The sequence below is a fragment of the Bartonella sp. AP40SXNS genome, from assembly GCF_042195825.1.
GTDB lineage: Bacteria > Pseudomonadota > Alphaproteobacteria > Rhizobiales > Rhizobiaceae > Bartonella.
Map to the genome: position 1 here is coordinate 1 of NZ_JBHIPB010000005.1, position 57,671 is coordinate 57,671.

Annotated in this window: 58 protein-coding genes and 2 pseudogenes (1 of these 60 running past the window's edge); 49 read left to right on the top strand and 11 right to left on the bottom strand. The window is 36.9% G+C overall.

The features are described from left to right. From ACFILZ_RS04765 to alaS, 32 genes and pseudogenes are all read left to right on the top strand, one after another. Positions 1-65, top strand: a pseudogene (locus ACFILZ_RS04765) (elongation factor Tu); the annotation flags it as partial. Between the two features lie 61 nt (positions 66-126). Next, positions 127-435 (top strand): 30S ribosomal protein S10, encoded by a 309-nt coding sequence (rpsJ, locus tag ACFILZ_RS04770; protein WP_005773267.1) that lies wholly within the window; start codon positions 127-129, stop codon positions 433-435. A gap of 27 nt (positions 436-462) precedes the next feature. Continuing rightward, positions 463-1,200, top strand: a complete 738-nt coding sequence (gene rplC / locus ACFILZ_RS04775) for a 50S ribosomal protein L3 (protein WP_375606720.1) — start codon at positions 463-465, stop codon at positions 1,198-1,200. Between the two features lie 2 nt (positions 1,201-1,202). Continuing rightward, positions 1,203-1,823: a 50S ribosomal protein L4 gene (rplD, locus tag ACFILZ_RS04780; RefSeq protein ID WP_375608615.1), complete on the top strand. Its 621-nt coding sequence runs from the start codon at positions 1,203-1,205 to the stop codon at positions 1,821-1,823. Continuing rightward, positions 1,820-2,113 carry a 50S ribosomal protein L23 gene (locus tag ACFILZ_RS04785; protein ID WP_375606718.1) on the top strand — a complete coding sequence of 98 codons (294 nt, stop codon included), beginning with the start codon at positions 1,820-1,822 and terminating at the stop codon, positions 2,111-2,113. Before rplD ends, ACFILZ_RS04785 begins: the two co-directional genes overlap by 4 nt. Before the next feature lie 20 nt (positions 2,114-2,133). Then, complete coding sequence (gene rplB, locus ACFILZ_RS04790) at positions 2,134-2,967, top strand: 50S ribosomal protein L2 (RefSeq protein WP_375606717.1); 834 nt, start codon at positions 2,134-2,136, stop codon at positions 2,965-2,967. A gap of 15 nt (positions 2,968-2,982) precedes the next feature. Next, positions 2,983-3,261 carry a 30S ribosomal protein S19 gene (gene rpsS, locus ACFILZ_RS04795; protein WP_004855734.1) on the top strand — a complete coding sequence of 93 codons (279 nt, stop codon included), beginning with the start codon at positions 2,983-2,985 and terminating at the stop codon, positions 3,259-3,261. Between the two features lie 2 nt (positions 3,262-3,263). After that, a complete protein-coding gene (gene rplV / locus ACFILZ_RS04800) occupies positions 3,264-3,653 on the top strand; it encodes a 50S ribosomal protein L22 (RefSeq protein WP_375610414.1) in 390 nt (129 codons plus the stop codon). Further along, entirely contained in the window at positions 3,653-4,363 is a 711-nt protein-coding gene (rpsC, locus tag ACFILZ_RS04805; protein WP_375606716.1) for a 30S ribosomal protein S3, read from the top strand. The genes rplV and rpsC overlap by 1 nt, the downstream gene beginning before the upstream one ends. A 36-nt stretch (positions 4,364-4,399) precedes the next feature. Further along, a complete protein-coding gene (gene rplP / locus ACFILZ_RS04810; protein ID WP_375606715.1) occupies positions 4,400-4,813 on the top strand; it encodes a 50S ribosomal protein L16 in 414 nt (137 codons plus the stop codon). 12 nt (positions 4,814-4,825) lie between these two features. After that, the gene (gene rpmC, locus ACFILZ_RS04815; protein WP_375606714.1) at positions 4,826-5,026 is read left to right on the top strand and encodes a 50S ribosomal protein L29; all 201 of its coding nucleotides are present in this window, start codon (positions 4,826-4,828) and stop codon (positions 5,024-5,026) included. Between the two features lie 11 nt (positions 5,027-5,037). Further along, positions 5,038-5,277 (top strand): 30S ribosomal protein S17, encoded by a 240-nt coding sequence (gene rpsQ / locus ACFILZ_RS04820; RefSeq protein WP_012231991.1) that lies wholly within the window; start codon positions 5,038-5,040, stop codon positions 5,275-5,277. Between the two features lie 144 nt (positions 5,278-5,421). Next, positions 5,422-5,790: a 50S ribosomal protein L14 gene (gene rplN, locus ACFILZ_RS04825; RefSeq protein ID WP_004855715.1), complete on the top strand. Its 369-nt coding sequence runs from the start codon at positions 5,422-5,424 to the stop codon at positions 5,788-5,790. A gap of 12 nt (positions 5,791-5,802) precedes the next feature. Further along, on the top strand, positions 5,803-6,117 hold the full coding sequence (gene rplX / locus ACFILZ_RS04830) for a 50S ribosomal protein L24 (protein WP_273760562.1): 315 nt from the start codon (positions 5,803-5,805) through the stop codon (positions 6,115-6,117). Then, positions 6,110-6,667, top strand: a complete 558-nt coding sequence (rplE, locus tag ACFILZ_RS04835; RefSeq protein ID WP_375606713.1) for a 50S ribosomal protein L5 — start codon at positions 6,110-6,112, stop codon at positions 6,665-6,667. Before rplX ends, rplE begins: the two co-directional genes overlap by 8 nt. A 24-nt stretch (positions 6,668-6,691) precedes the next feature. After that, positions 6,692-6,997 carry a 30S ribosomal protein S14 gene (gene rpsN / locus ACFILZ_RS04840; RefSeq protein ID WP_375606712.1) on the top strand — a complete coding sequence of 102 codons (306 nt, stop codon included), beginning with the start codon at positions 6,692-6,694 and terminating at the stop codon, positions 6,995-6,997. A gap of 14 nt (positions 6,998-7,011) precedes the next feature. Next, on the top strand, positions 7,012-7,410 hold the full coding sequence (rpsH, locus tag ACFILZ_RS04845; RefSeq protein WP_375606711.1) for a 30S ribosomal protein S8: 399 nt from the start codon (positions 7,012-7,014) through the stop codon (positions 7,408-7,410). Positions 7,411-7,449: 39 nt separating this feature from the next. Then, positions 7,450-7,983, top strand: coding sequence for a 50S ribosomal protein L6 (gene rplF / locus ACFILZ_RS04850; RefSeq protein WP_375610415.1), 534 nt, complete (start codon positions 7,450-7,452; stop codon positions 7,981-7,983). Positions 7,984-7,995: 12 nt separating this feature from the next. Further along, a complete protein-coding gene (rplR, locus tag ACFILZ_RS04855) occupies positions 7,996-8,358 on the top strand; it encodes a 50S ribosomal protein L18 (protein WP_375610416.1) in 363 nt (120 codons plus the stop codon). A gap of 111 nt (positions 8,359-8,469) precedes the next feature. Continuing rightward, complete coding sequence (gene rpsE / locus ACFILZ_RS04860; protein WP_005773287.1) at positions 8,470-9,018, top strand: 30S ribosomal protein S5; 549 nt, start codon at positions 8,470-8,472, stop codon at positions 9,016-9,018. 31 nt (positions 9,019-9,049) lie between these two features. Then, positions 9,050-9,256 carry a 50S ribosomal protein L30 gene (gene rpmD, locus ACFILZ_RS04865; RefSeq protein WP_375606709.1) on the top strand — a complete coding sequence of 69 codons (207 nt, stop codon included), beginning with the start codon at positions 9,050-9,052 and terminating at the stop codon, positions 9,254-9,256. Positions 9,257-9,276: 20 nt separating this feature from the next. After that, a complete protein-coding gene (gene rplO / locus ACFILZ_RS04870) occupies positions 9,277-9,744 on the top strand; it encodes a 50S ribosomal protein L15 (RefSeq protein WP_375610417.1) in 468 nt (155 codons plus the stop codon). Positions 9,745-9,906: 162 nt separating this feature from the next. Then, positions 9,907-11,253 carry a preprotein translocase subunit SecY gene (gene secY / locus ACFILZ_RS04875; protein WP_375606731.1) on the top strand — a complete coding sequence of 449 codons (1,347 nt, stop codon included), beginning with the start codon at positions 9,907-9,909 and terminating at the stop codon, positions 11,251-11,253. After that, positions 11,250-11,828, top strand: a complete 579-nt coding sequence (locus tag ACFILZ_RS04880) for an adenylate kinase (protein WP_375606707.1) — start codon at positions 11,250-11,252, stop codon at positions 11,826-11,828. The genes secY and ACFILZ_RS04880 overlap by 4 nt, the downstream gene beginning before the upstream one ends. Positions 11,829-12,008: 180 nt before the next feature. Continuing rightward, on the top strand, positions 12,009-12,377 hold the full coding sequence (gene rpsM, locus ACFILZ_RS04885) for a 30S ribosomal protein S13 (protein WP_026500557.1): 369 nt from the start codon (positions 12,009-12,011) through the stop codon (positions 12,375-12,377). Positions 12,378-12,490: 113 nt separating this feature from the next. Further along, on the top strand, positions 12,491-12,880 hold the full coding sequence (gene rpsK / locus ACFILZ_RS04890; protein ID WP_007347762.1) for a 30S ribosomal protein S11: 390 nt from the start codon (positions 12,491-12,493) through the stop codon (positions 12,878-12,880). 94 nt (positions 12,881-12,974) lie between these two features. Next, positions 12,975-13,988, top strand: a complete 1,014-nt coding sequence (locus ACFILZ_RS04895) for a DNA-directed RNA polymerase subunit alpha (protein WP_375606706.1) — start codon at positions 12,975-12,977, stop codon at positions 13,986-13,988. A 24-nt stretch (positions 13,989-14,012) separates the two neighbouring features. Further along, a complete protein-coding gene (rplQ, locus tag ACFILZ_RS04900) occupies positions 14,013-14,441 on the top strand; it encodes a 50S ribosomal protein L17 (RefSeq protein ID WP_375606705.1) in 429 nt (142 codons plus the stop codon). Positions 14,442-14,708: 267 nt separating this feature from the next. Next, complete coding sequence (locus ACFILZ_RS04905; protein WP_375610418.1) at positions 14,709-16,103, top strand: DegQ family serine endoprotease; 1,395 nt, start codon at positions 14,709-14,711, stop codon at positions 16,101-16,103. Between the two features lie 9 nt (positions 16,104-16,112). Further along, positions 16,113-17,438 carry a replication-associated recombination protein A gene (locus ACFILZ_RS04910; protein ID WP_375610419.1) on the top strand — a complete coding sequence of 442 codons (1,326 nt, stop codon included), beginning with the start codon at positions 16,113-16,115 and terminating at the stop codon, positions 17,436-17,438. Positions 17,439-18,427: 989 nt separating this feature from the next. Further along, positions 18,428-19,471: a recombinase RecA gene (gene recA, locus ACFILZ_RS04915; protein WP_375606702.1), complete on the top strand. Its 1,044-nt coding sequence runs from the start codon at positions 18,428-18,430 to the stop codon at positions 19,469-19,471. A 209-nt stretch (positions 19,472-19,680) separates the two neighbouring features. Beyond that, positions 19,681-22,347, top strand: a complete 2,667-nt coding sequence (alaS, locus tag ACFILZ_RS04920; protein WP_375610420.1) for an alanine--tRNA ligase — start codon at positions 19,681-19,683, stop codon at positions 22,345-22,347. A 998-nt stretch (positions 22,348-23,345) separates the two neighbouring features. Here the strand turns inward: alaS and ACFILZ_RS04925 are convergent. Next, on the bottom strand, positions 23,346-25,133 hold the full coding sequence (locus tag ACFILZ_RS04925; protein WP_375610421.1) for a glucan ABC transporter ATP-binding protein/ permease: 1,788 nt from the start codon (positions 25,131-25,133) through the stop codon (positions 23,346-23,348). 219 nt (positions 25,134-25,352) lie between these two features. Here ACFILZ_RS04925 and ACFILZ_RS04930 point away from each other — a divergent pair, with 219 nt between their 5' ends. The 6 genes from ACFILZ_RS04930 to ACFILZ_RS04955 all read left to right on the top strand — a co-directional run bounded on the left by ACFILZ_RS04930 (position 25,353) and on the right by ACFILZ_RS04955 (position 33,415). Then, positions 25,353-26,336 (top strand): RluA family pseudouridine synthase, encoded by a 984-nt coding sequence (locus ACFILZ_RS04930; protein WP_375610422.1) that lies wholly within the window; start codon positions 25,353-25,355, stop codon positions 26,334-26,336. Positions 26,337-27,135: 799 nt separating this feature from the next. Beyond that, entirely contained in the window at positions 27,136-28,155 is a 1,020-nt protein-coding gene (locus tag ACFILZ_RS04935) for an ATP-binding cassette domain-containing protein (RefSeq protein WP_375606698.1), read from the top strand. Further along, entirely contained in the window at positions 28,130-28,954 is an 825-nt protein-coding gene (locus tag ACFILZ_RS04940; RefSeq protein ID WP_375606697.1) for an ABC-2 family transporter protein, read from the top strand. The genes ACFILZ_RS04935 and ACFILZ_RS04940 overlap by 26 nt, the downstream gene beginning before the upstream one ends. Beyond that, positions 28,938-29,726, top strand: coding sequence for an ABC-2 family transporter protein (locus tag ACFILZ_RS04945; RefSeq protein WP_375610423.1), 789 nt, complete (start codon positions 28,938-28,940; stop codon positions 29,724-29,726). Before ACFILZ_RS04940 ends, ACFILZ_RS04945 begins: the two co-directional genes overlap by 17 nt. Before the next feature lie 2,420 nt (positions 29,727-32,146). Continuing rightward, entirely contained in the window at positions 32,147-32,506 is a 360-nt protein-coding gene (locus ACFILZ_RS04950) for a hypothetical protein (RefSeq protein WP_375606730.1), read from the top strand. Between the two features lie 543 nt (positions 32,507-33,049). Continuing rightward, positions 33,050-33,415: a response regulator gene (locus ACFILZ_RS04955; protein ID WP_273724078.1), complete on the top strand. Its 366-nt coding sequence runs from the start codon at positions 33,050-33,052 to the stop codon at positions 33,413-33,415. A gap of 78 nt (positions 33,416-33,493) precedes the next feature. Here ACFILZ_RS04955 and ACFILZ_RS04960 read toward each other — a convergent pair whose 3' ends face one another. The 3 genes from ACFILZ_RS04960 to rplM all read right to left on the bottom strand — a co-directional run bounded on the left by ACFILZ_RS04960 (position 33,494) and on the right by rplM (position 34,678). Then, the gene (locus ACFILZ_RS04960) at positions 33,494-33,571 is read right to left on the bottom strand and encodes a hypothetical protein (RefSeq protein ID WP_375606729.1); all 78 of its coding nucleotides are present in this window, start codon (positions 33,569-33,571) and stop codon (positions 33,494-33,496) included. Between the two features lie 154 nt (positions 33,572-33,725). Further along, on the bottom strand, positions 33,726-34,211 hold the full coding sequence (gene rpsI / locus ACFILZ_RS04965) for a 30S ribosomal protein S9 (RefSeq protein WP_015856545.1): 486 nt from the start codon (positions 34,209-34,211) through the stop codon (positions 33,726-33,728). Positions 34,212-34,213: 2 nt separating this feature from the next. Then, a complete protein-coding gene (gene rplM / locus ACFILZ_RS04970; RefSeq protein WP_375606694.1) occupies positions 34,214-34,678 on the bottom strand; it encodes a 50S ribosomal protein L13 in 465 nt (154 codons plus the stop codon). A gap of 295 nt (positions 34,679-34,973) precedes the next feature. Here rplM and recJ point away from each other — a divergent pair, with 295 nt between their 5' ends. After that, complete coding sequence (recJ, locus tag ACFILZ_RS04975; protein WP_375609452.1) at positions 34,974-36,758, top strand: single-stranded-DNA-specific exonuclease RecJ; 1,785 nt, start codon at positions 34,974-34,976, stop codon at positions 36,756-36,758. Positions 36,759-36,775: 17 nt separating this feature from the next. On the opposite strand, the gene parE is transcribed toward recJ, so the two are convergent. The 4 genes from parE to ACFILZ_RS04995 form a co-directional block, all read right to left on the bottom strand. Continuing rightward, positions 36,776-38,842, bottom strand: coding sequence for a DNA topoisomerase IV subunit B (gene parE, locus ACFILZ_RS04980; protein WP_375608695.1), 2,067 nt, complete (start codon positions 38,840-38,842; stop codon positions 36,776-36,778). A gap of 77 nt (positions 38,843-38,919) precedes the next feature. After that, on the bottom strand, positions 38,920-39,657 hold the full coding sequence (gene lipB / locus ACFILZ_RS04985) for a lipoyl(octanoyl) transferase LipB (protein ID WP_375610424.1): 738 nt from the start codon (positions 39,655-39,657) through the stop codon (positions 38,920-38,922). A gap of 123 nt (positions 39,658-39,780) precedes the next feature. Then, complete coding sequence (locus ACFILZ_RS04990; protein WP_375610425.1) at positions 39,781-40,632, bottom strand: TPM domain-containing protein; 852 nt, start codon at positions 40,630-40,632, stop codon at positions 39,781-39,783. Further along, positions 40,632-41,258, bottom strand: a complete 627-nt coding sequence (locus ACFILZ_RS04995) for a LemA family protein (protein ID WP_375606689.1) — start codon at positions 41,256-41,258, stop codon at positions 40,632-40,634. The genes ACFILZ_RS04990 and ACFILZ_RS04995 overlap by 1 nt, the downstream gene beginning before the upstream one ends. Before the next feature lie 420 nt (positions 41,259-41,678). Between ACFILZ_RS04995 and ACFILZ_RS05000 the strand changes: the two genes are divergently transcribed. From ACFILZ_RS05000 to ACFILZ_RS05045, 10 genes are all read left to right on the top strand, one after another. Continuing rightward, positions 41,679-42,455 carry a class I SAM-dependent methyltransferase gene (locus ACFILZ_RS05000; protein ID WP_375610426.1) on the top strand — a complete coding sequence of 259 codons (777 nt, stop codon included), beginning with the start codon at positions 41,679-41,681 and terminating at the stop codon, positions 42,453-42,455. Between the two features lie 1,313 nt (positions 42,456-43,768). Next, positions 43,769-45,307, top strand: coding sequence for a histidine ammonia-lyase (hutH, locus tag ACFILZ_RS05005; RefSeq protein ID WP_375610427.1), 1,539 nt, complete (start codon positions 43,769-43,771; stop codon positions 45,305-45,307). Between the two features lie 398 nt (positions 45,308-45,705). Next, a complete protein-coding gene (locus ACFILZ_RS05010; RefSeq protein ID WP_375610428.1) occupies positions 45,706-46,065 on the top strand; it encodes a hypothetical protein in 360 nt (119 codons plus the stop codon). A gap of 449 nt (positions 46,066-46,514) precedes the next feature. Then, entirely contained in the window at positions 46,515-47,891 is a 1,377-nt protein-coding gene (locus ACFILZ_RS05015; RefSeq protein ID WP_375610429.1) for an amino acid permease, read from the top strand. A gap of 750 nt (positions 47,892-48,641) precedes the next feature. Continuing rightward, positions 48,642-48,827, top strand: coding sequence for a hypothetical protein (locus tag ACFILZ_RS05020; protein ID WP_375610430.1), 186 nt, complete (start codon positions 48,642-48,644; stop codon positions 48,825-48,827). Positions 48,828-48,890: 63 nt separating this feature from the next. Beyond that, positions 48,891-49,154, top strand: coding sequence for a hypothetical protein (locus ACFILZ_RS05025; RefSeq protein WP_375606684.1), 264 nt, complete (start codon positions 48,891-48,893; stop codon positions 49,152-49,154). A 20-nt stretch (positions 49,155-49,174) separates the two neighbouring features. Further along, complete coding sequence (locus ACFILZ_RS05030; protein WP_375610431.1) at positions 49,175-49,579, top strand: hypothetical protein; 405 nt, start codon at positions 49,175-49,177, stop codon at positions 49,577-49,579. 366 nt (positions 49,580-49,945) lie between these two features. Beyond that, positions 49,946-50,347, top strand: coding sequence for a hypothetical protein (locus ACFILZ_RS05035; RefSeq protein WP_375606682.1), 402 nt, complete (start codon positions 49,946-49,948; stop codon positions 50,345-50,347). A gap of 270 nt (positions 50,348-50,617) precedes the next feature. Next, positions 50,618-50,902 carry a hypothetical protein gene (locus tag ACFILZ_RS05040; protein ID WP_375608699.1) on the top strand — a complete coding sequence of 95 codons (285 nt, stop codon included), beginning with the start codon at positions 50,618-50,620 and terminating at the stop codon, positions 50,900-50,902. Positions 50,903-51,930: 1,028 nt separating this feature from the next. After that, positions 51,931-54,684, top strand: a complete 2,754-nt coding sequence (locus ACFILZ_RS05045) for an autotransporter outer membrane beta-barrel domain-containing protein (protein WP_375610432.1) — start codon at positions 51,931-51,933, stop codon at positions 54,682-54,684. An 897-nt stretch (positions 54,685-55,581) separates the two neighbouring features. Here the strand turns inward: ACFILZ_RS05045 and ACFILZ_RS05050 are convergent. From ACFILZ_RS05050 to ACFILZ_RS05060, 3 genes and pseudogenes are all read right to left on the bottom strand, one after another. Further along, a pseudogene (locus ACFILZ_RS05050) lies at positions 55,582-55,787 on the bottom strand (Arm DNA-binding domain-containing protein); the annotation flags it as partial. A 122-nt stretch (positions 55,788-55,909) separates the two neighbouring features. Beyond that, entirely contained in the window at positions 55,910-57,172 is a 1,263-nt protein-coding gene (locus ACFILZ_RS05055) for an acetyl-CoA carboxylase biotin carboxylase subunit family protein (RefSeq protein WP_375610433.1), read from the bottom strand. Continuing rightward, on the bottom strand, positions 57,169-57,671 hold the 3' portion of the coding sequence (locus ACFILZ_RS05060) for a DMT family transporter (protein WP_375610434.1). The gene runs 445 nt beyond the window's last position; 503 of the gene's 948 nt are visible here — the last part of the coding sequence; the start codon falls outside the window, past its right edge; its stop codon occupies positions 57,169-57,171. Before ACFILZ_RS05060 ends, ACFILZ_RS05055 begins: the two co-directional genes overlap by 4 nt.

Genomic DNA, 57,671 nt, shown 5'->3' on the forward strand with positions numbered 1-57,671 from the left:
GTTTTGCTATTCGTGAAGGTGGTCGTACTGTTGGTGCCGGTATCGTCTCTAAGATCATTGAATAAATAATGCTTGTTGAGTGCTTTGATTATTGAAGGCACTTTGTATAACAGGGAAATAAAGAGCATGAACAGTCAGAATATTCGCATTCGCTTGAAAGCGTTTGATCATAGAATTCTTGATACGTCGACGCGTGAGATCGTATCGACTGCTAAACGTACCGGTGCAAATGTCCGTGGTCCCATTCCGCTTCCTACGCGGATTGAGAAGTTTACGGTCAATCGTGGACCGCATATCGATAAGAAAAGTCGTGAGCAGTTTGAGATGCGAACACATAAGCGTCTTCTTGATATTGTTGATCCAACGCCGCAAACAGTGGATGCGCTTATGAAGCTCGATCTTTCTGCTGGTGTGGATGTAGAAATTAAGCTCTGAGGTTTGAGGACAGAAGGAACAGACCCGATGCGTTCAGGTGTAATAGCACAGAAGCTGGGCATGACCCGTATTTATAATGATGCTGGTGAGCATGTGCCGGTGACGGTACTTCGTTTGGAGAATTGTCAAGTCGTTGCTCAGCGTACAGTTGAAAAGAATGGTTATACTGCTGTTCAATTAGGTGTAGGCTTTGCTAAGGTTAAGAATACTTCACAAGCTCTTCGTGGACATTTTGCTAAGGCTTCTGTTGAGCCTAAAGCCAAAATAGCAGAGTTTCGTGTGAGTCCCGACAATCTTCTTGATGTTGGTACTGAGATTACAGTGGAACATTTTGTTCCAGGACAAAGAGTTGATGTGACTGGTACCAGTATTGGTAAGGGGTTTGCTGGTGTTATGAAGCGACATAACTTTGGTGGACATCGTGCTTCTCATGGTAATTCGATCACACATCGTGCTCATGGTTCTACAGGGCAGTGCCAAGATCCTGGTAAAGTTTTTAAAGGCAAAAAAATGGCTGGCCATATGGGGCAAGTGCGTGTAACAACACAGAATATTGAAGTTGTTTCCACTGATAGTGAGCGTGGTTTAATTTTAGTGCGTGGTGCTGTTTCTGGTTCTAAAGGTTCTTGGATTTTGATACGGGATGCTGTGAAGAAGCGTCTTCCTGATAATGCTCCAAAGCCTGCTGGTATTCGCCGTCTTGTGAAGGAGAAAGCGGAAATGGTTACTCCGGTGACGGAAACCTCTGAAGTTGAGGGAGCCTAATAATGGATCTTGTAATTAAAACTCTTGATGGTAATGAAGCTGGCAAATTAAAGGTTTCTGAAGCTATTTTTGATCTTGTTCCGCGTGAGGATATTTTGCAACGCGTTGTTCGTTGGCAGCTTGCACGTCGTCAGCAGGGAAGTCATCAATCCCAAGGTCGTTCTGATGTGTCGCGAACAGGGGCAAAAATGTTTAAACAGAAAGGAACTGGGCGTGCTCGACATTCATCTGCACGTGCACCGCAGTTTAGAGGTGGGGGTAAGGCACATGGACCAGTGGTTCGTAGCCATGCGCATGATCTTCCTAAAAAAATTCGTGCTCTTGGATTGCGTTTTGCGTTATCTGCGAAATTAAAAGCAAAAGATTTAATTATTGTGGATGAGTTGACTGTTAAGGATGCTAAAACGAAAATGCTTGTTTCTCATTTTTCTAAGCTTGGATTTAATAACGCTCTCTTGATTGGTGGTAAGGAGATTGATATTAACTTTTTTCGTGCAGCCTCTAATATCCCTAATATTGACATTTTGCCTATTCAGGGAATTAATGTTTATGATATTTTGCGTCGCAGCAAACTTGTTTTATCAAAAGCAGCTGTTGAGGCTCTTGAGGAGCGTTTTAAATGACAGATCTTCGCCATTATGATATAATTATTAGTCCAGTTATTACTGAAAAGGCGACTATGATTTCTGAATACAATCAAGTTGCTTTTAATGTCGCGCCGAAAGCGACGAAGCCTGAGATTAAGGCTGCTGTTGAAGCGCTTTTTAGCGTAAAAGTTAAAGCAGTTAACACGATAGTCCGTAAGGGTAAAGTGAAGCGTTTCAAAGGTATAGTTGGTCGGCAGAGTGATGTCAAAAAAGCGATCGTAACTCTGGCCAGTGGTCAGACTATCGACGTTTCGACAGGTCTTTAAGAGGCTCGGAGATAGGAATAATGGCACTTAAGCAGTTTAATCCAACGACACCTGGGCAGCGTCAGCTTGTTATTGTGGAACGTTCTTGCCTTTATAAGGGAAAACCTGTAAAGATGTTAACTGAAGGTTTGTCTTCAAAGGGTGGGCGTAATAATCGCGGTCGTGTTACTGCTCGTTTTCAGGGTGGTGGACATAAACGTAGTTATCGGTTTGTCGACTTTAAGCGTCTTAAACGTGATGTTTCAGCAAAGGTTGAGCGTTTAGAGTATGATCCTAATCGTACCGCTTTTATTGCTTTAATCCGTTATGAGGATGGGCAATTGAGTTATATTCTTGCACCACAGCGTCTTGGTGTTGGTGATTCTGTTATGGCTGGTTTAAATGTAGATGTTAAGCCGGGTAATGCTATGCCTCTTGCTAGTATGCCTGTAGGTACAATTATTCATAATGTTGAGATGAAGCCAGGAAAAGGCGGACAGATTGCACGTTCAGCAGGTGCTTATGCGCAGTTGGTTGGACGAGATCATGGTATGGCTATTCTTCGTTTAAATTCTGGTGAACAGCGTTTGGTTCCCAGTAGCTGTTTTGCAACTGTTGGCGCTGTTTCAAATCCTGATCATGGGAATATTAATGATGGTAAAGCAGGTCGGTCACGTTGGCGTGGTAAGCGTCCACATGTTCGCGGTGTTGCTATGAACCCCGTTGATCATCCACACGGTGGCGGTGAAGGTCGTACATCAGGGGGGCGCCATCCAGTATCTCCTTGGGGTAAACCTACGAAAGGTAAGCGTACGCGCTCTAATAAAGCCACTGATAAATTTATTATGCGTACGCGTCATCAACGCAAGAAATGAGAAAGGTAGTCTGAAGTGGTTCGTTCAGTTTGGAAAGGTCCGTTTGTTGACGGCTATCTTCTTGGTAAAGCAGAGAAGGTACGTGCAAGTGGGCGCAATGAAGTTATAAAAATATGGAGTCGTCGCTCTACTATTTTGCCGCAATTTGTTGGTTTAACTTTTGGTGTTTACAACGGTAATAAGCACATTCCTGTTTCTGTTTCTGAAGAGATGGTTGGGCATAAGTTTGGTGAGTTCGCTCCTACCCGGACTTATTATGGTCATGGTGCCGATAAAAAAGCAAAGAGGAAGTAGGAATGGGAAAAGCTAAAGTTTCGCGCCAACTTAAAGATAATGAAGCAAGAGCTGTCACACGGACAATTCGTGTTAGTCCGCGGAAACTTAATTTAGTTGCTGCAATGATTCGTGGTAAAAGAGTTAATGTCGCACTCGCTGATTTGATGTTTTCACGCAAGCGTATTGCTGCTACTGTGAAAAAAACGCTTGAATCAGCAATTGCAAATGCAGAGAATAACCACGATCTTGATATTGATTCGCTTGTTGTGGCGGAAGCTTATGTTGGTAAGTCGATAGTGATGAAGCGCTTTCATGTTCGTGGTCGAGGGCGTGCGAGTAGAATTGAACGTCCATTTTCGCATCTTACTGTTATTGTTCGTGAAGTTACCGAAAAAGTGGAGGCCGCGTAATGGGTCAGAAGATCAATCCAATAGGACTTCGTCTTGGTGTTAATCGGACTTGGGACTCTCGTTGGTATGCTGATAGTGGTGAATATGGACGTCTTCTTCATGAAGATTTGAAAATTCGTTCGTATGTGCTTGAGGAGCTTAAACAGGCGGCTATTTCTAAGGTCGTTATTGAGCGTCCTCATAAAAAGTGTCGTATTACGATTCATTCTGCACGTCCTGGTTTGATTATTGGTAAAAAAGGTGCTGATATCGAAAAGCTTCGTCATAAACTCTCAGAAATGACGGATGCTGAAACTTCATTGAATATTGTGGAGATTCGTAAACCGGAGATTGATGCGACAATTATTGCGCAATCAATTGCTCAACAGTTAGAGCGTCGTGTTGCTTTTCGTCGTGCAATGAAGCGTGCTGTTCAGTCTGCTATGCGTCTTGGTGCGGAAGGTATTCGTATCAATTGTTCTGGCCGTCTTGGTGGTGCTGAAATTGCTCGTATGGAATGGTATCGTGAAGGTCGTGTTCCACTTCATACCTTGCGTTCTGATGTTGATTACGGTACAGCAGAAGCTAAGACCGCTTATGGTATTTGTGGTATTAAAGTTTGGGTCTTTAAGGGTGAGATTCTTGAGCATGATCCGATGGCTTCAGAACGTCGTGCTACGGAAGTTGATCAATCTGGTTCTTCATCGAATCGTCGTCGCGAAAATGCTTAGTTTTTGAGATTGAACTAAATTTTGGAGTAGAGAACAATGTTGCAGCCAAAGCGCACAAAGTTCCGTAAACAGTTCAAAGGCCGTATTCACGGTTTTTCGAAGGGTGGTACGGATTTGAATTTCGGTGCCTACGGTTTGAAGGCTGTTGAGCCAGAGCGGGTTACTGCTCGTCAAATTGAAGCGGCGCGTCGTGCGATTACACGTTATATGAAGCGTTCTGGTCGTGTGTGGATTCGCATTTTTCCAGATCTTCCGGTTACATCTAAACCGACTGAAGTTCGTATGGGTAAAGGTAAGGGAAGTGTTGATTATTGGGCTGCACGTGTTGCTCCTGGGCGCGTCATGTTTGAGCTTGATGGCGTTCCGGAGGATGTTGCACGTGAAGCACTAAGATTGGGTGCTGCAAAGTTGCCTATAAAAACGCGTTTCATCCAGCGTATTGCTGAATAATGAGGTTAAGCGATGAGAGCCACAGAATTACGGGCGCAAACGCTCGACCAAATGAAAGATGAATTGGCTAAGTTAAAGAAAGAGCAATTTAATTTGCGTTTTCAAAAAGCAACAGGTCAATTAGAAAAGACTGCGCGCGTTAGACAAGTTCGTCGTGATATTGCGCGTATTAAAACTTTTCTTCGTCAAAAGATAAGTGAAAGTAAGGTTTAAGGAAATAAGAGATGCCTAAACGCGTTTTGCAGGGTGTTGTTATTAGCGACAAAAGTGATAAGACTGTTGTTGTCAAAGTTGAACGCCGTTATTCTCATCCGCTTCTTAAGAAGACTGTTCGGCAGTCTAAAAATTATAAAGCGCATGACGAAAACAACCAATTCAAGATTGGGGATCAAGTTTCTATTCAAGAATCTAGACCAATTTCGAAAGATAAGTGTTGGATTGTTGTAAAAGACAATGTAGCGTAATGAGTTAAGCTTATTGTTTTAGAATTTAACAGTGTGGTTATCATTGATAAATTTGAAGGCGATAACTTTATCGTTATTTGGCAGGCAAATCCGAGTGTGTAAAAGATACAATCGGATATATGTGTTAAGAGAAGGTGGCCAGTCATGATTCAGATGCAAACAAACCTCGACGTTGCTGATAATTCTGGAGCGCGTCGTGTCATGTGCATCAAAGTGTTAGGCGGTTCAAAGCGAAAATATGCTTCGGTCGGTGACATTATTGTTGTTTCGGTTAAGGATGCAATTCCTCGTGGCCGTGTTAAAAAAGGTGATGTTATGAAAGCTGTTGTGGTTCGTACTGCTAAGGATATTCGTCGCGCAGATGGTAGTGTCATTCGTTTTGATAGTAATGCTGCGGTTTTAGTGGATAATAAAAAAGAGCCGATCGGTACGCGTATTTTTGGACCTGTTCCTCGTGAATTGCGTGGTAGGAATCATATGAAGATCATCTCTCTCGCTCCTGAAGTGCTGTAAGGAGTAGATGTTATGCAGAAGATTCGAAAAGGTGATAAAGTTGTTGTTTTATCCGGTAAGGATAAAGGATGTAGTGGTGAAGTAATTAAGGTTAATCCGAAAGATAATAAGGCTTTTGTTCGTGGGGTTAATATGATTAAACGTCATCAACGTCAAACGCAGAAGCAAGAAGCTGGAATTATTTCTAAGGAAGCTCCAATTCATCTGTCTAATTTGGCGATTGCTGATCCTAAAGATGGTAAGCCTACACGTGTAGGTTTTCGTATGAATGCAGATGGTAATAAAGTGCGTTTTGCCAAGCGTTCGGGAGAGTTGATTAATGGCTGAGGAAAGACAAATACCGCGTATGAAAGCGCATTATTTTGAAGTGATCCGTAAAACACTTCAAGAAAAGTTTAATTACAAAAATGCGATGCAAATTCCGCGGATTGATAAAATTGTGATAAATATGGGGATAGGTGAAGCGACTGCTGATTCGAAAAAGCCTTCCCTTGCTGCTGAGGATTTAGGACTTATAACAGGACAGAAGGCCGTTATTACGCGTGCACGTAATTCTATTGCAACCTTTAAGGTTCGTGAAGGAATGCCTCTTGGGGCTAAAGTTACATTGCGTAAAGATCGTATGTTTGAGTTTTTAGATCGTCTTGTTACGATTGCTCTTCCGCGGGTTCGTGACTTTCGTGGTTTAAATCCAAAAAGCTTTGATGGTCGTGGCAATTTTGCTATGGGTATTAAAGAACACATTGTGTTTCCAGAGATTAACTATGATAAAGTTGATCAAATTTGGGGCATGGATATTATCGTTTGTACGACAGCAAAAACGGATGATGAAGCTCGTGAACTATTGCGTGCTTTTAATTTTCCTTTTCGTTCGTAACGGCAAACGTAGCGAGGTGAAATTATGGCCAAAGTAAGTGCCGTTGAAAAAAATAAACGTCGTGAGGTGATGGTGAAGCGTTATGCTGCACGTCGTGCACGTTTGAAAGCAATAGTGATGGATCAGAAGGTTTCTCTTGAAGAACGCTTTAAAGCTTCCGTTCAATTAGCAGAATTGCCACGTAATTCTGCAAAAGTTCGTGTTCGTAATCGCTGTGAGGTTTCAGGTCGTCCACGGGCTTATTACCGTAAGTTAAAAATGTCGCGAATTGCATTGCGTGAACTTGGCTCTGTGGGCCATATCCCTGGTATTGTAAAGTCTAGTTGGTAAGAGGAGATTATTCAATGTCTATGTCAGATCCTCTTGGTGATATGTTAACACGTATTCGTAATGCACTTGGTCGTAAAAAAGGCAAAGTGGTTACTCCGGCTTCGAAGCTTCGTGCACACGTTCTTGATGTTTTGCAGTCAGAAGGTTATATTCGGGGATATAATCGCGTTGATTTAGGTGATGGAAAAGCTGAAATTGAAATCGAGTTGAAGTATTTTGAAGGGTTGGCTGCTATTCGTGAGATTTCACGTGTGTCAAAGCCAGGTCGTCGTGTGTATGTTTCCGCTAAGTCGCTTCCGCAGGTGGCAAATGGTTTAGGTATTTCGATTTTATCGACTCCTAAAGGCGTTATGGCGGATCATGAAGCGCGTGAACAGAATGTTGGTGGAGAACTCCTTTGTCGTGTTTTCTAAGTTATGTCAAGAAAACGGAAGAAAAAGTAGGTTAGAACAATGTCTCGTATTGGAAAGAAACCCATTTCAATTCCTTCTGGAGTTACTGCTACTGTTGAAGGTCAGCTGGTTAAGGCAAAAGGTCCAAAAGGTGAGCTGAGTTACGTCGTCAATGATGAAGTCTTGATCAAACTTGAGGAGAATATCATATCAGTTATGCCGCGGGATCAGTCAAAAGATGCGCGTTCTAAATGGGGTATGTCGCGCTCAATGATTGAGAACATTTTTTGTGGTGTGAAAGATGGTTTTGAAAAGAGATTGGAGATTAATGGGGTTGGTTATCGTGCTGCTTTGCAGGGTAAGGATGTCCAACTATCTCTGGGCTTCTCACATGATGTGGTTTATAAAGTTCCGTCGGGTGTGACTGTGACTGTTCCTAAGCCAACGGAAATTGTTGTTTCTGGAATTGATAAACAGCAAGTTGGACAAGTTGCAGCGGAGATTCGTGAGTATCGTAGGCCTGAGCCTTATAAAGGTAAAGGTGTTAAGCATGCAGATGAACGTATCTTCCGTAAAGAAGGTAAAAAGAAATAAGGATTTTGTATTATGGTTTCATCTAAGGACATTATCCAACGTCGTGCGAGGCGTGTTCGTCGTAGAATTAAAATGGTTTCTCATGATCGTCCTCGGCTTAGTGTTTATCGTTCAAATCAGAACATTTATGCTCAAGTTATCGATGACTTGCGGGGATGTACACTTGTTTCAGCCTCTACTCTTGAAGGTGATTTGAAAAAATCGTTAAAGAGTGGTGCTAATAAAGAAGCCGCTTTCGCTATTGGTAAGTTAATTGCTGAACGTGCGAAGCAAGTTGGTGTAAGTGACGTGGTTTTTGATCGTGGAGCCTATGTGTACCATGGTCGTGTCAAGGCTTTGGCTGAAGCTGCTCGTGAAGGTGGTTTGAATTTCTAAATTTTCCTCTTTATGAATGTGTAAGGAGAGTTTAGAGTGTTTCGTTTAGGTTCTTCTGGTTTGATGAGGAGCTTTATTATCGTGCTTCCGGAAAAGAAAAAGGAATGAGGAATGGCACAAAAAGAACGTGGTGAGAGAGAAGAACGCGATAATGAATTTGTCGATAGGCTTGTTCATATAAATCGTGTTGCTAAAGTTGTAAAGGGTGGTCGGCGTTTTGGTTTTGCCGCTCTTGTTGTTGTTGGAGATCAAAAAGGGCGTGTGGGTTTTGGTCATGGTAAAGCTCGTGAAGTTCCGGAAGCTGTTCGTAAAGCAACGGAATCTGCAAAGCGTGGGATGATTTATGTTCCGCTTCGGTCTGGACGCACATTGCATCATGATCTTGAAGGTCGTCACGGAGCGGGGCGTGTTTTATTGCGTTCAGCTTCTGCGGGTACTGGGATTATTGCTGGAGGGCCGATGCGGGCTATTTTTGAAGCTCTTGGTATGCAGGATGTTGTTGCAAAATCATTAGGATCTTCGAACCCTTATAACATGGTTCGTGCAACATTTGATGCATTGAAACATCAAATGCATCCTCGAGATATTGCTGCTCAGCGTGGTATAAAATACTCAACTTTGCAGGCGCGTCGTCGCCATTTAGTTGATGTAGAAGGGTAGTTTCTGAGATTATCAGAAAAGGAATTAGGAAATGGTTCAAAAAAAATCTCAGAGTGGTAAAACTGTGATGGTAGAGCAAATTGGAAGCCCTATTCGAAAATCACAGATTCAGCGTGCAACCTTAAAAGGGCTTGGATTAAATAAGATGCGTCGGCGGCGTGTTTTAGAAGATACACTTTGTGTACGGGGTATGATTGCTCAGGTTCGGCATCTTGTTCGCGTTATAGATGAAGATTAAGGGTTGCAGGAGTATTAGATATGAAACTCAATGAACTGCGTGATTGCGAAGGCGCAACAAAAAATCGTAAGCGTGTTGGGCGAGGTATTGGCTCGGGTATTGGTAAGACTGGTGGTCGCGGTGTCAAAGGACAAAGGTCACGTTCTGGTGTTTCCCTTAATGGTTTTGAAGGTGGGCAAATGCCTATCTATCGTCGTTTACCGAAACGTGGATTTAAGAATTTCTTCGCCAAAACCTATAATGAAGTTTCTTTGGGACGTATTCAGTCAGCCGTTGATGCAGGAAAATTGGATATTGAAAAGCCTGTTGATATGATTGCTTTGAAAGAGGCTGGTATTATTCGTCGTAAAAAGGACGGGATTCGTCTTCTTTCTGATGGTGATTTGAAAGCTAAGATTATCTTTCATGTTTCTGGAGCTTCAGAAGCTACTCGTGTTAAAGTTGAAAAAGTGGGTGGTCAGATTATTTTTCCTGATGTTGTTCAATAACTTTTTTGATATGAGTAGAGATCTGAAGAAGGGTTATATATATTCTGCAAAATGTTTTGTGTGGAATTTTTTAAGTTCCGCATTTATTCTTGTATAAAGATATGAGTTTTAGGGTTATACTTCTGTGATTTAAAGAACTGGAGTGTGAAGTGGAGACGTTTTATGGCATCAGCAGCAGAGCAATTTGCTTCCAATATCAACTTCGGTACCTTTTCGCGTGCAACTGAATTAAAGAAACGCATCTGGTTTACTCTGGCGGCACTTCTTGTCTATCGTTTTGGCACTTATATCTCTCTTCCAGGTATTAATATTGATGCTTTACGGCAGACCTTTGAACATCATGCATCAGGTGTATTAGGACTCTTTAATATGTTTGCAGGAGGTGCTGTTGGGCGTATGGCGATTTTTGCGCTGGGTATCATGCCTTATATCTCAGCATCTATTATTGTACAGTTGTTAACATCTATTATTCCTTCTTTGGAGACTCTTAAAAAAGAAGGGGAATTAGGTCGTAAGGTTATTAATCAGTATACGCGTTATGTAACAGTTGTATTGGCAATTCTACAAGCTTTCGGTATCGCGGTTGCGCTTGAAAGCGGTATAGGGACAGGGCTTCAAATTGTTTTAGAACCAGGTCTGATGTTTCGTATCTCTTCTGTTATTACACTTGTTGGTGGGACAATGTTTCTCATGTGGCTTGGCGAGCAAATTACGTCACGCGGTGTTGGTAATGGGGTTTCTCTCATCATTTTTACAGGAATTGTAGCTAACTTTCCTTCTACTTTTGCTCAGCTTTTAACAGCTCATAGCCAAGCTGATTTATCAACTTTTCTTTTAATAGGGATCGTCCTTATTGCTATTTTGGTTATCGGACTTATTGTTTTTATAGAGCGTGCGCAACGGCGAATTCTTATTCAGTACCCGAAGCGTCAGGTTGGTAATCAAATGTTTCAAGGCGATATGTCGCATCTTCCTTTAAAGTTGAATACTGCTGGTGTTATTCCACCTATTTTTGCTTCATCTTTATTGTTATTACCAGCTACTATTAATAATTTTTCTGATAAAATGCCACAATGGGTTCAGGCTATTTCTTATTCTCTTGGTCATGGACAGCCACTTTATATGATCGTTTATGCATTTTTAATGGCGTTTTTCTGCTTTTTTTATACGGCGATAGTGTTTAATCCAAGTGATACTGCAGATCAGTTGAAAAAACATTCTGGTTTTATTCCAGGGATTCGTCCAGGTGAACGCACAGCCCAATATATTGATTACGTTTTGACACGTATTACTGTTGTGGGGGCACTTTATATCATCTTGGTTTGTTTGTTGCCTGAATTTATGATATCTGCATTACAGGTACCTTTTTATCTTGGGGGGACGTCCTTGTTGATTGTTGTTACTGTCACACTTGATACAGTTGCTCAAATTCAGGGATACCTTGTTGCTCACCAATATGAAGGGTTGATAAAAAAATCAAAACTTCGTGGAGGTAGAAGGAATCGATGAGGGTTATTCTTTTAGGTCCTCCTGGAGCGGGGAAAGGAACACAAGCAAAAATGTTGACTGAGGAATACAACATTCCTCATTTATCAACAGGGGATATGTTGCGTGAGGTGATTGCCAAAGAAACGGATACTGGTAAAAAAGCTAAAGCTATTATAAGTTCTGGTGCTTTGGTTCCTGATAGTATTGTTAATCAAATCGTATCAGATCGGATTGATGGAGCTGATTGTGTAAACGGTTTTGTTTTGGATGGATATCCGCGAACTGTGGGGCAAGCAGAAGCGTTGCAACAGATACTCGATTCAAAAAATATGCAGCTTAATGCTGTTGTTGAGTTGTGTGTTGATGAAGACGTGTTGATTGAACGTATGAAGAAGCGCGTTGAGGAAACAATAGCGGTTGGTGGACAGGTTCGTTTAGATGACAATCCTGTTGCTTTTGCAAAAAGATTAGTAGAATATCGTGAAAAAACAGCTCCCTTATCAAAATTTTATTCAGAGAGGGGAATGTTGAAGGTTATTGATGGAATGATTGGTGTTGCTGAAGTGACACGTATGATTAGAGGGTTTCTTTCATGAGATTTTTTTTAGAAATAAATGAAAAGAGTTGACTTTTGAGATGAAATCTATCAAAAGTGAATCTAATTTATTTTAGTGAAATAATAGGATTCGGAAGAATTTTTTTCTGAGTCTATTTTTTTCTGTAAGGTATATCAGGTATTTTATAAAAATTTGTCAACATAACTAAGGAGAGTAGGCGTGGCTCGTATCGCTGGCGTCAATATCCCGACAAATAAGCGTGTAATTATTGCGCTTCAATATATCCACGGGATTGGACCAAAATTTGCTCAAGAAATTATTGAAAGAGTTGGCATTCCTTTGGGGCGTCGTGTGCATGAGCTTTCAGATGCTGAGGTGCTGCAGATTCGTGAGGCGATAGATCAGGGCTATCAAGTTGAAGGTGATCTTCGTCGTGAAGTGGCTATGAATGTTAAGCGTTTGATGGACCTTGGTTGTTATCGTGGATTGCGGCATCGTCGATCTTTGCCTGTCCGAGGACAGCGTACGCATACGAATGCTCGTACGCGTAAGGGGCCTGCTAAGGCAATTGCCGGTAAGAAGAAATAAGGGCCTTTGTGGAAGGTTTTTATATATTCTTTTTCTTGTTTGATTTGTTTGGCAAGGAAAAAAGGTGGAGCTGCTGATGTTACGGCAGTGATGAGATCGTTGAAAGGGAAATTATGGCCAAGGAAGCCACACGTGTTCGTCGTCGCGAACGTAAAAATATTTCATCGGGTGTTGTGCATATTAATTCAACATTTAATAATACAATGATTACTATTACTGATGCTCAGGGTAATGCAATTGCTTGGTCATCTGCGGGAGCTCAGGGGTTTAAAGGTGCGCGTAAATCGACACCTTTTGCTGCTCAAGTTGCTGCGGAGGATTGTGCAAGAAAAGCGCAAGAGCATGGTATGCGTTCTTTGGAAGTTGAAGTTTGTGGACCTGGATCAGGGCGTGAATCTGCTCTACGTGCATTGCAATCTGTTGGTTTTGTCATTACTTCTATTCGCGATGTAACACCAATTCCTCATAATGGATGTCGTCCGCGGAAAAGGCGGCGTGTTTAATTGGGTGTTGTTTTTTGTTGTCGGAGATTTCTCTGATGTTCACATTGGTCGTTACGATTGAATGGTAACGGAACTAAAGAACGGGAATAAAAATATGATCCAGAAAAACTGGCAGGAACTTATTAAACCCAATAAGGTTGAGTCATGTGCACATGATAATCCAAATATTATAAGTGTGATTGCTGAACCTCTTGAGCGTGGTTTTGGTTTAACGTTAGGAAATGCGCTTCGTCGCGTGTTGTTATCTTCGCTTCGTGGTGCTGCTATTACTGCTGTGCAGATTGACGGTGTCTTGCATGAATTTTCATCGATTCCAGGTGTGCGTGAGGATGTTACGGATATTATTCTGAATATAAAAGAAATTGCGCTTCGTATGGAAGAAGAAGGGCCTAAACGTGTCGTTGTTTATAAAGAGGGGCCTGGTGTCGTGAAAGCGGGAGATATCAGTACAGTTGGGGATATGGAAATTCTAAATCCAGATCATGTTATTTGTACTCTTGATGAAGATGCTGAAATTCGCATGGAATTTGTTGTCAACACAGGAAAGGGGTATGTTCCATCTGATCGTAATTGTGCTGATGATGCGCGTATAGGGCTTATTCCAATTGATAGTCTTTATTCACCGATCCGTAGGGTATCTTATAAAGTAGAAAATACACGTGAAGGTCAAGTTCTCGATTATGATAAATTAACGCTCACGATTGAAACAAACGGTGCTGTTAATGGTGAGGATGCTGTTGCTTTTGCAGCACGCATTCTTCAGGATCAATTATCGTTATTTATTAACTTTGAAGAACCACAGAAGGAGCCTGTTGAAGAGGTTGATTCTGAGCTTTCTTTTAATCCTGCACTTCTCAAAAAAGTGGATGAATTAGAACTTTCAGTTCGTTCGGCAAATTGTCTTAAGAATGATAATATTGTCTATATTGGTGATCTGATTCAAAAAACAGAATCTGAAATGCTTCGGACACCGAACTTTGGTCGCAAATCGTTGAATGAGATTAAAGAAGTTTTGGCGTGTATGGGTTTACATCTTGGGATGGAAATTCCTGCGTGGCCGCCTGAAAACATTGATGATCTTGCAAAACGTTATGAAGATCAATATTAGAATTAGAATTTAAGGAGAGGGCTTATGCGCCATAGTAAGTCAGGACGCAAGTTGAACCGTACTGCCAGTCACCGTAAAGCGATGTTTGCAAATATGGCAACTTCGTTGATCGAGCATGAGCAGATTGTGACAACGCTTCCAAAGGCTAAAGAAATTCGTCCTATTGTTGAAAAACTCGTTACTCTTGGTAAGCGTGGTGGTTTGCATGCGCGTCGGCAAGCAATTGCAGCACTTCGTGATGCAGGAAAAGTTGCAAAATTATTTGATACGCTTGCGCCACGTTATGCATCACGCAACGGTGGGTATTTACGTATTATGAAAGCGGGGTTTCGTACCGGTGATAATGCGCCCATGGCTGTTATAGAATTTGTTGATCGTGATGTCGAAGCGAAAGGGGCTGGGGATCGCATTCGTATGGAGGCTTCTGAGAATGAAAAGGAAACTTCTTCGTAAAGTTTTTTTATTCTGTTGAATTTTTAAAGGCCGCCTTGTCTTGGGCGGTTTTTTTGTGAGCATTTTTAAGTTTGTTTTAGTTGAGAAATAGGTGCAGAGAGAAAATTATAGAATATTGAATTATTTTATTTTTATAATATTTATTGTTCAAATAGGTTGTTTTTATTCTCTATTATGAAATATTAATAGAGGTCCTTAATTTGCGGGGATGCGTTTTTTTATTCTATTAATCTTCAACAGAATGTGCTGATTTTAAAGGAGTGGATTATGAGGTATTCTTTTTGGGTGCGGATTTTTTTTGCAATTATGATGCAGATATCATTTGATCATGTATATGCTCATATCCCTCAAACACAAACAGAAATCACCCTTTCATTTGCTCCTTTAGTTAAAAAGACAGTTCCATCTGTTGTAAATATTTATGCAGCTCGACAAATTAGAGCACGATCACCTTTTGAAGGCGATCCATTTTTTGAGCAATTTTTTGGTCGTTTTCAAAATAAATTTCCTGTTCGTAAGCAATCGTCATTAGGATCAGGGGTGATTGTTGATGCACGTGGTTTGATCGTTACAAATTACCACGTCATTAAAGATGCAAGCGAAATTAAAGTGGCTTTTTCTGATGGGCGGGAGTTTGAGAGTAAGGTCGTGCTCAAAGATGAAGCGACTGATATTGCAATTCTTGAAGTTAAGGAAAAAGATGCTCAATTTCCAGTTCTTTCTTTGGGAAATTCTGATGCTGTTGAAGTTGGTGATCTTGTTCTTGCTATTGGTAATCCTTTTGGTGTTGGTCAAACAGTTACAAGTGGTATTGTTTCAGCGCAAGCGCGTACACGTGTTGGGATTTCTGATTTTGACTTTTTTATTCAAACAGACGCAGCCATTAATCCAGGGAATTCTGGTGGCGCTTTAATTGATATGAAAGGTCAGTTAATCGGAATTAATACGGCTATTTATTCGCGTTCGGGTGGTTCTGTAGGGATTGGTTTTGCTATTCCAGTTAATCTTGTAAAAGTGATGCTTGATACTGTTAAACGCGGTGGAAAATATTTTGTGCCGCCTTATATTGGTGCTTCTTTTCAAAATGTTACACCTGATATTGCTGGTGGTTTAGGTTTAGAACGTCCCTATGGTGCTCTGATTGTTGAAGTTATCAAAGATAGTCCTGCTGAAAAAGCTGGATTGAAAGTAGGTGATGTTATTTTGAGTGTGCAGGGGGTACGCGTTGACAGTCCAGATAGTCTTGGGTATCGTTTGATGACAGCTGACGTTGAGCATAGTCTTGCCTTGGAATATTTACGAAGTGGAAAAATTTTAAAAACACAAATAACAGTTTCATCGATATCAGAAACTGCATTTTTAAAATCTGAAAAAATTACGGGTGACAGTCCTCTTGCTGGTGCTGAGGTGTTAGATTTAACACCTCAAAATAGTCGACGTTTTCATCTTCCTATATCTGCAAAAGGGGTTGTGATTACCAATCTTGAGGAAATGAGCAATGCAGCTGGAATTTTTCAGTCAGGAGATATTCTACGTGTTGTAAATGGCCATAAAATTCAAACAGTTCATCAATTGAAAAAGGTTCTTATGCAAGGTCGCTCAAATATGTGGCAATTGGAATATGAACGTGATGGTATGTATATTCGCCAATTTATTCGTTGAGGTTTTTTTTTGAAGAAAGATTTTTTTACTTCGTCGTTTGATTTTCAAGTTAATAAAAGTCAGCCACTTGCAGAAAGAATGCGCCCTTGTTCTCTCAATGATGTTGTGGGACAAAAGCATTTGATTGGAGAGGATGGTTTGCTTTCACGTATGGCGGCAACTGGCTCAATTGGATCGATGATTTTTTGGGGACCTCCAGGGACGGGAAAAACGACTGTTGCACGTTTGTTAGCCCTTGAAACAAATTTCGCGTTTGAGCAGGTTTCTGCTATTTTTACCGGAGTTTCTGAACTTAAAAAGATTTTTGAAGTTGCGCAGAGGCGTTTTATATCTGGGGATAAGACACTTCTTTTTGTTGATGAAATTCATCGGTTTAATCGTGCTCAGCAGGATAGTTTTCTTTCTGTGATGGAAGAGGGTACTGTGGTACTTATAGGCGCAACAACCGAAAATCCTTCTTTTGAACTGAATGCTGCCCTTCTTTCGCGTGCACGTGTTTTAACATTTCTTTCTCATGATCATGAAAGTTTGAACCTGCTTTTGAGGCGTGCTGAAGAAGTTGAGGGAACATGTCTACCCTTGGATAATGATGCCAGAGACGTTTTGATAGAGATGTCTGATGGTGATGCGCGTGTTGCATTAACATTGGCAGAGGAAGTTTGGTCTATTGCACCATTGGGAGAGGTTCTTGATGTTGTTGCTTTGCAAAAAGTTATTCAGCGTCGTGCGCCCATTTATGATAAAGGACGAGATGGGCATTATAATCTCATTTCAGCGTTGCATAAATCCGTTCGTGGATCTGATCCTGATGCTGCGCTTTATTATTTGGCACGTATGTTGGATGCTGGTGAAGATCCTCTCTATATTGGGCGAAGGTTGGTTCGTATGGCTGTTGAAGATGTTGGTTTGGCGGATCCTCAAGCTCTTATCATTTGTAATGCAGCAAAAGATGCCTATGATTATTTAGGATCACCAGAAGGAGAATTGGCTTTGGCGCAAGCATGTCTTTATGTTGCAACTGCGCCAAAGTCAAATGCAGCATATCTTGCGTATAAAGCAGCACTGCGTTGTGCGCGCAAAAATGGCTCTTTACCACCCCCTAAGCATATTCTTAATGCTCCTACGAAATTTATGAAAGAAGAAGGGTATGGAAGTGGTTATTGTTATGACCATGATGAACCAGACGCTTTTTCAGGACAAGAATATTTTCCCGAAAAACTTGGGCGTCAGAGTTATTATAAACCAGTTGAGCGTGGTTTTGAGCGTGAAATTGTGAAACGTCTTGAGTGGTGGCAACAGTTGCGCAAAAAACGTAAAGATCAAAATAAAATTTGAGTTGAAATATGTTTTTTATTAATCTCAGATTTATTTTTTATCTCTTATGTTATTATATGAGAAATTTAGTTTATATTTTAAACATTTATTGCATTGCTTGTAGAGATTTTTTTTGATATCTTCAAAATTGCATATTTTTTCAAATTTAAATATGTCATTCAACTTTTAAGCTGCTTTATTTTTTTTGGTTTTTATTAAATAATATATTGACTTATAATGATAATTGACTGTTTCGTAAGTTGAATGAAAGTTTCAAATACCGTAAATTTCTCTCATCCCAAGTCTGTTATTTGTTGAAGCAATCAGGTTATTCTGTTGCATGTTACAAGCAGGATTAGCGTGTGATAAAAACCGTACAAGAAAGGACTAAAAATTCCTTTTATGAATCGTCTCAAATGCCGAGAGCTGTGGCAACCTTAGGGGATGATAAATAGTGTGATGGTGCCAGCTTTCTCCTTCTATAGTGTAAAGATGGTGGCGTCAAAAAGTCTTACAGTATACCACATTCATAGGTGTTGTCACGAAGTGAGCTTGGAAGTTTTGAGAGGTATTTCTTAAATTAAGTGTATGAATATGCAACACAATGGCGTTTTGTTCTTCGATGCAATAGGGTATGAGGTTGATTGATGATGCGTTTTTTGTGTGATCAATAGCGGGAGAATTTTTAGTCTCTCAAGTATTTAATCAAAGGGATAAACAGAAGGGCTATAGAACATTGTGTTGAAATTTAAATTGTTCCTTTTCTAGAGAGATATAAATGTGTTAACTTGCTCTCTTAGGAAGTATTGTTTTATTAGAATTTATTTTTTGTGTCATAAGATAAGCAATGCCAATTCTTTATTGTGATGCTCATGATATGTTATGGACATAAGGTGGGGATAGGAATGCAAATAGTCTGTGAAAATCTAAACTCAAGACTTTAGTTAAATTAAAAGTACAGTGTAAAATTTAAGTGTTAGATTATTTATGAATCGGTCAAGGATATAATCGTGGATAAAACAAAAGCTCTCGATGCTGCTCTCTCACAAATTGAACGTTCTTTTGGTAAAGGCTCGATTATGCGTCTTGGGCAAAAAGAGCAGGTTGTTGAAATTGAAACAGTTCCAACAGGGTCATTATCCTTGGATATTGCTTTAGGGATTGGTGGATTACCCAAGGGGCGCATTGTTGAGATTTATGGACCAGAAAGTTCTGGGAAAACAACATTGGCTCTCCATGCTATTGCTGAGGCACAGAAAAGTGGTGGGATTTGTGCTTTTATTGATGCAGAGCATGCACTTGATCCTATTTATGCGCGTAAGCTTGGTGTTGATTTAGAAAATTTGTTCATTTCTCAACCAGATACTGGTGAACAGGCATTGGAAATTACAGAGACGTTGGTTCGTTCTGGTGCAGTTGATGTGCTTGTTGTGGATTCTGTTGCAGCTTTAACACCGCGTGCGGAAATCGATGGTGAAATGGGGGATGCTTTGCCTGGATTGCAAGCGCGATTGATGAGTAAAGCATTGCGAAAATTAACAGCAGCGATTTTTCGCTCTAATTGTATGGTTGTTTTTATTAATCAAATTCGCATGAAAATTGGGGTGATGTTTGGTTCGCCTGAAACAACAACAGGGGGAAACGCTTTAAAGTTTTATGCTTCTGTTCGTTTGGATATTCGTCGCATTGGGTCTATTAAAGATAGGGATGCAATCGTTGGTAATCAGACGCGTGTTAAAGTGGTGAAAAATAAATTGGCACCTCCGTTCAAACAGGTTGAGTTTGATATTATTTATGGTGAAGGCATTTCTAAAGTAGGTGAATTGATTGATTTGGGTGTTAAGGTTGGTATTGTGGAAAAATCTGGTGCATGGTTTTCTTATAATTCTCAGCGTTTAGGACAGGGGCGTGAAAATGCAAAGCAGTTTTTACGTGAACATGCGGAAGTTGCTACAGAAATTGAAGCAGCTTTGCGCCAAAATGCTGGTTTGATTGCCATTGAATTGTTAGAAAATGCAGGTTCAGAAAATACAGAGAGCGATGAAGCCATTTGATGGAGCGTTTTTTCATCTATAATTTTTTTCATTTAAGATTTTTTCTGTTTTTATTTGTTTGAGTTTTTAAATATACAGTCATTTTTTCTCAATTTTTTTGAACAAATATTCTATTCTTTGATTAAATTGACTCCATGCGTGGCAAAGAGGATATTTAATGAGGGGGATTTTTCTTTTATGGTTTTGTACTGTATTGAGCAGGTGTCGATATGAATAGTGTTAATAACATTCGGTCAACATTTTTGGATTATTTTCATCGTAATGGGCATAAAGTTCTTTCTTCTAGCCCACTTGTTCCACGTAATGATCCTACACTTATGTTTACAAATGCAGGAATGGTGCAGTTTAAAAATGTTTTTACTGGACTTGAAAAGTCCCCTTATAAGCAGGCAACAACGGCACAAAAATGTGTTCGTGCGGGTGGAAAGCATAATGATCTTGATAATGTTGGTTATACGGCACGCCATCATACATTTTTTGAAATGCTGGGTAATTTTTCTTTCGGTGATTATTTCAAAGAAGAAGCCATTTTTTTGTCATGGAACCTTTTAACAAAAGAATTTTGTCTGCCAAAAGATAAACTGTTGGTGACAGTTTATCAGAGTGATGATGTTGCTGCTGAACTATGGCGTAAAATTTCAGGTCTTCCAGATGAAAAAATTGTCCGTATTGCGACAGCTGATAATTTTTGGGCGATGGGAGATACAGGACCCTGCGGTCCTTGTTCAGAGATTTTTTATGATCATGGTGATGAAATCTGGGGGGGGCCACCTGGAAGTGCTCATGAAGATGGGGATCGCTTTATTGAGATTTGGAATCTTGTTTTTATGCAGTATGAGCAGATTTCCAAGGAAGAACGTGTTGATTTACCTCATCCTTCTATTGATACAGGCATGGGGTTAGAGCGTATTGCTGCTGTTTTACAGGGTGTTCATGATAATTATGACATTGATCTTTTTCGTGCATTAATTGCTGCTTCAGAAGAAATTACAGGGATTGAGGCAAAGGGTGATTTTATTGCCAGCCATCGTGTCATTGCTGATCATCTTCGCTCGTGCGCATTTTTGATTGCTGATGGTGTTCTTCCTTCCAACGAAGGAAGAGGATATGTTTTACGTCGCATTATGCGTCGTGCTATGCGTCATGCCCATCTTCTTGGTGCTAAAGAGCCTTTAATGTGGCGGCTTTTGCCTGCTTTAATTCGCGAAATGGGACAAGCCTATCCTGAATTGGTGCGTGCTGAGTCTTTGATTTCAGAAATTTTGAAGTTAGAAGAAATACGCTTTCGTAAAACACTTGAACGAGGACTTGGTTTGTTAAATGAAGCGAGTAGTCTTCTTAAAGAGGGAGATCATTTAAATGGTGAAGTTGCTTTCAAGCTTTATGATACCTATGGTTTTCCGCTTGATTTGACGCAAGATATGCTTCGGCGTCGCGGAATATCTGTTGATGTTGATGCTTTTGATAAAGCGATGGAACACCAAAAAGAGGAAGCGCGTGCTCATTGGTCTGGTTCTGGTGAAGCTATAACGGAGACAATTTGGTTTTCTGTTCGTGATAAGGTAGGGGCTACAGAATTTTTAGGTTATGAAACAGAAAAAGCTGAAGGCATTCTTACAGCTCTTGTGTGTGATGGTAAAATTGTTGATCATATTTCTTCGGGGCAAAAAGCCATTCTTGTGGTAAATCAGACTCCTTTTTATGGTGAATCTGGCGGTCAAATTGGTGATAGCGGTATCATTTCTGGTGAAGATTTTGTTTTTGAGGTGCATGATACTCAGAAAAAGGGTGATGGTGTTTTTATCCATATTGGAGAAGTAAAATCTGGTCAGGCATCGAGGTCTGATTGTGTAGAATTAACCGTTGATGGTATTCGTCGTAAAAAAATTCGTGCAAATCATTCTGCTACCCATTTATTACACGAGGCTTTACGACAAATATTGGGGGACCATGTTACTCAAAAGGGCTCTCTTGTATCGCCAGATCGGTTACGTTTTGATTTTTCTCATCCAAAATCTGTTTCTTTGGAAGAATTGAAAAAAATAGAAGATTTAGCCAATGAGATTGTTTTGCAAAATAGTAAGGTCGTAACGCATCTCATGGATGTGGATGAAGCCATTTCTAAAGGAGCCATGGCATTATTTGGTGAAAAATATGGTGATGAAGTTCGCGTTGTTTCTATGGGGAAGCAGTGTCACCAAGAGGGATTAAAAAAGCATTGGTCAATAGAGCTTTGTGGGGGCACACATGTGGAGCGAACAGGCGATATTGGTTTGATCCATATTGTTTCTGAAAGTTCTGTTTCGGCAGGAGTGCGTCGTATTGAAGCCTTAACTGGCCAAGAAGCACGTTTTTATCTTTGTCGCCAAGATGAGCGTATTCATGAGATCGCTGATCTTTTAAAAACTTCTTCTTCTGGTTTAGAAGAACGGGTGCGAATTTTGCTTGATGATCGTCGTAAACTTGAAAAAGAGTTGAATGATGTACGCAAAAAAATGGTATTGAGTGGTGGTATAACAGAAAGTAGTCAAGATGATATTACAATCATTAATGGGCTTTCTTTTCTCGGACGCATTGTCAAAAATATTTTACCACGGGATCTTAAGGCATTCGTCGATTCTGGAAAAAAACAAATTGAGTCTGGAGTCGTTGCTTTTATTAGTGTTTCGGAGGATGGAAAAGGCAGTGCTGTTGTTGGCGTTACGGATGATTTAACGGATAAATTGAATGCTGTTGATCTCGTTCGTATTCTTTCAGCTGTGCTTGGTGGTCGAGGTGGTGGTGGTCGTCCTGATATGGCGCAGGCTGGTGGTCCTGAGGGAAACAAGGCTAGTGAGGCATTTGCGGCACTAAAAGATTTTCTTGAAAAAATTTAAAAAGCAAAATCTTTTCTCATTGGTGTTTTTTACATTTTTATGTTGGATTGGTGTATAAGTATCACGAGTATCTGTCCGATGTCTTGTTGAAATCCAGATATAGCGTAATGGGGGCTTATACAAAATCAGTAAAGATAAAAACAGTTTTTATCTTTATCATCACTGTTTTATTTGATTTTATGTTTTTCAAGAGTTTCGGGAGTTACCTTTCAAAATAAGAAAGATTATGCAGCATTTTACACTTTGCTTTGTAGTATATTTTTACGAAGAAGAGCAGTCATTGTGTGGCTCTTACAGATTTTTTTAAAGAAACATCTCTATCCTATTTTATAAAAAGGAATATCGCATAAATTTAAAGAGGTATATTAATGTCTGATTTATTATGATGCTATTTACTCAATATATTGATTTATAATGATAATTTATTTTTTATATCTTGAGTAAGAGCTCCAAATATTCGTAGGATTTTCTCATTTTAAATCTATGTATATTGAATCAATCAAAACCATTCACAAGAATTGTTGTGAAAAATAGGCTTAGGAGTATTGAGAAATATTTCTTAAAAAAGCACGTGATGAATGTACAACACAATGACATTTTGTTCTTGGCGAGGGGGTGATTCTACAAAAAACATGATAAACAAAAGTGTGAAGCAATACGTCATATCCATTATTAAAAAAACACTGTTTTAGATAGTTTTGAAAGTTGTAAAGCTGAGTTAAAAGAAGATGGTAAAATTGAAAGCTTTTTTACCTTTGCATTTTCCTTAAATTCGATTGTATACTCATTAATATGCAAAGATATAGGCAATAATTTTGTTCCAATCGAGTAAAATTTCAACAGTAGAAAAAGTGCGGAATGGTTTTAATATTTTTTCAAAGATCTCGCGTCAAAAATGGATTGTGATATTCTTAGTAACCTTTTTATTTGTATCAATAAAGTATTTTTGGTGTATTGAAGAGGTATTTCTTACATGAGATTTGTGAAGAGTATCAATTTTATGAAGCTATGGCTTCATGTAAGAGGATGACGTTTTCATTTTCTCCTTCTATTTCTGGTGGTTTGATTGTTAAACCACTGGCTTTTAAGAATTGAGAAAAACGTCCGCCTCTCTCGATTAATTCTTGAAAGCTTCCTTTTTCAATTAAATGACCATGTTCTAGAAAGAGTACTACATCAGCATTGCGTACTGTTGAGAGGCGATGTGCTATAATGAAAGTGGTGCGATTATGGCTTATGCAATCAAGGGCATTTTTGACACGTGCTTCTGTTTCAACATCAAGAGCGCTTGTTGCTTCATCTAGAATGAGAATAGGGGCATTTTTTAAAACAGCGCGTGCAATTGCTAGTCGCTGTTTTTCTCCACCTGATAATTGAGATCCTCGTTCGCCCACCATTGTGTTATAATAATCAGCTTTTTTTAGAATAAAATCGTGAGCTTCTGCTATTTTTGCTGCTTCATAAAGTTCTTCATTCGTTGCGCTCGCTTTTCCTATTGAAATATTGTCATGAATAGTACGGTTGAAAAGACCTGAGTCTTGAAATACTGTTGCTAGAGATTTGCGTAAAGATTCGCGATTGATCGAGCATATATTTATTCCATCAATGGAGATATGCCCAAAGGTAGGGTCGTATACGCGTTGTAACAAATTGATCAACGTTGTTTTTCCAGCCCCTGTTGGTCCTACAATCGCAACAGTTTGTCCTGCTTTAACCTCAAAAGAAATATCAAAAACACCTTGAGAAGAATTTGGAAATTTATAGGTCACGTGATGAAATTGTATGGTGCCTTTAACATTTTGGAGGGAGGGAAGATTCTGCGGTTCGTTGATATGAAAGGTTGAGTCTTCCATTTCAAAAAACTCTTGCAGTTTTGCTTGTGAGGATATTGCACAATGAATAAAATTGCTCATTTGGTCTAGGCGGCTAATCATGAGTTGTGCAAATCCAACAAAAGCAACGACGTCACCTACTCGTAGTTGACCTTTTGCAACAAAAAAAGCTCCAAGGAGAAGAACACAAACGATTGAAATCGTTGAAGCCATTCGATTTAAGCCACTGGCGAGCGCCCACCAATTGAGAACAGGATTTTGTGCTTTAAGCAGAGCATTTGTATGTTGGTGCAGTATGAAAGTTTCTTCTTTTATTCGGTTATAACTTTGTACAATGGAAACATTAGAGATTGAATCACTGACATGTTTAAAAAGGTTATGATGATAGCATTCTACAGCGGCTTGTCCGTCTTTTGTTTTTCGCATCACTAAACGTGCAATTAATACATAGATGATGGCAAGCACAACCAAGACTATTGAAAGGCGCCAATTCATATTAAAGGCTATGGGGATGAGAACCAATAAGGCGACAAGCGTTGAGAGATGTTGTCGCATAAAATCAAGCCATATGGTTGACATGGAATCTATAGCGCGCAAAAGTGTATGGAGTGCGTTAGATGTTCCGCGTTGTTGATGCCAAATTAACGGCATGGCAATGATACGTTCGAAAGATTCTGTTAAAACCGTTAAGCGACGTCTATGGGCTAAGCGGTCTGCACCGCGAGCAACAAGGACATAAGCGATAATATGTGAAAGTCCAAAACAAACCCAAATGGCAAGAGTAGAGATGATACCTGTTTTTTCTGTAATAGAATCGATAACCCGTCCAAATAAAATAGGTTCTGCAATGGTGATAATCGCTAACATAACATTAGCGGTACAGATTAAAAGGGATGCATTTTTTTCTCTGTTTAGGTAAGTGAGAACACGTGCATAGGTTTTGAATAAGGACACTGTTAATTATCTCCATTCGCTGTTAAGCGTAAAGGTATTGATTTTTTTATAACGCTTAATTTTTAGCTAATAAAATTTGGACATTAAGAAAAGGCAATTTTGGATACTAACTGTAATATGGTGTGATAAAGCCAATTAAAATATGAATTTTTGTGTTTATATCTGTGCTTATAAAGGCGCAAAAATAGATCAATAAAATTATCAGGCAAGGGAACTTTCATGGCAGGCGTAGAAATAAAAAAAGTTGAGGCAGATGAAGATGGAATGCGCTTAGATCGCTGGTTTAAAGTGCATTATCCAGGACTTGGTTTTGGAGTTTTGCAAAAACTGTTGCGTTCTGGTCAGATACGGGTTGATGGTGGACGTGTTAAAGCCGATACGCGTCTTTGTATGGGACAGACTGTCCGTATTCCACCTCTCCCTATTAATGACAAAGAAAATCTTCCAATAACGGGTAAAACACTTCGTGGGCAGGATGATGGGACCGTTTTAAAAAAAATGCTGCTTTATGAAGATCCAAAAGTATTTGTTTTTAACAAACCTGCTGGATTGGCTGTCCAAGGAGGCTCTGGTTTAACACGTCATATGGACAGTATGCTTGAGGTATGGCGCAATAAAAAAGGTGAAAAGCCGCGTTTGGTTCATCGTCTTGATCGTGAGACGTCGGGTGTGCTTATTGTTGCGCGATCAAGGGGAGCTGCTCAGGCCTTAACAGCCGCTTTTAGAGCGCGAGAAACAAAAAAGACTTATTGGGCGTTGGTTCGGGGCGTTCCTAAAAAAAAGCAGGACAAAATTTCAACGTGGATGGTTAAGGAAATGACTGCACAAGGTGATAAAATGCGTGTTTGTGAACATGGGGAGCCAGATTCACATCATGCGGTTTCCTACTATCGCGTTTTAGATACGCGAGGGCGGGCTCTTTCGTGGCTTGAAATGGAACCCTATACAGGGAGAACACATCAGCTTCGTGTGCATGCTGCCCATATGGATCATCCTATCATTGGCGATTCAAAATATTTTTTTTCTGATAGTAATTGGACATTACCAGGAGGAATTCAAAATCGTCTCCACCTTCATGCACGTCGTATTCGTATTCCTCATCCTTCAGGAGGAGTATTGGACATTGTTGCACCTTTACCACCTCATATGGTTCAAAGTTTTAATCTTTTGTCTTTTAATGAGAGTGATGCTGAAACAGAGTAAAAAAGATTCATTTATCCTTTTTGATTGGTAAAAATTTTGTCTATAAATTTGATGAGATGGATAGGGCGTCATTTGAAGAGAGCTTTAGTATAATCGCTATGAGAAAATGGTGTTTTTGAGTGATGAATTTTGAAATATCATAAATTTTCTTTCTACAGTTCTTTATCCATATTGATTGTATTATTATCTCTAGATAAGGTGTATCGTTAATAATCTGAGTTGATGAAGCTGCTCCTTTGAATTTATCTGTAGGGCCGTATATTGGGGAGGCGTGTCTGTTGAGGAAGATGAATGAGATAAAATCTGAAGGGATATTTGCTGAAATGTGTAAAGGCGTTTTTTAATTTTTCATGGGAGATAATTGAGGCATTTTATAGTAATGCTGAGGAAAAGTGGACTCTCAAAAAAATTCTGTTGTTAAGGAGGTTTGTTTTGTTATCAATGTGATTTGATATACTTATGATAGATTTACTATTTGTACCTTTGTTCACACAATGAGAGTTTATTAGCAAAGTTTTTCTTTCAGTTATTTTTCTACTTACTTTATTTATCTGAATTTGTTCGAAAGATTTTCTTTCATAAAAGAAGAAACAACTTTTAGCATTTTTAATGCTTTATTTCAGTGAATGCATCAGATTGAAGAAATATGCCGTACTCAAAATTGGAGATTAAAGTTTTAGGGGCGTTTATTGCTCTTTAGAAGGGGGGGAGAACATGGTCGTTTTTCCAGTGAAAAAATAGATATTCAAAGATTATGGGAATATTCCAAGAGGGGATAAGTTGAAATGAGGAGTGACTGATGGGATCATTATTGATTGACGTTAATAACGTCTCAAAAATATACCGTAGCATGGACAGAGGAACTTCTTTCAAAAACAGAGTGCTTTCTCTCTTTAAGCCAGTATATACGAATTATCACGTGCTGAAAGATATCAGTTTTACCCTTTTTTCAGGACAATCTCTTGCTATCCTCGGAGCTAACGGGGCAGGTAAATCAACACTGATTAAAATACTTGCTGGTATACAATTCGTTGATAAGGGAAGTGTTAAAGTCTTGGGATTTAATCCGTATAAAACCAAGAAAGATCTGTTTAGACAGTTGGGTGTGGTCTTTGGTCATAAGAGTTGTTTATGGTGGGATTTACCTCTACGTTACAGTTTGGATATGGTGCAACCCTTATATGGTATTGAACGAACCTCTTTTATCCGCGACCTTAAAGAGATTGCAGAGTTGCTTGGTATTGCGCATATCATGGACAAGCCAGTGCGAATGCTGAGTTTGGGTGAGAGAGTCAAAAGTGAATTGGCATTTAATTTATCTTTTAGACCTAAATTATTGTTCCTAGATGAACCAACTATTGGTCTTGATATTACTTCTAAGCATGAAATTAGGGAGCTACTTACAAAACTTAAAAGAGAGCGAGGGATGGGATACATCATCACAAGTCATGATATGGGGGATATTGATGGTTACGTTGATGATATTCTTCTCTTGCATAAAGGAAACAAACACTTTTACGGTGATATTGATGCATTTAAAAATATGCTTCCTTCTTTGGTGAAAGTGACATTTTTTTGTGAACACTTGCAGGCGCTTTATGCTGTTGTAAAGAGAATGGATGAACTTTCGTTAAAATTGTCCGCTCCTTTAAAAAATAAAAAACTGAACAATGAAGAATGTTCATTGGAAATTTCGTTACCTCGTGGAGATTATTCGCATTTCATACGGGAAATGACAACTAAATTCAACTGTACGTTTTCTGTGTCCACTCCCTCATTTGAGGAGATGCTCCGTGTTAAATTTAAAGAATTTATTTAATTATTGTTTTGGCATGTTTTTTTATGCAAGGAATGGATTACTCTCTATTCTAAGTGATAGAGCCATGTTTTTTACTGATATTGTCATTGGGACACTTTCGCCATTTATTATTCAACTTCTATTATGGAATGCACTTTTCTCTGATATGGGAAACACCATAAATGGCTTTAGCTTTCATGATATGATGTATTATTATGCTTTTGCTTTAGTCTTAGGACGTTTAAATAATGGTTATAATGTGATTAAGTTTTTTTCTCATCATGTTAGGGAAGGTCAATTAGAAGTCTATCTCACAAAACCCTTTAGTTATATGACACAAATACTTTTTACTTTTTTAGGAGAGAGTGTATTATATTGCATTCCGTTATTGGCTCTTTTTGTTGCAAAGCTTGTTTTATCCTATGAAAATATTCTGGGATTGGTCATCTCTTTTCTGTTCTTTTTTCTGGTTGTTATTCTATCACAATTGCTTTGTTTTTTACTCTCTTTCGGGATTGCCTTATTAAGTTTTTGGGTGATTGAGTACAATATATTACTCTCTTTCAGTATTCTCAGTTCAGCGCTTCTTGGGGGTGTTCTTTTACCACCATCTTTTTGGCCGGTGTGGCTTATTCCGCTCATGCAATTTAATCCTTATCGTTTCATGATATCAGCTCCTGCCGAGTTTTTCGCGACGCAAAATTTAGCGTTGTTTCAGCAGTTTTTTTTCGGAAGTTTTGCTTATATTTTGTGTCTTTTATGCTTAATTCATATTGCTTGGAATAAAGGAATGAAGATGTATTATGGAGCGGGCGGTTGAGATGAAAATAATCCTTCATTTTATCAGTCTAAATATCTGCCGACAGATTGTTTATGGTAAGAATTTGGCTGGGGAGTTTATTCTTTCTCTATGCTATTATTTTATTCAATTCATATTTATTGATAGAATATCTTCTTTTTCAGGAAAGATCGGTAACTATAGCAGAGATGAAATTCATTTTATCTTTGTTGTCTTTGTTTTACTTGGGATATTTTTGAATATTTTTACTCATTCTATTGAAACGTTTTTTGAAAAAGTAGCGGATGGTAAAATTGAACCCTACTTGATAAAGCCTGTTTCAATCTGGTTGTTGATGTTGTTTGGTTGGTGCAAACCACTTAATCTGATAAAGCTATTTGTTCTTTATGTTAGTGCCTATTTGTTCGTATCATTACCAGATATGTATGATCTTAAGCTCAGATGGATCTCTTTTATTGTTGCAATATTTTGTGTTTTTATCGTCAATATTTGTTTTTTCATGACGTTTAATTTTGTGACATTTATTATTAGCCGTAAGATGCCTGTTGAATATTTTCATGAAATGATTTACGAACTTTCATTTGTACCAATAGGAATTTATCCCTCAAGCATTGTAAAATGGCTTTTGTTTATGCTTCCCATGGCTTTTTCTGCTTCTTTTCCTGTATCCCTGTTACTTGGTAAAGGCGAATGGAATATTGGATATCTTCTGTCGAGCACTTTTCTTTCTATAGTCATGACTTTCATAATCTATAAGAAAACAATTATTAAATTTAATGGATTAGGGGGATGATATAAAAGTCATCATGATTATAAAAATAAAAAAATTGAGTGAATAATTCTATTATAGCGTAGATTATCGTTATTTATGCTGGTGGTATAGGGCATGTAAAATTTACACATGAGGATTTTTTATTAGACATATTCATGCATAAAATCAGTTGTATTTCTATAGCTCTGAGCAAAGAATTTACAACAGAAATCAGAGAGTTAAATTTCTTGGTTTTAGATCAGTTTTAGTTTGAGTTTAGATGGCAGCTTGATGACAAAAGCCATGGTAAGATGGTGTACAATATTAGTACCGCTTTATGATATGAGCAAAATTTATTTTTGTTGCGTTTATAGTGCTAAAAAATTGTAAAAGATGAGTAATTTTATATGTGTAGAATGTGGTTATTCGTGTGGATTTTGTTGGTGCTATTATTATGTGGGTGAGTTTTTGCTTAAACAATAAGAAAATTGACAGAATAAAGCTTTTAAGTTGCCCGATAGAAAGCTAAGAGCTTCGCCAAACAACATGATAGCAATTATCAAGACAACAATCACATAGAGATTTTTCAGCATGCTGAGCAGTCAAAATTCAGTTAATAATTGCTTGGAAATAAAAGGATCCACTAAGCAAAGCGGGCAAAAACGATGGTAATGCAACTGAGTTCAATAACATAATTAAATATATTTATTTGTTGTACTGGTAAACTAAGAGAATTATACTTGATTTTATTGTTAATTTCTTATTTTATGTTATGATTTTATTTAATAGAAAGATATTTATTATGTAATATTTTAGTGTTATTATAAATATTATTATTTAATTAGAAATATACAATTTAAACACATACAATATAAACATAATATATTTATATTATTTTAAATGGGTTATTTTAAACAGTAATTAAATAAGATATTATTTTGTAAAAAATTATTTTCTATTTTTTTAATATTAATAAGCTCATTTTTCAATTTTTCTTAACAATGATAAGAGAAAAATGGAGTTTTACATCCTCTTTTACAATAAATAAAAATGATATTTTAATCTGGTGTTGTTCTCTAAGCTTAGAGCTATACAGATGTTATTGCTTATCATTAATAAAACTAATGTGATTGATGGCGTAGAGATTACAAAGGGCTAATTTTTTTGCATGTAATTCATATTTTTTACAAGACTTTAAAAATAACACAGAAAAAATGAGAGAGGAAGGAATAGTGAACAAGAGTGATAAGCTTTTTCATTTTCTAGTGTTATGATTACTTTTGTATTTTATGGTTCATTCATTGTATGTATGATCAATTCCAAAATTTTTATTTTAAGCTTATAGTGAATCTATATTTTAAACTGTTATTGAAGTATTGTCGTGATTGAGATTAAAATATCACAGTAGTGAACACTCTGATTTAATAGAGAAGATTGTTTGCTAGCAAATAATCTATCCATATCAACGTTATTTAAATTTTTTCCAAAATATATATCTATGCTAATTTTCGTGATTGATATCTTTTCTAAGATGAAAAGGGGCATGAGCTGATTTGAATATCCATAAATTTTTCATATTAACTCAAAAAATATACGATCACATCATTTTACGGCTATTCTAGATTATCATTTTGATAAACTGAAGAAGTATAACGATTAGCATTACAAAGGTTTGTGCAAAAATGCTTTTATTGGACATTATTAAATTTTTTATGATTTATATTTTTAATCATTTTATCTTGGTTAGAAAGAAGGTGTATTCATTTTTATTTCTCTATTTTATCTTAAAGTTGTGGAATTATATTAATGTTAGAAAGTTATAATTGTGGAAGACAATGAACTTTATTAAAATTATTCCACGTTTTTGTAGAAACGTATGGCTGTGAAATCGTTGAAATGTGTAATAGCTTATGGCATTAGATTTGGCGCATTTACCAAAGTTATCCCTTATCTTACTTAATTTAGCTTTTTCAATCAAAGAATTAAGCTGGTGCTTACGCTAATTGTAGCTGGGGCAAATATTTTTTCTTAATCTATACTAAGAAAAAATTATTTTATAAAAATATTTATTTTACTATATTATATAAAAAATAAAAACATTGCGTGTAACTAAAAAACAATATATTGATATTTTTATATTATAAAATAATAATAATAGTTATGATAATAAATCTAAATTTATAATAAAAACAACAAAATAAATTTATTTTTATCATTAAATTACATAGTATAAATTACAAATAAAATAATTGACAACTCTTAAATAAACATGTAATGGATATATTACAAGTGTAATATAATATAAAAATAACAATTTAAATAAAATTATTAATTAAATTTTGTATTATATTTTTATTGTAATAAGATAAATATACTTTATTGATATATAACGGAATGTTTTCTATTTAGAGGGGGCATTAAAGAAAATTTATTTTATTAAATATTGTAATTAGGTGGTTATGATGAAAATATTCAAGCATTGTATAGTATGTTTTGTTGCAGTAGCGATTTTCTTTTCACAGATTTTAAGAGCCAATGCTGATTCTTTAAATGATAGATTTCAAAATGCTGGTTTTATTTCTGTAATGACACAAGAAAATAGAGTTATTAAAGCTGTTGGTATGATTATTAGCCAGTTTGGAGGACAAGGGGCTGAGAAAAATGTCCAAAAAGTTGCGGGTTTAATGGGGATGGAGACAGCGATTTTTGCTTTAATCGCATATTTTGTATATTTCTTTACTAGAAAGCCGCCGAGTCCTAACAGAGAGACAGGTGGAAGAACATTCGATGCTTTTGCTCATAGTTCATGGGCTTTGAATTAAAAGATATTATCCTTGATAAACTTTGAATTATTCTGTTATTGAATGTTTTATATTAAATAAATCGTGATAATTAATCACGGTTTATTTATTTTTTTAATCTTAATGACATTGATAAGTTTATCCTTTTATATCATTAAGATATTGTTTTGTGGATGCCAGTATATGGTGCATTAAATTCAGCTAATCAGTTGCTTTTTAAATTTACTTAAATTTTTTCCTCTTCAAAATGCGCATTTTAGCTAAGTTTGTGGTTGATATTTTTTTATGATGAAAACGCGAATGCATTAATTGAGATATCCATAAACTTTGTATATCAACTCAAAAAATACAAGGTCACACAATCTTACGACTATTTGTGGGTTTTATGTTGATGAACTGAATAAGTATAGCGATGCGTCTTACAAATATTTGCAAAAATGCTTTTATTGGAATCTTTTAATCTCTTTGTGGTTTACAATTCATTTTATCATTTTATCTTAAGCAAAGAGAATGTGAATTCATTTCTATTTCTCTATTTTATCTGAGAAGGGTGGAGTTATACGAATGTCAAAAAAAGTCATGATCGTGGAAGATAATGAGCTTAATATGAAGTTATTTCGCGATCTTGTAGAAGCGAGTGGTTATGAAACCGTTGAAACGCGTAATGGTCTTATGGCATTAGATTTGGCGCGTTCATCAATGCCATCTCTTATCCTTGTGGATATCCAGTTGCCAGAGGTCTCTGGAATAGATGTTATTAAACAATTAAAAGAAGATGAAGAACTTCGATCAATCCCCGTTGTTGCTGTAACAGCTTTTGCTATGAAAGGCGATGAGGAGCGAATTCGTGCCAGTGGATGTGAAGAATATATGTCAAAGCCTATTTCTGTCCCTCATTTTATCACAATGGTAAAGCATTTCTTGGACTAAAGCTTGTTAAGTGGTGATAGAAAAAGCATTGAAAAGCTTATAAGATTGCTAAAGTTGTCGCGTAAATATTTTTGTGCTTCAGCACGTGGATATATTACAAGTTAGTAAAACAGATTTTAAAAATTGAAACTGAAGTTTTGAATTTTTTCGGTCTATTTTTCTTGCCTTTTATCTTAAGAGAAGGGATTGTTTTGCATTCTTGTTTTTTCTAATCGGTATAGATTTGTTCCTACATTCATCTAAAAGTTTGTTTTAGTAGGGGAAAAAGCCCCGTTTTTGTCCGAGGCTTTATGCATTGCAAAAATTGAAATTAACGCTTTGAGAATTGGAAAGAACGACGTGCTTTTGCTTTACCGTACTTTTTACGTTCAACAACACGGCTATCACGGGTAAGAAACCCACCTTTTTTCAAGATTGAGCGAAGTTCTGGTTCGTAATAGGTTAAAGCTTTGGAAATGCCATGGCGCACTGCACCGGCTTGTCCGGAAAGACCACCGCCTGCAACGGTTGCAATAATATCAAATTGGGTATCCCTATTTGTTGCAACAATTGGTTGACGAAGAATCATTCTAAGAACAGGACGAGCAAAATATTTGTCAAATTCCTTATTGTTGATCGTGATTTTTCCAGAACCTGGTTTAATCCATACACGTGCAACAGCGTCTTTACGCTTTCCTGTTGCGTAAGCACGTCCTTGTGAATCAAGCTTTTGCACGTGAACAGGAACAACATTTTCATGTGTTTCTGTAATACTTGTTACTATGCTAAGCTCAGAAAGAGAATTAATTTCAGCCATAATCAAGCAATCCTTTTGTTTTTGCGGTTTAAAGCACCAACGTCAAGAGATTCAGGCTGTTGTGCTTCATGTGGATGTTGGTTTCCAGCATAAACACGCAGATTCTTCAATTGACGGCGACCAAGAGGCCCACGAGGAATCATACGTTCTACCGCTTTTTCAATAACGCGTTCGGGAAAACGCCCCTCAAGAAGTTGACGTGCTGTACGTTGTTTTATTCCACCAATATAGCCGGTATGCCAATAATATTTTTTATCCGTATATTTTTTGCCAGTGAGAGCTATTTTATCTGCATTAATGACAATAACGTTGTCACCATCATCAACATGTGGAGTAAATGTAGCTTTATGTTTGCCACGTAAGCGGTTCGCAACAAATGTGGCAAGACGACCTAAAACAAGGTTTTCTGCGTCAATAATAACCCATTTTTTCACCACTTCAGTTGGCTTTTGTGAAAAAGTTGCCATAGAAGTATCCTTTATTAGAACCCTTTTAATATAAGGGAATTTTTACTGTTTTGCGTTGAAAATTGTTACCATAGCGAAATATTTAACGCATACTACTTGCTCTGATATAATGTCTTTTGATTGACGTCAAGAGAAAATAAAAACTTTATAAAACAGCATGTTATGAGAGAGGTATTGTAATACCGCATTAAAGAAGTTTGTGGATCATTTAAATTTAAAATGAATGTTGCAAAAGACTATTTTATCTTTAACGCATGATTGTATTTTATCGTTCTTCATTATAAAATAAGTAATAATGCAGTGGTCTCGTTATTTTCTCAATGTTGAATCTTCTGCTTGTGGTCAAGCTTGGTTAGATGCCCTTGATGTTCAAGGGATAAATAATGCGCGCGCTATTTCTCAAAAATTTGGTTTTCCAGATCAGCTAGCTCGAGTACTTTCAGCAAGAGATGTGGATGAAGCTGAGGCTGTTGCTTTTATTAATCCAACATTACGTACGCTTATGCCTGATCCAGAAAGTTTTAGGGATATGCAATGCGCTGCAGAGCGTATTGTTAAGGCTCTTCTCAATCAAGAACAGGTTGCTGTGTTTGGTGATTATGATGTTGATGGTGCTTGTTCATCGGCACTCATAGCGCGTTTTTTTCGTTATTTTGGTATTGAAGTCAAAATTTATATTCCTGATCGTATTGTTGAAGGCTATGGTCCGAATGAACAAGCAATGAGGATGCTTGTGCAAGAAGGCGCTCGGTTAATTATCACTGTTGATTGTGGCGCAAACAGTCCAGATGCCGTAAAAGCAGCTAGGCTTGCTGGGGCTGATGTTGTGATTTTAGATCATCATCAAATGTCAGAGATTCATCAAGAAGCTATTGCTCTTGTTAATCCTAATCGTCCTGATGATTTTTCTGAACAGGGTCATTTATGTGCAGCGGGTGTTGTCTTTGTTACATTAGCTTGGGTTCATCATTTACTGCGGAAAAAACAATTCAAAGGGAAACTGCCTGATCTTCTCAGTATGCTTGATCTTGTTGCATTGGCAACCATATGTGATGTTGTTCCATTACAGGGGGTTAACCGTGCTTTTGTGATAAAAGGGCTGCAAGTTGCTCGTTCTATGCATAATCTAGGAATAACAGCTTTAACAAAGGTTGCACGAATAGGGGAGCCGCTTAATAGTTTTCATTTAGGTTTTTTATTAGGTCCTAGAATTAATGCAGGAGGGCGCATTGGTGATCAAGCTTTGGGAGCACGTTTGCTTAGTTGTGAGAATAAAGATGAAGCGGACAGAATAGCAGAACAATTAGATCGGCTTAATCAAGAACGCCAAGAAATGGAGAACATTCAATTAGCACAAGCGGAATCTTATATTACTTCTCTTTATCAAGATCAAGAAATACCATTGTCGCTTGTAATTTCTCATAAAGAATGGCATCCGGGAATTATTGGTATTCTTGCTTCCCGTCTCAAAGAGCGTTTTTTTTGTCCTGTTTTTGCTATTGCTTTGAAAGAAGATGGAAATGGCGTAGGGTCGGGACGCTCAATTAATGGTATAGATTTAGGAGCACTCGTTCGTGAAGCTGTTACATTAAATTTATTAGAAAAAGGAGGGGGACACAGTATGGCAGCAGGAATTACAATTCAATCAACAAAAATTGAAATTTTTCGAAAATGGCTAGAAGAAAAAGTTTCTTTAATGGTTTCACAGTTGCGTGCAAAAAAATCTCTTAGTATAGATGGTTCTCTTTCTGCTTCCGGTGTTAATGAAGCGCTGTTTGAATTGCTTGAAAAAGCAGGGCCATTTGGGGCAGGGAATGCAACACCTGTTTTTGTTCTTCCCTCTCATCGACTGGTGAATCTATCTGAAGTTGGTAAAGGACATCTTCGCCTCATTGTATCTAATGTTGAAGGAAAAAAACTACAAGGAATAGCTTTTCGTGCTGTAGGGACATCACTTGGTGATTTTCTTTTTGAAAATATTGGTGAAATGATTCATTTAGCTGGTCATCTTAGTTTGAATTATTGGAATGGAACGATCAATCCGCAACTGCGCGTGATTGACGCAGCCGCAGTGGTTTGAAAGGGATATTTTTTATATTAGATGTCTAGATTAGAAGCAAAAGTAGAGTTTTCTTGTATGAAACGAAATCGTGCTTCTGGTTTTGTTCCCATGAGACTTTCTACAGTCTTTTTCGTTTCTTGTATTTCCACGGCATCAATAGAAACACGAAGCAATGTACGTTTTTGAGGATGCATAGTCGTTTCTTTAAGTTGTTCTGCGCGCATTTCACCCAGCCCTTTAAAACGCCCGATTTCGATTTTAGCTTTTCCAGTAAATTCAGTTTTGAGCAATTCATCCTTATGAATGTCGTCACGAGCATAAGCAACTTTTCCTCCTTGCGATATTCTATAAAGGGGAGGGACGGCAAGATATAAATGTCCCTGATGAATAAGGTCAGGCATTTCTTGAAAGAAGAAGGTAATGAGCAGTGACGCAATATGAGCACCATCAACATCAGCATCTGTCATGATGATAATACGTTCATATCTGAGATCTTTTTCACGATACTTGGAGCGTGTTCCACATCCAAGAGCAAGGATAAGATCGCTAATTGTTTGGCTTGAGTTCATTTTTTCATGTGCAGCACTAGCGACATTTAAGATTTTACCACGAAGAGGTAAAATTGCTTGGTTTGCTCTATTTCTTGCTTGTTTAGCAGATCCTCCTGCAGAATCCCCTTCAACAATGAATAGTTCAGCACCCAAAGCATGGTTCTGGCTACAATCTGCAAGTTTACCGGGCAGACGTAATTTACGGACAGCAGTTTTTCGACTTATTTCTCTATCTTGGCGTCGTCTAACACGTTCTTCAGCACGTTCGATAACCCAATCGAGAAGTTTTGTTGCTTCTTGTGGGGAATTTGCTAACCAATGATCAAAAGGATCGCGGATTGCATTCTCAACGATACGCTGTGCTTCAATGGTTGCTAATCGATCTTTTGTTTGTCCAACAAATTCAGGGTTACTGATAAAGACTGAAAGTATTGCGGCTGTTGAAATCATAATATCGTCAGACGTAATAATTGCTGCGCGCTTGTTTCCTATTAACTCAGCGTAGGATTTCAATCCACGCAAAAGAGCTTGGCGTAATCCTATTTCGTGTGTTCCGCCTTCTCCTGTAGGAATCGTATTGCAGTAAGATTGCACACAAGAATCACCACCATGCCAAGCGATCGCCCATTCAACGCAGCCATGGCCGTTATTTTGTTGTGTTTTGCCAGAAAAAATTTCTGACGTTACTCGATATTCATCTTTTAGTGACGCAAGTAAATAGTCTTTAAGCCCATCGGGAAAATGAAAAACAGCTTTTTCAGGAATATTTTTTGCGCCTTCAAGTATGACGGGATCACAACACCAGCGAATTTTTACGCCACCAAAAAGATAGGCTTTGGAGCATGTCATCTTATAGATTTTTTCTGGATCAAAAGCTGCTTTTTCACCAAAAATTTCATGATCAGGATGAAAACGAACGCGCGTACCACGACGATTATAAACATCTCCCAGATCTTCCAATCCAGATTGAGGAATACCGCGTGAGAAACGTTGGCGGTACAGTTTTCGTTCTCGTGCAACTTCAACTTCCATATCATCAGAAAGAGCATTGACGACAGAAATTCCTACTCCATGAAGTCCACCAGCAGTTTGATAAGCTTTTCCATCAAATTTTCCGCCTGAGTGGAGTTGTGTCATAATAACTTCAAGAGTAGATTTCTCGGGCATTTGAGGATGATTTTCGACAGGAATACCGCGTCCATTATCTGTAACGGTTATATAACCGTTCCTATCTAATGAGACTTCAATAGAATCTGCATAACCCGCAACAGCTTCATCCATCGCGTTATCAATAATTTCGGCAAATAAATGATGAAGTGCTTTACTGTCTGTTCCACCAATATACATTCCAGGGCGTAAACGTACGGGCTCTAACCCCTCAAGTACTCGAATAGAGAGAGCATTATAGTCATCTTCTTGCATATCTTTCGCACTTTTTTTTGAAATCATCGCTTTTGATTTCATTGGAGACTGCAGAGTGCTTTCTTTTGTATTTACCCGAGATTGGGCTTTATTTAAAACACTAAAAAGATCCTTGTTGTTATCGCTCATAGCGTTTAACTATCCACCTCATAAAATATTTATTAAAATAAATTTTATGCCTGTTTTTTATTTAAAAATCAATGCACTTAGGAAACATCAATTGTTGGACCAAAAATTTCTTCAAAAGCGTGTTTGAGAGCGATATCAATATCATACATTGTTACAGAGTACCCTAGATCAAGAAAGCTTGTTACACCATGGTTTGTAATTCCACAAGGAACAATTCCTGAATAATGGGCTAAATTAGGATTAACATTGATAGAAACTCCATGAAAGCTTATCCATTTGCGCACTCGAATGCCAATAGCTGCAATTTTATTTTCAGAAGAAAGATCATTTTGTTTTGATGGGCAATGAGGCTGTTTAATCCAGACACCAACGCGATCTTCTCGTCGTTCGCCTTTAATATTAAAATTTGCAAGCATCTGTATAATCCATTCTTCTAATGCACTAATGAAAGCACGAATGTCTTGTTTTCGGCGTTTAAGATCAAGCATGATATAAGCAATACGTTGTCCTGGACCGTGATATGTAAATTCACCTCCACGTCCTGCTTCATAAACAGGGAATAAATGGGGTGCTAAAAGATCTTTTTTGTTGGCACTCGTCCCCGCTGTATAAAGGGAAGGGTGTTCAAGAAGCCAAACTTGTTCATGTGCGGTTTTTGCAAGAATTTTTTCTACACGTTCTTGCATATAACGCAGAGCTTCAGGATACTCAACTAGATGATCACTTATCTTCCATTCAACTGGTGGATTGTCTAGAATTGCATTAAAATGATGTGATAAGTGATTACGATCCGTATGTTTCAATTCAAATGTCATTAGTAATATTTATCTTGATGTTTGAGTTTATATTGTAATCAGAAAAATAAAAAAAGAATAAAATTAAGAGATAGTTTATAAGAAGTGCAATGAATTTTATAAAAAAATTGTTATATGCTCGTTTTACCATCTTCCTGTTGCACCGCCACCACCTGATGATCCACCACCACCCCTAAATCCCCCTCCACCTCGAGGACCTCCGAACTTTCCACCAGGATATCTGCCACCGGCACTTAAGTTAAGAAACCAAGGTGTGAAGATAATCCCCATCCAAAGATACTTTTGTGGGCCTACTTTTTTACCAAAAATCATTGCAAGAATGGGCAAACCAACGACTATAAAGAGAATGAAAAACATGATTGTATTGATAATCATTTCTTCTTTTTCAGCTTGTTTACGTTGTTCTTCAACAGCTTTAGCTTTTTGATTGATTCGAAAAGAAAAATCAGCATCACTTTGTGTGATTACTTTGATAATTGCATGAACCGATTCGACAATCCCTTTTTGATAATTTCCTTCACGAAAATTAGGAATCATGAAGCTATTAATGATGACAGAAGAAATGGCATCTGTTAGTTCTCCTTCCAGACCGTAGCCTACTTCGATACGTGCTGTGCGTTCATTTGGTGCAATGACCAGTAATACACCATTATTGATCTTCTTTTGGCCTAATCCCCATGTACGAAAAAGAGAATTGCTGTATGTTTCTATATCATTGCCCGAAAGAGTAGGGAGTGTGACAAGAACAATTTGATCTCCCGTTTTCTCTTCGAGTGCTGCCAGTTTTTTTATCAAGTCTTCCTTGGTTGCATTATCGAGCAAATGAGCTACATCATTAACATACCCTGTTAAATGAGGAAATTTTATTTGCGAACAAGCGATACTTCCCAATGCAGCAACTAAATACAGAGAGCAGATAAAAGCCCATAATTTTGGAAATACAATACGTTGCAAAGAGTATCGAAATAGTTTCATTAATTAAAATTAACCTTTGGTGTTTGTTGGCTATCTGTATCGATGGTAAAAGTTGGCATGGGTTTAGCATCGCGAAACCATAACTTTGCCCAAATCATCGTCGGCATTGTTTTGAGTGCAGTATTGTAGGCACGTACTGTTTCAATATAATCGCGGCGCGCAACGGAAATACGGTTTTCTGTTCCTTCTAATTGTGACTGAAGAGCAAGAAAGTTTTGGTTTGCTTTAAGATCCGGATAGTTTTCAACAACAGCCATAAGCCGCGAAAGTGCACTTGATAAATTTGCTTGATTTTTGAGATATTGCTGCATAATTTCTGGATTATTCAACATATCTGCATTAATATTGACTTGCGTTGCTTTAGCACGTGCTTCAATTACATTTGTGAAAACGCTTTGTTCATGAGCTGCGTAAGCTTTAACTGTTTCTACAAGATTAGGGATGAGGTCTGTACGACGTTGATATTGATTGAGCACTTCACTCCATGCGGCGTGTGCTTTTTCTTCATTTGTTGGTATCGCATTGAATCCGCAACCACTTAAAAATGGCACTAACCATACCAAAAAAATAATAATTGAAAATCGTTTTAATATTCTAAACATTGAAGAAGTTTGTACATTTAACATAAAGATGTCTCCACAGATATTTTATGTATTATATAGAGTCTTTTTTCTTGGTGGAAAGTATTTTGAAATTTATAAACAGGCATATTTATCAATAAATTGATATCTCTATGCGTTTTAGGTACGCTTAAGTGACTTGTTGATATTAAAATAATAATAGTAATATAGATGTCATCTTATAAAAGATCAATAATATTTATATCAATTATTATTACAGAAAATTATATTATTTTCGTAGGAGTTTTGGATTTCGCAATGTGCAGATAATAATTGGAAAAGAGAAAAATGTAAGGATCAATTTTATAGAAAAATAGAAGGTAAGGGCAGTTCTTATTTTCTTCCTTTAGAAGTTATGCTTAACGTATTGGATAAAAAGACTTTTTAATTATGTATATCAGCAACTGTAAGGAGAGACAAAGTTCTATGATAGAAAGTGTCCAACAGCAAAGTGAAAAATTTGACGGATTGGCTGATGATTATAATCGCTATCGTCCTCGCTATCCCCTTACTTTATTTAAGACCATACTCTTTCCTTTTAAGAACAAAAAGAATTTGTCCATCGTGGATGTAGGCGCTGGGACAGGCATCGCATTAGAGGGGATTGTTAAATTTTTAGGCAACGAGCACCAATATCATGCTATTGATGTATCGGAAGATATGATTAAGCAGGGACGAAGAAAATTTCCGAACGTGCGTTGGTATCAGGGCCGAGCCGAAGATCTATTGCCTCAAATAGGCAAGGTAGATCTTATCGTTGCAGCGCAGGCATTTCAATGGATGGATCGCCCTAAATTGCTTTGCGTTATTTCAGATCAACTTCGGGTCAATGGTGTCATGGCGGTTATTCAAAATAATCGTGATTTCAAGCATAGCGAATTTCTAGAGGCTTATGAGAGATTGTTAGAGAAGATGAGTCCAAATTATTCCCGTTATTATCGTAATTTTGATTTTTTACAGGAAATGAGTGATGGCTTTGGGGTAAAAGCAGAAAAAATTTCTTTCCATACGCATAATTGGACGATGATGATCTCGTCTGAATCTTTTATTGGAATGAGCCGCTCTTCAACGCAAGCGCAACGCGCTATTGCGAGCCATGGAAAAGAATATTTGCGGCAATTGGTCGCATTGATAAAGAAATATGAAGTGCAAGGCAATTTGGAGATTTTGTATCGAAGTGAGCTCTATATGTATGCAGGATAATCCGATATCGATGATTGCTTTTGCTCTTTTAGCACATCAGAGTGGGCGGTATTCAGAAAATTAACGTATTATTAAGGCAGACTTTGAGGGAGAAAGGTTTTTTCTTCTTCAGCATTCACATTGACATCTTATTACCGCTGATTTTCATTGTTCATTTAATATGAGAGAGTTTAAATAGAAAACTTATGCTCTGCATTATAGCATCGAAGCGCTTTCTTTACTACAGTTTAACAACAGATTATTTTATAAAATGGAAAGAGGTAGATTGAATAGAAATGTTTGATAATTCTTTGTTTTTATGATTGCTTTTTATTATTAAATGAGAGTGTTTTTAATAAATTTTGACAAAAATAACTGAAAAAGTACAAAAAATTATCATAATCAGAAATTTGTAGTAAAAAAGTAATGGCTTGGAAGAACCTTAAAAAAACAACTCATTTTGAAATTATCTCTAAATTTAGATTCAGTATAACAAAAAAGTAAAATATAAATATGCTATATGAAGCATTTCTCTTTTTAAAAGATATAATATAAAACAATATATTAATTATTTTTTTTGATATAAGAAAACTTCTTTTATTTTCTATTTTAAATAACGGGTTAGGCCGAGTCTTATGTGGTTTTATTGAAGATGTGTTTTTCAAGGTTTAATCTGGCGCTTTAAATACAATTTTAGAAGTGGCAAATAAGCTCAATTTCTTCTCTGTTGTGATGTGTTGAATAAGTTTTTAATTTTCTATAGAGTTTGATTTTTGCAATCATGATAGATTGTGACAGCTATCTATTTAAGGTTTTTATAAGTTTAGTAAGAATAGCTTGATAATAAATCCATTGAGTTTTCCATCTTTACGCTTCATAAAAGAATAAGCCTGCACCATCCACACTTTCATCTCCCAATGTTGCGACAGCCCTTGACACGGTTCATAAGAGGAGTTTTTAGTCCTTTTTTACAGTTTTATCCATACGCCAATCTCGCTTATTACGTGCAAGCGAATGGTTTTGATTTATTCAACATACACAGATTTGGAATGAGAGAGTTTTAAGATATTCAGCTCTCTCATTTAATATGCAGCATGCTAGATTATGATTATAAATTAAAGTGTTATCTATTTTTGAAATCCATTACTTTGGTTGTGCTTGTCAATATTTCATTTTCATTTATCGTCAACTATTCTACTTTTGGATAATGACTCCATTGTAAGGAATACCTTTAAGAAAGCATTATCGCTTTAAAGAGTCGTTATAGTTTTTTTGTTTTATAGAAAGATCAATAATGTTAAGCATTGTACTTTAATGAACGAAGAAAGAAAATCATGATGATTACACTAAAACCGGGCGAGGTAACGCTTAGTGAACTTAAAGATATTTATTTTAATGGAGAAGTGGGTAAACTTCATAATAATACGCATTTAGCTATCGAGAAAGGAGCGCAGCGCATTTCTGAAATTGCTGCTGGAAGTAAGCCAGTGTATGGTGTTAATACTGGTTTTGGGAAATTGGCTTCCATTAAAATTGATACGGACAATGTTGCTGTTTTACAGAGAAATCTTATTTTGTCCCATTGTTGTGGGGTGGGAGAACCTTTAGCAGAAAATATTGTGCGTTTGATAATGAGCTTAAAGCTTATCTCTTTAGGAAGAGGGGCTTCAGGGGTTCGTCTAGAATTGATAAATTTGCTGGAAAATATGCTTGCAAAGGGCGTCATTCCTGTCATCCCTGAAAAAGGGTCTGTTGGCGCTTCCGGTGATCTCGCCCCACTTGCTCACATGGCGGCTGTTATGATGGGAGAGGGAGAAGCATTTTTTAAAAATATTCGTATGAGTGGAGCTGCTGCGTTAGAAAAAGCGGGATTGTCCCCTATTATTTTAAAGGCAAAGGAAGGTCTCGCTCTTATTAATGGGACTCAAACCTCAACAGCCCTTGCACTTGCCGGTCTTTTTCGAGGTTATCGGGCATTGTGTGGTGGATTGCTGGCAGGAGCTTTGACAACAGATGCCCTCATGGGGTCAACGGCGCCATTTCATCCTGATATCCATATTTTACGAGGACATTATGGGCAGATTGCCGTATCGAAAACATTAGAAAAACTTGTAGAGAATTCAGAAATTCGTGCAGCACATCTACGGGGTGATGAGCGTGTACAAGATCCTTACTGTATACGTTGCCAGCCACAGGTGATGGGGGCATGTTTTGATATTTTGTTAGCCGCAGCAAAAACACTTATTATTGAAGCAAATGCTGTTACAGATAATCCTTTGATTTTAAGGAATGGTGAGGTCGTATCAGGTGGGAATTTCCATGCAGAACCTGTAGCATTTGCTGCTGATCAGATCGCTCTTGCTTTGTGTGAAATAGGATCTATTTCTCAGCGGCGTATTGCTCTTATGGTTGATCCAGCAGTTTCTTATGGACTTCCAGCTTTTTTAGCGCATAATCCAGGTCTTCATTCAGGTTTTATGATCGCTGAAGTAACAGCAGCAGCTTTAATGTCTGAAAATAAGCAAATGGCCTATCCTGCTTCCGTTGATTCAACACCTACTTCAGCTAATCAAGAAGATCATGTTTCAATGGCTTGCCATGGCGCTCGTCGGTTATTGGTCATGAGTGAAAACCTTTTTACACTTATTGGCATTGAAACGCTTGTTGCGGCACAAGGAATTGAATATCGTGCACCTTTAAAAACAAGTACTTTTTTGCAATCTGTTATGGAATGTTTACGAAAAAATGTTGCTTCTCTTAAGGAAGATCGCTATCTGGCTCCAGATCTTCATCAAGCACATATACTTGTGCGTGAAGGGCACTTATTATCTGTTTTACCAGAAACAATTTTTCCTCCATTAAGTTTTCAATAGTATTTGTTTTAAGGTCAATGCTGAAGGGGGGATATTGAATTTTGAAACTTCCTCATATGAAAATATAGAAGAGCAATACTATATTTGAATTATTTAATAAATTATATATTTATTACTGTATATATCTGATTTTTGTAGTTAACTAGATATTTTGTTATTTTATAGAAACTATAAAATTAAAGCACCTATATTTTCTGATTTATATCAGAAATTTTAATATAAGTTAAATAATATATGCGAATTATATATTCGTGATATTGTATTTTTATAAATATAAATTATGATATATGTATTGTATCAAGTAAAAATAAAATTTTTATTTTATATTCTTCTTATTTTTAATACTTTATGAATTTTATAGTTCATTTTTGATATTTAAAATAAAAAAGGAGAAAAGAATGTTTAAAAGTGCTAAATTATGTGTTTCAATAACAGTTCTTTTTTTCTCTCAAATTCTTGAGATTCATGCAAATTTTAGGAGAGCTAGCTTTCCAGAGGAAGTTTTCATTATGATAGTGGCTCAAGAGAAAGAGCCTCTTATTTCAGCGAAAAACAAAGATTTTATTGCTATCTCAGGGCAAATTCCCAGAGGTAATGAGAACGCTATCATCGGACCAATAATCAAAGATGCTTTTTTTATCGTATATTTTTTTTTCATTGGAAAGCTTGTCGTTAAGACAGCTGGAGTCCTTAAAAGATGGGTTCTAGATAAATTTTCTCATGCTTTTGAAGACTTGCGAGATTCGTATTATCATTGATTGAGCTATTCAATTGGCATAAAAAGTTTGTTTTATGGGCTCAAAGAAAGTTTGCTTAAAGTAACAAAAAATTAATTTTATGCATAGTTAATGTGTTTGTTATGAATTTTTAGGCTTCTATTTCAGTGCACCGAAAGAGAAGCCTAAAAGTTTAGATTACATTAAGGTTAATTTTCTCTGTAAAAAACTAGAGAATACGAAATGAATTAAATGACAATTGTGAAAAAATTCATTATCACTTTATTTGAATAAAATAATACGAAATTGTAGGCTATAAAAGCTGAATAATTCGCAATAAAAGTATTTTTTCATTGTTTAGAGCAAAGTGTTGGACTGGCTGGTCTTCGATGTTTTTTGAAATATATTTGTGAAAGAAACATGAGGCTTTATTTATCATAGGGCTGTTATCGTGGTGTGGATTGTCAGCATTTCAAAAAGTAAGGAAAGAAATGGCAATAAATGAACTGAAACGGGGTATGAGTAAGCGCCAAGTTATTTTTTTAGCTCTTGGTTCTGCTATTGGAACAGGTCTTTTTTATGGGTCTGCACAGGCAATTAAGCTTGCGGGTCCCAGTGTTTTGATTGCCTATTGTATTGCTGGTTTAGCTATTTTTATGGTTATGCGGGCTCTAGGAGAGATGATACTTCATAATCCATTGCCTGGTTCTTTTGCTCGTTATGCGGCAAATTACATATCACCATTAGCAGGTTTTTTAACGGGATGGACATATGTATTTGAGATGATTCTTGTTGGTTTGGCTGATATTACAGCTTTTGCGACTTATATGGGTTTTTGGTATCCTGATGTTGCTCCTTGGGTATGGGCACTGAGTATTACATTAATCATCACAGGCATTAATTTAGCTGCTGTAGAAGTCTATGGTGAACTAGAGTTTTGGCTCTCTTCTATTAAAGTTATAGCTATCATTGCGATGATTATTTTAGGAATAGCAATTATTTTTTGGGGGTGGGGTGAAGGTGCAGATTTTTCTACCGTTACTGTTCATAATTTATGGAAAAATGGTGGTATTTTTCCCAATGGTTGGTTTGGTTTTTTAGCTTGCTTTAGTGTTGTTGTTTTTGCTTTTGGTGGCATAGAAATTATTGGCATGGCAGTTATGGAAGTTCAAAACCCTCATCAAACGATTTCAAAGGCAATTAATTCTACTCCAGTTCGTATTTTGCTTTTTTACGTCATGACGTTAGCTATTTTAATGTCTCTTTATCCTTGGAATGAGATTGGTCTTATGGATAGCCCTTTTGTATCTATTTTTGAAAATCTTGGGATTTCGTATGCAGCAAATATTTTAAATATTGTTGTTGTTACAGCGGCTATTTCAGCAATGAATAGTGGAATGTATGGTGCTTGTCGTATGATCCATGGTTTATCGCAGGAAGGTTATGCTTTAAAAAAGTTTCAATATTTATCAAAAAATGGTATACCAGTTTTTGTTATTTTGATGATCTTCGGTATCTTTCTTCTTGGTGCTCTCCTTAATTATTTTTATCATGAAAAGCTTTTTTTTCTTATTGCCGCAATGGCAACATTTGCGACAGTTTTTGTTTGGATGATGATTCTACTTTCACAATTTTCTATGCGAATTAAGATGCCTAAAGAAGCACAGAATGGTTTAAAATTTCCCATTCCATTTTGGCCAATAGGGTCGATTTTTTCTATTTTATTTATGGTTTTTATTTTTATTCTCTTATGGTATTTTGATGAGACACGACCGGTTTTAATTATAGGTGTTAGTTGGATTGCTTGGCTTGTTGTTTGTTTCTATGTACTTAAACTTTATAATTTTAAGCAAAAGAAACAGCAATAAAATGTGAATAGAGATAAAACTCAAAACAAATAGCTGATGTCATCAGGAAAACAGGTGTTTGATTGTTATTCTCTAAAGGTTAGAACAATCTAGATTGAAAAAATCTGCTCGTTATTATTTTGCTTTGGAAGTTTTTGTGAGCCATTGCTTACGGTAACGACCAAATCATATAAATATTAGGCGTTTTTTGATGGTGAGCTGTGCTATCAATATAAGTCTTTCAGGTTAAAATGCCTAACAGCGCAAATAGATTTTACCAGATACAAGATTATAGGCAGATATCTTTTTCTAAACGTATTAATGAAGTTCTGTTTTACAAGAGAAGTTATTGTAAGAATTGTTTTTTTAAGCTCTTTAAAAAATTGGTTGCTTAAATTTTGTTGTTTAGAAAATTACTATTGCTTTTAGAAACGAAGATAAAGTTCTTTATGTCTTTTCTTGAAAAGAAGGGGTGAAGTTTTTTTTCTATTCTTTTTTCTTAAAGAGAATTGGCGTTGGTAGAAAATAGTGGATAACAAAGTTACATGAGGCATTGTATCATTGTTTTTATAAAAACTTTAATAAACAGCAGCAAGATATTACAATAAAATCTCATAGAAGAGTAAATTAAAAAGAACAATGAACGTGTGACAGTTTTACGATTCTTATTATTATTGCTCTCACAAGAGGAAGGATCAAACTTATTTTTTATAATATTGATACGAGAGTAGTTTTTATTACAAGTGGAGGCGGACAAAATGTACTCCGCAATTGTATTTCGGTGCAAAATTATTCAATATTACCATAAAAGGCGCTCAAGAACACTACGACCAGAAAAAACAATCATCGGAAAGTGGCTTTTTACACGAGAAGTCTTCCAATAGCTCTGAAACACACACAACAACGATTCCGTTTATCCTTGAGGTAACAGGCAAAGTTGATATGGATGTACAATGAGATGCTACGATTATTGCTTCTCATCTGATTTTTGGTCAAGATATCAATGTAATGGAAGAAAGTATGACGGTTGTTAGCATGACAGACCATCATAGCGGTCATTCACAGAGGCATGAAACAGGTTTTGATGGGCATAGATTTGACTTTGTAAGCAGAATTATTGGCGGCAATGACTATACTTACGAGACAGCACCTGCTGGTAGTAACTGGTGGACAGAATGGTGGAGAGTGATCATGAATCCCATAAGCTCCCATACCTGTCTTGGAGATGCGGGTCCGAAATGCCAAAAGTTTTATGGCACATCTCATTTAGAACAAAAGCCTTGAATTAAATCATGGAGGAAAAAATGAAACAAACCTTAAAATTATTAAGTGCGATAATTCTATTGGGTATAGCTGGGTGCCAGTTTAATAAACCTCCTCCAGGAGAGGTGGCTACGTGGGAGAAAAATGGTGTTACTGATTTTACTGAGGTAGGAAAAGCTTTGTTAGAATGTGGTATGCCAAGCCTTATTGATTCCGATCCAGAAAACAGAAAACTCAGCTACAATGCATGGGCAACTATTGATGCCTGTATGGTTCAATCGGGATTTCGTGATAAAGTGGGGGGAGGGACTTGGTGCGAGAATCATAAAGCCGAAGATCTCCCGATTTGTCGTCCAGGCGCTGTTATTCCACAGCGCAGTGTCAAGAAGCGCTTAAACAGCCCTTTTTGTAAAAAATATAAAAATGCACCTGAATGCAAACCTTAAGTCTTGCTGTTTGTGACGATCAACAATCCCTACCTTCATGTTTCTCATGCCCGTGTGGGGATGGCTTAATTCAGCATGTCAATGCTATTTATTTATGGGGACTACAACTGTTGGCGCAATAATATAAAATATCTATCTTGGTTGTAATCAAAATATTGAGAATAATTATATGCATAACGTTGATAGAATACGATTTAAGTAGTAATTTTGCTGTATTTTTGATATAATATCGGTGGCATAATTATCGGAAAGAGATAAATAACCATGAAGGTTGATAATGTTCATCGTTATTTTGGAAGTGAAAAAACAGCATGTAAAGTAATTTATGGATTGTTTCATAATATCAAATTATTCAAGGATAGGAAAATGAAGCAGATTTTAAAATTATTAAGTGGGATGACCCTATTTGTTATGGCTGGATGTTATCCAGAAAAGCCTTCTCAAACAGCTGTAGATGCATGGGAAAAGTCTGGTGCTGATCAACTTGAGATAAAAAAAGCTCTGTTAGAGTGTGGAATACAGTATCTTGATGGTCGTTTTGATACAGAAACAAGTACTGATGAGAGATTCAATGCAGAGGAGTCTGTGAATGCATGCATGATACAAGCAGGTTTCCAAGATAAATTGGGAAGGGTAAAGTGGTGTGAAAAGTATGAAAATCTTCCAATTTGTCAGCCTGATGCTGTTATTCCTCAGCGAAGTGTAGAGAGGCGCTTGAATAGTCCTCATTGTGAAGAGAACAAAGAGCAGCCCGAATGTCAACCTTAAATATTGATGCTGTTGTAATCAATAATCCTTATATTTTTGTTCTCGCAAGGGGGGCGGGATTGTTTTTCTCAATAGACTAGCAATCTTACATGTGAAAAAATTAGCACAGAGTTATAGGCTTTTTTATTCGTAAATATTGAGGGAGGGGGAAAATGAAAAAAATATTGAAATTATTGAGTGCTATGATTTTTTTTAAGCTCTGCGGGATGTGTTAGTAAATCTCCCCCATCGATATTGGCATGAGGGGAAAAGCCTGGTGTCAATAAATCTATGGTTCAACAAGCACTGTTAAAATGTGGATGGAAACCAATCTACGTTTCTTCTGAAAATATGGATTCGCGTGCAAGTGAATTTGCAGCAATTTATGAGTGTATGACTAAAGCAGGTTATCGGTACAAATTGCAGGATTCAAAGGGAATCTATTTTTCATCAACACCGCGAAGTGATTCATTTTTAGTCAATTTAATGGTAGCAGGGTATCAGAAGGTTATGGACAATGATACTTTGAAACAAAAACAAGATTTGATGTTACGTCTTCAGAATGATAAAAAATAGAAAAGTTTTGAAAAAGTGACCTAACAGTAAAATATATTCATCTTTAAAGTAATAGTTCAATGAAAATATTAATAGGGGTGAGGGAGTAAAAGTGCTGCTCTTTTACCCTCGATATAGTTATATTCATTAGAAACTAGCTTAGCAATGTATTATTTTCAGATGATAATAATATTGGGGGATGGTTAGCATTTTTAGAGAAGGTTATTCAATATAAAAAATGGCAAAGAATAGCTTTGCTAAAATATCCTCTTTAACGATAATAAATAGATTATTTTTATAGAAATGAGTTTGATGAAATATTTTATTTTGATGTTTTTTAATTTCAGGAAAGTGAGTGTTTTATTGTATTTTAAATTTTATCAGAAGATATTAAAGCGTTATGCAAGTAATTTTGATGTAAATATCTTTTCATTTTATGGTCTATTTCGAGATGATATCTTTTAGAGTGGTTTATTGATGAATTGAAAACATTGATGATAGGAACTTACGAGAAAATTTATTCACTAGGTAGTTTACAGCTTTTATATAGAATTAGATACCTACATTAACTTATACGCTAGTGAGCATTTCCTTAGGTTTTTGTTGTAGAAGAAATGGTGCAATTATAACTTTTGTATAGTTTATTTCATAGTGTTGTGTTTTTATTAAGACATTTTGAGTTTTTAAATCTTAACAATTATTCTCATTTTATTGTATTTTTATTTTTTGGGTAGTGAAAGAAATTTAAGATTATATCTCTCCAAAGTTTGCCTTTCTTCAAGTTTTTTTGAGATTATTTTTCCGACACTTTGTGTTGCCATTCTCAGCAATTGGGGGATTAGTTCTTTAAGAGAGCGTAATCCTAAATGGTATTATTAAGTTTTTTGTTCTTTCTTTACATAAAATACAAAACATATTATGAAATGCTGTCATTTATCAGTAAAATAGTAAAATAACTTTGTTTGTTTTATTCTTATCGTATTTAATGTATGGTTTATTTTTTACCGGCATTTTTTGTGTTTGTTGAGAAAAAGAAAGTTTTGAAAATAATGATAAGCAAGGTATCTAAAAATCGCTTATATTCGTGTGTTTTTACGGCAGCTATTTTTTCTTTTTTGTTAAACACAAATATTGAGGCACATTCTCGTTCATTTGTATTACTGTCATGTGATGAAAACAAATTACCTTATGAATGCAGAGATGGTGCAAAGCATACAATTAGTGATAAAATATATAAGTTCACTGCACCTGTTAAAGAAAAGAATGGGGAAGGTAGTTCTCTCATATTGCCTGCTGCTATAGTAGTACAGGAGCCTAATACAGTTATTCAGGCAATGCGTGTAGAGGTTGAAGGAATTTCAGGTATAGAAGATATTTATGGTGCTGTTGTATCACGAGGGGGAAGAATTGTTTTAAGCGATTCAGCTTTTAAAAATGTATCAGTAGGTCTTAAAGCTGATAGTGGAATAATTGAGGTCAATCGTGGAACAGTTGAAGCTTCTCATATAGCTGCTTATGCAGAGAAGCAAGAAGCAGCTGTTAGGTTAACGAATACAAAAATTAAAGTGGAAGGTCAGGGTATTGGTCGAGAGAGTGCTCTTTTCGTTGGTGCTGATGCGGGCATTCAGATGACGGGTGGATTTATTGATGTAAATGATGCCGCTGCACTTTATGTGGGTATAAGGGGAAATGCAACTTTAGATGATGTTACCATTACTTCAAAACGTCAAAAAACAGAAGATAAAGAAAATACAAATGAAAAAATTGCGCATACAGTTTTCAATGTAGACCAGCGTGGTTCTGTTTATTTGAAGAAGACTAATATTGTTTCTACAAATGTTCATGTTTTAATGGTTGGACAAGATTCTAAGGCACAATCCAATGTTGGCTGGGATGAAAATATTTTAATTTCGCGGGTTAATATTGAAGATTCAACAATTAAGGCAATCGGTAACAAACATGGTATGCATTTTGAGATGGGGGGAGGGAACAATGCGTACGAACAAGGACTAGTTTTTTTGAAAAGGACGGTTTTTGAGGTTGCAGATGGAACAGCTATTCATAGTCATAACAGTCGTAGTTATATTGCAGTAACAGAAGGCACAAAAATTTTTGGTGACTTATTATTAACAGCTGAAAAGGGGGGGGCTGTAGCGATTTTGGCTGATTCTTCTTCATTGATAGGAGGAACTCGTGTTGCTGATGATTCTATTGCTGAGCTTTATTTAACAGGAGGATCAAAATGGTTCGTAACAAAAAGAAGGGCGATAGATTCACATATTGCAAACCGTACAAGTTCATTTATTTCATTTGTAAAACTTTCTGATAGTTTGATTGCTTTTGAAACGCCAATGTTTCAGGAGTATCAGACACTTTATATTGGGAAGGGAGAGAAAGAAGTTTATAGTGCGCAAGATAGTGCAGATATTTATCTCAATACACATCTCAGTCGTGATGGTTTGCTTGATAATAAACAGACTGACCGACTTTTGGTACATGGTGATGTTTCTGGGAAAACCACAGTTTATGTGCAGTTTGTTCCAGGAAATCAGGGGGAGATAGCAACCGGTGAAAAGGCTCATAGTATTTCACTTATTCAGGTTTCTGGAAAAGCGGCAGAAGATTCTTTTCAGTTAGATCGTGCTTATATTGCATTAGAGGGTTTGCCTTACCAATATTATCTTCATGCTTATGGTCCGAATTCTTCTCTTGGAAATGCACAAACTTCTCAAAGATTGGTTGAAGGAGATGGAGACTTTTGGGATTTCCGCCTTGAAAGTAAATATATTCAGCCTGTTTTAGAGGTGTCTGCTATTCCCCCTTCTGAGTTAAAGGTCAGAGAGGTTGTTCCACAAGTTCCGACCTATCTTTTGTTACCAAATGCTTTGTTTCATGTTGGACTCATGGATATTCGTCATCAACAAAAACAGTTGCAAGCTACGCGGTCTATTTCTCGTAAATTGTTAAAAAACGAAGAGAATTTTGCTTTATCTATTCACAGTTATGGTGGGCGTTATCGTTATGTCTCAGATCTTTCTACACTTAAATATGGGTACGATGGTCATGTTGATTATAACGCTATAAAAACAGATATTTTGCTCAAAACAATAGAAAGCGCATATAGTACGACATTTTTTGGGATTATGGGAACCTATGGAAAGCTTTCCTTACAACCTCGTAACGTGGAACGAAGCCAAAAGAGTACGTTTAATAAATGGTCATTTACGGCATACGCTAGTGTGGAAAACAACACTGGTTTTTATGTAGATGGTCTTTTATCTTATGGTTTGTTTAAAGGGGATGTGCTTACCCATGCTTGGGGTAAGACGGCGACATTAAAAGCAAGTCCTTTGAACGTTTCCTTTTCTGCTGGTAAAGTGTTTATGACAGGATATGAAGATCTTATTTTTGATCCGCAACTTCAGCTTATTTATCAACATCTTCAATTTAATAAGTTTCGTGATATTGATGGATTTGATGTTGAGATGAAAAAAATAGGTCAATGGTTGGTGCGTATCGGTGGGCGTTTAAATAAAACATTTTCAGCATCTGAAAAGGATCGTATCACTTCTTTTTATGGCAATATTCATCTTACTCATTGTTTTGATAAAGAAAAATTTGTTCATTTTAAAGATGTTTTCCAGTTGAGTTCTTTTGGTTCTTCCTTAGAGGTTGGCTTGGGTGTCAATTCACAGTTTTCTTCTAAAGTTACACTTTACAGTGATCTTGGCTATCAGCATACGTTAACAAAGGCGGGTTTTTCTGGAGTTCGTTTTTCTGGTGGATTGCGCTATCATTTTTAATCACTCTTATTTTAAAAATAATAAATGTGATTTTCAAAATCTTGTTCTGTTGTCGAGAACTAAAACCACTGTTTGTGCAGAATTTTTTAACAAGAGTCCCATGTACTTTAATAAATATGAAAGTATCACGTTGATTTATTTTTATTGAGTATAGCATTTCTTAAATGCTTTTAAAAAATTGGTCTATTAGATTCTAAATTTTTTTGTCTTGTTTTGGCTATAAATATTTGGGATACCTTCGTTATCATCTTTTTAAAAGAACAGCATTGTTATCTTATTATGCCATAAAACACTGTTGTGTAAGGTATGCTGATATCAGGCATGAAAAAAGGCAGGGGAATATTGTTTGTGCTGATTGAGAGCCTTTGCTTTTAAGGATATGTGAAGGGAAAGAATGCACAACTCTATAGTTTCATGGATAATGGGCATTTTTCTACTTTTAAATTTTGCAAAAAGCGTTTTTGAAGCTTTGGAATCGAGTGCATTATTGTAAGTGGGGAATAAGAAAAGTGGTAAAGTGTGCTTCCTTTCACCATAAGATTCACTATCTTTAATTTTAAAATCAAGATAAATCCTTTGAAGAAATTGTTAGAATTGTTGCTGAATAGATGAACAAGGCCGTTGTTTTGTTTGTTAAATAGAGATGAAATATAACTTTTAAATCGGAGTGAAAGTGGTAAGATTTTCTTCTTTCTTTAAGGCGTGGGGAGAAGAGATTGATCATATCGAAAAAGTCGATGACAAGTTTTCTTTATGGTTTGAAATATGGAGATATTGAAGAGAGTCTATTAAAATGGGGTGTAAAAGTAGATCATCGCTTCCTCAATCATTAGGTTTTGAAAAGGGTAAGAGAAATATCTTTATCGGCTTATTGATAAATATGGTATTTCCAGTGGGTGCAGTTTTACGCGCTTGTTTTAAAGAAGTTCTCTCAACGTTCCAAAAGTCCTTTCGCGACGGCATTTTTGAATGGTCTAACGGTAAATCCATTGAGCCTCCCATCTTTACGCTTATGAAGTAACAAGCCGGCACCATCACACACTTTGCCAGCTTCCAATGTTTTTTGCTACAGCTCTTGTCGTAAGATGATGCATAAGAGGCATTTTTACTTCTTTTGTAACGTGTAAGAAAATTGTTTTGACTGATTAAATATAAACAGGGTTGGGATGAGAGAGTTCTCCAATATTGGGAACGCTCATTCAACATGCAAAACAATAAATTGTTTTTATAAGTCAGTATTTTGCCATATGATGTTTAAAGTGTCATCAAGCCATTTATGGTAATTGCACGCTTCTTTGTTTGAGGCATGAACAGAGAAAATAAAGCCAGGATATCCACCAAATGCTGGTGGAGGTGGTGAAATATGATCCATTTCAAAGAAAATGATAGTTCTGCTAGTTTGTGGATGTTGTACGACCTTATCGAGACCTAAAAATCCAGAGAAGCGTCCATACCCATGAAGAGGAATAATATAATTTGCAGCCACTTTTTTAGCTGGGAGGACATCAGGAAGATCTAAATTTTGTTCAGCTAAAGCGGCATTCATACAGAGTTTTGCAAATGAAATTCCTGTACCTTGTTCTACAATAAAATGGGAGACACCTGACCCACCTATACGAGCGCCGATCTCAATGATATAAGGTAAATTATTAGCATCTAGGCGTAGCTCTACATGGGCAGCTCCCATATTTATACCAAGAGCTTTGACTCCAGAGCATGCAGCCTCACATAAAGCAATAATTAAAGGATCATCTATATCACAGCGTTGACGATAAATTGTTTCTTCAAACCATGGTCCTTCAGGTTGTCCTTTGTCGCCAACGGCTAAAACATGCAGACCTGTTGTATCAACAAAACATTCTACGACAAATTCTTTTCCTGGCAAATATTGCTCTACGATTAAACCTACAGGTTTATTTTTATCATTAAAACGTGCCATATCTTTATGCTGAATATTCCATACAGCTTTGATGAGCTTAGAAAATTCTTCAGGATTTTTAGCTAACATGACGCCTGTACTCGCCCACCCAGAGACGGGTTTAATAACGAGCGGATAGTCTAAGGTTTGTGTTTGTGATAGGTCTTCTGGATTATCTATATACAGAAATTTTGGTGTTCTTAAGCCTGCTTTAGCAAAAGCTTGACGCATGAGATATTTGTTTCTGGTTAATGCTGCTACTTCTGGTTCAATACTTGGAGTGTTGATTTTTTTGGCAGCCAAAGCTGTCCATAGAATGGCTTCTTCGCGAAGGGTCATAACCCCAGCAATATTGCGTTCTTTTACGCCTACTGCAAAAGCGTCTAGAGCTGCCTCTGGCTTATCAAAAACAGGAAGTTGCCAAGTTTCACTGACTGCTGCGGGGTGTTGAATAGGAGCGCTTTCAGCGGTATCATAGATCATTACTAATTCGATATTAGCTGCTTGTGCTGCTTCAAATATAAACGGGAGCTTTGTATTGCGCTGGCAAACTAATGCGAGTTTTTTCATTTTGTTTCCTTATTAAATTTGGAATTTGTGGCACGACGTTTTTGTTGCCATCCAGATACCTTTGATGCATCTATAAATAAGAATGTCATTCCTATAACAGCCATCATCATAGCAATTATTTTGATAATGTTGAGAGAAGGGCTCGAGCCGATTATCCATTCACATGTAACCACTGCAAAAGGGGATAATACGCCAATAGTGTTGGCGTATAATACACCTCCCTCAGCTAAAACTTTTTGGTACAAAACGTAAACTGGTGCCGAGCAAATAGTTCCTAAAATCAATATCTTAAATACATCTTCTAACTTAAGATATAAGAGTGGGGCAGGATCAAAAATGAATAATGGCATAAATGATGCGGCAGAAATTGTTGTAATCCAAGCCAGTGAGGTGAGCAAAGGTAAATGTTTAAGATAACGTTTAGACAATAAGCCATAAGCAGAGTAAGAAAGTGCTGCTGTTAAGGCAAGACCTACTCCTATCAGGTTATAATATCCAC

Bases quoted from the DNA above. Each gene is read 5' to 3' on its own strand.
- rpsJ (WP_005773267.1), top strand. From the start codon at position 127: ATGAACAGTCAGAATATTCGCATTCGCTTGAAAGCGTTTGATCATAGA.
- rplC (WP_375606720.1), top strand. From the start codon at position 463: ATGCGTTCAGGTGTAATAGCACAGAAGCTGGGCATGACCCGTATTTAT.
- rplD (WP_375608615.1), top strand. From the start codon at position 1,203: ATGGATCTTGTAATTAAAACTCTTGATGGTAATGAAGCTGGCAAATTA.
- ACFILZ_RS04785 (WP_375606718.1), top strand. From the start codon at position 1,820: ATGACAGATCTTCGCCATTATGATATAATTATTAGTCCAGTTATTACT.
- rplB (WP_375606717.1), top strand. From the start codon at position 2,134: ATGGCACTTAAGCAGTTTAATCCAACGACACCTGGGCAGCGTCAGCTT.
- rplV (WP_375610414.1), top strand. From the start codon at position 3,264: ATGGGAAAAGCTAAAGTTTCGCGCCAACTTAAAGATAATGAAGCAAGA.
- rpsC (WP_375606716.1), top strand. From the start codon at position 3,653: ATGGGTCAGAAGATCAATCCAATAGGACTTCGTCTTGGTGTTAATCGG.
- rplP (WP_375606715.1), top strand. From the start codon at position 4,400: ATGTTGCAGCCAAAGCGCACAAAGTTCCGTAAACAGTTCAAAGGCCGT.
- rpmC (WP_375606714.1), top strand. From the start codon at position 4,826: ATGAGAGCCACAGAATTACGGGCGCAAACGCTCGACCAAATGAAAGAT.
- rpsQ (WP_012231991.1), top strand. From the start codon at position 5,038: ATGCCTAAACGCGTTTTGCAGGGTGTTGTTATTAGCGACAAAAGTGAT.
- rplN (WP_004855715.1), top strand. From the start codon at position 5,422: ATGATTCAGATGCAAACAAACCTCGACGTTGCTGATAATTCTGGAGCG.
- rplX (WP_273760562.1), top strand. From the start codon at position 5,803: ATGCAGAAGATTCGAAAAGGTGATAAAGTTGTTGTTTTATCCGGTAAG.
- rplE (WP_375606713.1), top strand. From the start codon at position 6,110: ATGGCTGAGGAAAGACAAATACCGCGTATGAAAGCGCATTATTTTGAA.
- rpsN (WP_375606712.1), top strand. From the start codon at position 6,692: ATGGCCAAAGTAAGTGCCGTTGAAAAAAATAAACGTCGTGAGGTGATG.
- rpsH (WP_375606711.1), top strand. From the start codon at position 7,012: ATGTCTATGTCAGATCCTCTTGGTGATATGTTAACACGTATTCGTAAT.
- rplF (WP_375610415.1), top strand. From the start codon at position 7,450: ATGTCTCGTATTGGAAAGAAACCCATTTCAATTCCTTCTGGAGTTACT.
- rplR (WP_375610416.1), top strand. From the start codon at position 7,996: ATGGTTTCATCTAAGGACATTATCCAACGTCGTGCGAGGCGTGTTCGT.
- rpsE (WP_005773287.1), top strand. From the start codon at position 8,470: ATGGCACAAAAAGAACGTGGTGAGAGAGAAGAACGCGATAATGAATTT.
- rpmD (WP_375606709.1), top strand. From the start codon at position 9,050: ATGGTTCAAAAAAAATCTCAGAGTGGTAAAACTGTGATGGTAGAGCAA.
- rplO (WP_375610417.1), top strand. From the start codon at position 9,277: ATGAAACTCAATGAACTGCGTGATTGCGAAGGCGCAACAAAAAATCGT.
- secY (WP_375606731.1), top strand. From the start codon at position 9,907: ATGGCATCAGCAGCAGAGCAATTTGCTTCCAATATCAACTTCGGTACC.
- ACFILZ_RS04880 (WP_375606707.1), top strand. From the start codon at position 11,250: ATGAGGGTTATTCTTTTAGGTCCTCCTGGAGCGGGGAAAGGAACACAA.
- rpsK (WP_007347762.1), top strand. From the start codon at position 12,491: ATGGCCAAGGAAGCCACACGTGTTCGTCGTCGCGAACGTAAAAATATT.
- ACFILZ_RS04895 (WP_375606706.1), top strand. From the start codon at position 12,975: ATGATCCAGAAAAACTGGCAGGAACTTATTAAACCCAATAAGGTTGAG.
- rplQ (WP_375606705.1), top strand. From the start codon at position 14,013: ATGCGCCATAGTAAGTCAGGACGCAAGTTGAACCGTACTGCCAGTCAC.
- ACFILZ_RS04905 (WP_375610418.1), top strand. From the start codon at position 14,709: ATGAGGTATTCTTTTTGGGTGCGGATTTTTTTTGCAATTATGATGCAG.
- alaS (WP_375610420.1), top strand. From the start codon at position 19,681: ATGAATAGTGTTAATAACATTCGGTCAACATTTTTGGATTATTTTCAT.
- ACFILZ_RS04930 (WP_375610422.1), top strand. From the start codon at position 25,353: ATGGCAGGCGTAGAAATAAAAAAAGTTGAGGCAGATGAAGATGGAATG.
- ACFILZ_RS04935 (WP_375606698.1), top strand. From the start codon at position 27,136: ATGGGATCATTATTGATTGACGTTAATAACGTCTCAAAAATATACCGT.
- ACFILZ_RS04945 (WP_375610423.1), top strand. From the start codon at position 28,938: ATGGAGCGGGCGGTTGAGATGAAAATAATCCTTCATTTTATCAGTCTA.
- ACFILZ_RS04950 (WP_375606730.1), top strand. From the start codon at position 32,147: ATGAAAATATTCAAGCATTGTATAGTATGTTTTGTTGCAGTAGCGATT.
- ACFILZ_RS04955 (WP_273724078.1), top strand. From the start codon at position 33,050: ATGTCAAAAAAAGTCATGATCGTGGAAGATAATGAGCTTAATATGAAG.
- rpsI (WP_015856545.1), bottom strand. From the start codon at position 34,211: ATGGCTGAAATTAATTCTCTTTCTGAGCTTAGCATAGTAACAAGTATT.
- rplM (WP_375606694.1), bottom strand. From the start codon at position 34,678: ATGGCAACTTTTTCACAAAAGCCAACTGAAGTGGTGAAAAAATGGGTT.
- recJ (WP_375609452.1), top strand. From the start codon at position 34,974: ATGCAGTGGTCTCGTTATTTTCTCAATGTTGAATCTTCTGCTTGTGGT.
- parE (WP_375608695.1), bottom strand. From the start codon at position 38,842: ATGAGCGATAACAACAAGGATCTTTTTAGTGTTTTAAATAAAGCCCAA.
- lipB (WP_375610424.1), bottom strand. From the start codon at position 39,657: ATGACATTTGAATTGAAACATACGGATCGTAATCACTTATCACATCAT.
- ACFILZ_RS04990 (WP_375610425.1), bottom strand. From the start codon at position 40,632: ATGAAACTATTTCGATACTCTTTGCAACGTATTGTATTTCCAAAATTA.
- ACFILZ_RS04995 (WP_375606689.1), bottom strand. From the start codon at position 41,258: ATGTTAAATGTACAAACTTCTTCAATGTTTAGAATATTAAAACGATTT.
- ACFILZ_RS05000 (WP_375610426.1), top strand. From the start codon at position 41,679: ATGATAGAAAGTGTCCAACAGCAAAGTGAAAAATTTGACGGATTGGCT.
- hutH (WP_375610427.1), top strand. From the start codon at position 43,769: ATGATGATTACACTAAAACCGGGCGAGGTAACGCTTAGTGAACTTAAA.
- ACFILZ_RS05010 (WP_375610428.1), top strand. From the start codon at position 45,706: ATGTTTAAAAGTGCTAAATTATGTGTTTCAATAACAGTTCTTTTTTTC.
- ACFILZ_RS05015 (WP_375610429.1), top strand. From the start codon at position 46,515: ATGGCAATAAATGAACTGAAACGGGGTATGAGTAAGCGCCAAGTTATT.
- ACFILZ_RS05025 (WP_375606684.1), top strand. From the start codon at position 48,891: ATGACGGTTGTTAGCATGACAGACCATCATAGCGGTCATTCACAGAGG.
- ACFILZ_RS05030 (WP_375610431.1), top strand. From the start codon at position 49,175: ATGAAACAAACCTTAAAATTATTAAGTGCGATAATTCTATTGGGTATA.
- ACFILZ_RS05035 (WP_375606682.1), top strand. From the start codon at position 49,946: ATGAAGCAGATTTTAAAATTATTAAGTGGGATGACCCTATTTGTTATG.
- ACFILZ_RS05040 (WP_375608699.1), top strand. From the start codon at position 50,618: ATGGTTCAACAAGCACTGTTAAAATGTGGATGGAAACCAATCTACGTT.
- ACFILZ_RS05045 (WP_375610432.1), top strand. From the start codon at position 51,931: ATGATAAGCAAGGTATCTAAAAATCGCTTATATTCGTGTGTTTTTACG.
- ACFILZ_RS05055 (WP_375610433.1), bottom strand. From the start codon at position 57,172: ATGAAAAAACTCGCATTAGTTTGCCAGCGCAATACAAAGCTCCCGTTT.